We start from the raw sequence: 56,004 nt of genomic DNA, 5'->3' as shown, positions 1-56,004 counted from the left end.
CCGGCTTGCCGGGCACGTCGCGGTGGCCGATCACGCGGATCCATTCACGCTCTTCCAGGGCCTGGATGATGTTGCTGCTGACCGCCACGCCGCGGACCTGTTCGATCTCGCCGCGGGTGATCGGCTGGCGGTAGGCGATCAGGGCCAGCGTTTCCAGGGTCGCGCGGGTGTAGCGGGTCTTGCGTTCGGTCCACAGCCGGGTGATGTAACCGTGCACCTCGCTGGTGACCTGGAAGCGGAAGCCGGAGGCCACCTCGACCAGTTCCACGCCGCGGTCCTGGCAGCCTTCGCGCAGCAGTTCCAGCGCGCGTTCGATGCTGCCCGGCGGTGCCGGTTCCTCTTCCGGGAACAGACCCTGCAGCTGCGCCAGCGTCAACGGCTCGCTGGCGGCCAGCAGGGCGCCTTCGACAATACGGTTGATCAGCGGTTGATCCATACGTGGGTCGGGTGCTCAGTCGGATGCGTTGGCGGCGTCGTTGTCGTCGAACTCACTGTTGAACTGCAGCGGTTCGTTGGTGTTGCCGGCGGCCAGGGACTTCACGTAGATCGGCGCCAGCGGAGCTTCCTGGACGATGTCCAGCAGCTGTTCCTTGGCCAGTTCGAGCAGGGCCAGGAAGGTGACCAGCACCCCCAGCTTGCCTTCTTCGGCGGTGAACAGCGTTTCAAACCGGTAGAACCTGCCGTCTTCCAGACGACCCAGCACGTCGCCCATCCGCTGGCGCACGCTCAGTGCCTCGCGTTTGATCGCGTGGCCGGTGAACAGCTCGGCGCGCTTGAGCACGTCGTGCAGCGCCATCAGCATTTCCTTCAGATCCACCGGCGGCGGCAGCTTGACGGCCGCGCGGTCGGGGACGAAGGCGTGGGCCACGGTGGTATCGCGGTCCTGGCGGGGCAGGCTGTCGATGTCTTCGGCAGCCTGCTTGAAACGTTCGTACTCCTGCAGCCGGCGCACCAGCTCGGCGCGTGGATCGGCTTCCTCGCCCTCGATGCTGGGCGGCCGCGGCAGCAGCATCCGCGACTTCACTTCGGCCAGGATCGCCGCCATCACCAGGTATTCGGCCGCCAGTTCGAAGCGCAGCTCCTGCATGACGTTGATGTACTCGACGTACTGGCGGGTGATCTCGGCCACCGGGATGTCCAGGATGTCCAGGTTCTGCCGGCGGATCAGGTACAGCAGCAGGTCCAGTGGACCTTCGAAGGCATCCAGGATGACTTCCAGCGCGTCCGGTGGGATGTACAGGTCCTGCGGGATCTGCAGGACCGGCTGTCCATGCACCACGGCCAGCGGCATTTCCTGCTGCTGTGGGGCGGGCACTCGGGTTGGCGGGTTCGCGTCGGGCGCGAGTTCGGCAGTCATCAAATAGACGTCAGTATTGCAACGGACCGGTCGCCGCACCATGCCAGCGTCCGGAACGGTCCCGGGCGGCAGGATGGCAAGCCATGACACGCCTGGGTCGGCGCGGTTCCACACTTCAAACAGCAAGGCGCGCCGCGATGGGCAGCGACAGAACTACGGGGAGGTCGTCTACGTGTGCTGGTGTGGGGCAGTGGATCGGTCGTCGGCTGGCGGTGGAGCCGAGGGCCGACGGGGCGCTGCGTCCAGCCACGTGCAATGGAGCTAAGACTACGGGGTTGGGGCGCCAGTGTCCAGCCAGCCCCGCTAGAATGCGCGGGATCGATTCAACAAGACCTCGGAGTTGCCCGTGTGGTATGTGATTGAAGGCTATGACGGCACCGATGTGCTGGCCGCCCGTCTGGCGTCGCGCCCGGCCCATCTGGCCCGGCTGCAGGCCCTGCAGGATGAAGGCCGGCTGCTGCTGGCCGGCCCGTGCCCGGCCATCGACAGCGAAGATCCCGGCCCGGCCGGCTTCAGCGGCAGCGTGGTGATCGCCGCGTTCGATTCGCTGACCCACGCCCAGGACTGGGCCGCCGCCGATCCCTATGTGGAGTCGGGCGTCTACGTGCGCGTCCAAGTGCGTCCGTTCCGCAAGGTCCTGCCATGAACCGGGTCGAACGCATCCGCGAGGCGCTGCAGCAGGCGCTGGATCCGGAGCTGCTGGAGGTCAAGGACGACAGTCATCGCCATGCCGGCCACGAGGGCGCGCGTGATGGTCGGGGGCACTTCAAGGTGCACGTGGTCAGCGCAGCCTTCGAAGGAAAGCTCCCGCTGGCGCGCCATCGGGCCGTCTATGCGGCCCTGGGGACGATGATGGAGACCGATATCCACGCGTTGTCCATTCGCGCCGAGACACCGGTCAAAAACCGCTGAAACCCTTGTCCCGCCTTGTCCTGGTCGGTCCCGGACAGGGCCGCCATGGACAGCTTTTGGTTACCGCCGTACGACATGAGGCTAACGTAGTGTTTACATCCGGGTTTGAAAACGCTTACATTCCGCGCCAAGCCCAGATCTCTAAGCCGTGGAGGGCGGCGAAGTGAACAAGGCAGCGATCACTATCAAAGATGTCGCCCGTGAAGCCCGTGTCTCTGTTGCCACGGTCTCGCGCGCACTCAATGGCCATGAAAATGTTGCCGAGCCCGTGCGCAAGCTGGTGCTGGAGGTGGCGGCGCGACTGCGCTATACCCCGCATGCAGCGGCCCGGAGCCTGAGCAGCCGACGGACCAATACCATTGGCGTGGTGTTGCCCGATCTCTATGGCGAATTCTTCTCCGAACTGATGCGCGGCATCGATGGGGTGGCCCGCGAGCGTCGCCAGCATCTGCTCGTGTCCAGTTACCACGGTGACCAGGAGCAGCAGGGCGCGGCCCTGCGGGCCATGCGCGGCCGTGTCGATGGGTTGCTGGTGCTCTCGCCGTATGCCGAGAGCCCGGGCTTCCTGACCGACAACCTGCCGCAGTCGTTGCCCACGGTGCTGATCAACACGTATCTGCCCGAGCAGGATCATCCGGTGCTGAGCATCGATGACCATGCCGGCGCGATGGCCATGACCCGCCACCTGCTGGACGTCGGGCATCGGCGCATCGCCTTCATTTCCGGTCCGGACCTCAACTACGACGCCCGTGAGCGCCTGCGCGGTTTCCGCGATGCGCTGGCGGCCTTCGGCGATGCTGCCGAAGGGATCGAGTTGCCCGGTGACTTTGACGAAGCTTCCGGCCATCGCGCCGGACAGGAGTTGCTGGCAGCCGGCACGCTGCCCGACGCGGTGTTCGCCGCCAACGACATGATGGCGCTGGGGTGTCTGTATGCGTTCGCGCAGGCAGGCGTCCGTGTCCCGTTCGATGTCGCATTGGCGGGGTTCGATGACATTCCGCTGGCACGTTTCGTTCACCCATCGTTGACAACGATGCAGGTGAGTATCGCCGACCTCGGCGATAAGGCCGCGACGCGCCTGCTGCAGTTGATGGATGGCAACAACACAGAAGGGGCCGGCGACAAGCAGACGCTTGTACCGACCCTGATCGTGCGTGATTCGAGCAGAGCCAGAACCGAGCAGTAGGTCACGACCGTTGGTCGTGACGCCCTAAAAAAACGCACCACATAAAACGACAGGGGCCGCAAAGACGGCCACCACCACCCGGAGAGTTACATGACGTATTCCAATCACCGCAACCGCGCGCCCGCACGCAGTCTGTTGTCCAGCGCGCTGGTCACCTGCCTGATGCTGGGCGCCGCCCCGAGCGTGATGGCGCAGTCGGCCACCTCGTCGCTGCGCGGCCAGGTCGCCGAGGCTGCCGCCGGCACCGAAGTCACCGCCACCAACGTGGCCAGCGGCACCGTGCGCCGCGCCACCACCCGTGCCGATGGCAGCTACTCGCTGATGGGCCTGGACCCGGGCACCTACAACGTCGTGGCCAATGGCCAGACGCAGAAGGTGACGGTCACCGTGGCCTCCACCGCGACCCTGAACTTCAGCGGCGCGCCGGCCAACGGCGGCACCGCCAACGCCACCAACCTGGACACGGTCAACGTCATTGCACCGACCCTGCTGCAGGAAGTGCGTACCTCCGAAGTGGGCAAGACCGTCAGCCTGCAGCAGATCCAGACCACCCCGCAGGTGTCGCGCAACTTCCTGGAATTCGCCGACGCGGTGCCGGGCCTGATCTTCACCCGTGATGCCAAGGGCAACACCTCGCTGCGCGGCGGTGCCACCAACTCCGACGGCACCAACGTCTACATCGACGGCGTGGGCCAGAAGAGCTACGTCAAGGGCGGCGGCGTGGCCGGCCAGTCCGGCAGCGCCGGCAACCCGTTCCCGCAGCTGGCGATCGGTGAATACAAGGTCATCAGCGGCAACTACAAGGCCGAATACGGCCAGGTGTCGAGCGCGGCCGTGACCGCGGCCACCAAGTCCGGTACCAACGAGTTCAAGGGTGAAACCTTCTACCGTTACACCAACGAAGACATGCGCGCCAAGACCCCGGCCGAGCGCCAGGCTGGCCAGAGCAAAGAGGCATCGGCCGAGAAGGAATACGGGTTTGCATTGGGTGGCCCGATCATCCAGGACAAGGCGCACTTCTTCGTGACCTACGAAGCCAAGCGCTTCGACCTGCCGGTCACCATCGCGCCGGACGGCGCGGTCGGCCGCGCTGCCGCCCTGCTGCCGCCGGAAGGCGCCGCCGGCCTCGGCCCGGCCAGCCAGCCGTTCCAGCAGGATCTGATCTTCGGCAAGATCGACTTCGAGCCGACCGACAACGATCGCATCGAGCTGACCTTCCAGGACCGCGATGAAACCCAGTCGCAGTTCAGCGGCCAGACCTCGCCGGAAGCCGGCCGCGAAGTGGTCAACACCGACCGTCGTTACGCCCTGCGCTGGAACCACAGCGGCGAGCGTTACTACAACGAACTGATGGTCACCCACGAAGATTCGTTCAACAACCCGACCCCGCTGACCCTGGCCAACGGCATCACCTACACCGCACCGGACGGCACCGAAGACCGCACCGTGGTCAAGATCGGTGGCGCATCGGCGCTGGATTCGCAGGTGAAGGGCCAGAAGGGCTGGTCGATCGAAGACAACCTGACCCTGGACGGCATCGAGTGGCAGGGTGACCACACCATCAAGATGGGCGCCAAGTACAAGCAGATCGATCTGTACGCATCCGATGCCGCGCAGATCAATCCGACCTTCACCTACAGCCTGGGTGATCCGGACTTCCCGTCTTCCATTCCGTACAAGGCGCAGTTCGTCAAGCCGGTGACCGGCGTGTCGGGCGTGTCGGGCGAAGTGCGCTCGAAGTCCAAGCAGATCGGCCTGTTCATCCAGGACGACTGGCAGGTCAACGACCATCTGCAGCTGAACCTCGGCCTGCGTTGGGACTACGAGAAGACCCCGTCCTACCTGGACTTCGTGACTCCGCAGCAGGTGGTCGACGCGATCTACTCGCAGGATCCGCGCGCGGCCGCCGGCCAGACCTACGCCGATTCGCTGGCGCTGGGCGGCCTGAACATCGGCGACTACATCAGCAACGGCCACAACCGCAAGGCGTTCAAGGATGCCTGGCAGCCGCGCCTGGGCTTCTCGTATGACGTCAACGCCGACGAGCAGCACGTGTTCCACGGTGGTGCCGGTCGTTCGTATGACCGCGATCTGTTCGACAACCTGCAGCTGGAAACCACCAAGCTGGCCCTGCCGCAGCCGACCATCTACTTCCGCAACCCGCCCACCGGCACCTGCATCGACGGCCAGGCCGCCTGCTATGACTGGAACCCGAACCTGCTCAACGGCATCGGCAACCTGCAGGCCCTGGTCGGTTCGACCAGCAACGCCGGCCTGGAAGTCGATCTGCTGAACAACAACCTCAAGGTGCCGTACTCGGACCAGTTCAGCTTCGGCATGAGCAACCAGGTCGGTGAGTGGCTGACCGATGCCACCATTTCCCGCACCCTGAGCTACGACGGCTTCGCCTTCACCCTGGGCAACCGTTACCCGACCGGCCAGTTCTTCGATGACCCGCGCCTGTGCGGCGGCACCGACCCGGGCCTGAGCCAGGCCTGGAGCTGCAACGTGCCGGGCTTCGGCAGCCTGATCATCGGCCAGCAGGGCATCAAGACCCGTGCGACCCAGGTCCTGCTGTCGGCGCAGAAGCCGTTCACCCAGGAAAGCGGCTGGGGCACCTCGGTGGCCTACACCTGGACCACCGCGCGCCACAACCGTGACATCAACGAGAAGTACGCGTTCGACCGCGGCCTGATCGAAGATTATCCGACCATCCGTTCCAACGGCGCGCCGCGCCACCGCCTGGTGGTCACCGGTTCGTACGCGGGCTTCTGGGGCATCACCTTCGGTGGCAAGGTCACCCTGGCTACCCCGACCGCCGTCAACGACTGGTACCCGGTGCCGCAGGCCAGTGGCTACAACCTGCCGACCCCGCAGGCAGCCGTGCCCAATGCCAATGGCAAGTTCCTGCTGGGTGGCAAGATCTTCGGCTACCGTTCGGTCGATCTGCAGGCGACGAAGACGTTCAAGATGCCGGGCGAGACCGAGCTGTACGCTCGTATCGACATCATCAACGTGTTCAACTTCGACAACTTCTCGACCTACAACTACGTCAAGACCAACGGCAAGCTGCAGGCCAGCTACAACGAGACCGGCGACATCATCGGTACGCCGCGTCAGGTCAAGGCAGAAGTCGGCTTCCGCTTCTGATGCAACAACGGCCCCGTCTTTGGACGGGGCCGGTTTCATGGCAATGGCTGGCCTTCGGGCCAGTCCATTGTCCAGGCCGCTGCCACGGAGGGTGGCAGCGGCCTGGGCAATGACCCGCTTGTTCGGACCACGCACGCGTGGTTTTTTTAAGCGGCGTTCTGTAAACGATTTCAGGTCATTGGACGTTATGCTTCCCAGTCACGAACACCGTAGAAGGAGTTGGCCCATGCAGGCACGCCACCTGTTGACCGCTGCGGCGATCAGCGTCGCCGCCGTTGCCTGTCAGCCGCAGGCCCAGCAGGAGCCGGCCAAGCCCAAGCCGCCCGTGATCCTGGTCGAGGCGGATGTGCCGCCGCGGCCGATGAAGCCGGAACTGCCGCCGCTGTTCGACGATATCGAGCGCCGCACCTTCCAGTTCTTCTGGGATACCACCAACGAGGTCAACGGGCTCAGCCCGGACCGTTACCCGTCGCGCCCGTTCGCGAGCATCGCCTCGGTGGGCTATGCGCTGACCGCGTATCCGATCGGCATCGAGAACGGCTGGGTCAGCCGCACCCAGGCGATCGACCGCACCCTGCTGACGCTGAAGTATTTCCGCGACCTGCCGATGGGCCCACAGCGCACCGGCAAGGCCGGTTACAAGGGCTTCTACTACCACTTCCTGGACATGCAGGAAGGCCGCCGCTACGACAGCTGGGTGGAGCTCTCCAGCGTGGATACCGCGCTGCTGATGATGGGCGTGCTGTTCGCACAGTCCTATTACGACGGTGACGACGCGCGCGAGAAAGAGATCCGCGAGATCGCCGACACGCTCTACAAGCGCGTGGACTGGCCCTGGCTGCAGCAGCGCGCACCGCTGATCTCGATGGGCTGGTTCCCGGAGAGCGGCTTCATCGATCACGACTGGATGGGCTACAACGAGGCGATGATGGTCTACATCCTCGCGCTCGGCTCGCCGACCCACCCGGTCAGCCCGGACGCCTGGACGGTCTGGACGCGCACCTACGACAACGACTGGGGCGTCTACCAGGGCCAGGAATACCTGTCCTTCGGCCCGCTGTTCGGCCACCAGTACACGCACGTGTGGGTGGACTTCCGCGACATCCAGGATGCCTACATGCGCGAGCGGGGCAGCACCTACTTCCTCAACAGCCGCTCGGCCGCCCTGGCGCAGCGCGAATACGCGATCGCCAACCCGATGAACTGGAAGGATTACGGCCAGAACGTGTGGGGCCTGACCGCCAGCGACGGCCCGCAGAACACCACCCAGGAATACCGCGGCGAGCAGCGCCAGTTCCGCCATTACTCCTCGCGCGGCGCGGGCCTGCGCGAGAATTTCGATGACGGTACCATCGCACCGACCGCCGCGATCTCCTCGATCGTGTTCGCCCCGGAAGAGGTGATCCCGGCCGCGGTGGAGATGCACAAGCGCTATGGCGATTACATCTACTCCAGCTACGGGTTCCTGGATTCGTTCAACCCGAGCTTCAACTACGACATCCCGATCAAGACCGGTCGCCTGGTCCCGGATCGCGGCTGGGTGGCCAGCGATTACATCGGCATCGACCAGGGCCCGATCCTGACGATGATCGCCAACTACCGGAACGATTTCGTCTGGAACGTGATGAAGAAGAACGCGCATATCCGCAAGGGTCTGGAGCGCGCCGGCTTCAGCGGTGGCTGGCTGACGCCGGAAGGCGAGGACCAGCCGATGGAACTGCAGAAAGATGAAAAGGCGGCCTCGGCCCGCTCGGTCGGCATCGCCGAATCGCGTGCGGCAGCCGCCCAGGAACAGAAGAACAATTCCAATTCGAACCGCAACCAGCAGCAGGGGAAGTAAGCAGTGCCATCGTCGTCGCGCCCGAAGCTGGGGTTGAGTCTTTTGCTGCTGCTGGTCGGCAGCCTGTTGTTGAGTGCCTGCCGAAAAGAACCGGAAGGCGTGACCGTGCGTTTCTGGGCGATGGGCCGCGAGGCCGAAGTCGTCACCGGCCTGATCCGTGAGTTCGAGGCGGAAAACCCGGGTATCCATGTGGATGTGCAGAACATCCCGTGGACGGCCGCGCATGAAAAGCTGTTGACCGCGTTCGCGGCCGACGGCCTGCCGGATGTGTGCCAGCTGGGCAATACCTGGATTCCCGAATTCGCCGAGCTCAATACCCTGACCCCGCTGCAGCCCTACGTGGCGCAGTCCAAGGTCGTGGACCCGGCCGATTACTTCCAGGGCATCTGGGATACCAACGTCATCCATGACGAGCTGGTCGGCGTGCCGTGGTACGTCGATACCCGCCTGCTGTATTACCGCAAGGACATGCTCGCCAAGGCCGGTTATGACCATCCGCCGCGCACCTGGGACGAGTGGAACGCGATGATGGCGGCGATCAAGAAGATGCAGGGCGCGAACCGCTATGCCGTGTTGATGCCGATCAACGAGTTCGAGCAGCAGCTGTCCTTCGCCCTGCAGCAGTCGGACCCGCTGCTGCGCGATGATGATACCCGCGGCAACTTCAGCAGCCCCGGCTTCCGCAGGACGCTGGGCTTCTACGAGAACATGTTCGCGCAGGGCTGGGCCCCGCGCATGTCCGAGACGCAGATCTCCAACGTCTGGGATGAATTCTTCCGTGGCTTCAACGTGTTCTACGTGTCCGGCCCCTGGAACATCCGCGAGTTCAAGAAGCTGCAGCCCAAGGCGCTGGAAGGGCAGTGGGGCACCGCTGCGCTGCCGGGCCCGGACGGCCCCGGCGCCGGCATCGCCGGTGGAACCAGCCTGGTGATCTTCCGCTCCTCGCAGCAGAAGGAAGCGTCGTGGAAGCTGATCGAGTTCCTGTCGCGCCCGGCGATCCAGGAACGCTTCCATTCGATCATTGGTGACCTCCCGCCCCGGCGCAGCACCTGGGATTACCCCTCGCTGGCCAACGACCCGTTGGCGCAGCCCTTCCGCGACCAGCTCGAGCGGGTCAAGCCCACGCCGAAGGTGCTGGAGTGGGAGCGCATCGTGCAGGAAATGCGGATCATAACCGAACAGGTGGTGCGTGGTGGCATGGATCAGGACGTGGCAGTGAAAGAACTGGACAAACGCGTGGACAAGGTCCTCGCCAAACGCCGTTGGATGCATGAGCAGCACCGGCGCGACGCCTCCGGGGTGAGCGACAAGCAGCACTCCAGCGCGGTCGCCACGGAGGCGGCGCCATGAAGCAGCGTTCGCTTGCCGGCTGGATGTTCGCCGGCCCGGCCATCCTGGTCATCGCGGTGTTCTTCGGCCTGCCGGTGTTCTCGGCACTGGCCCTGAGCATCACCGATTTCGATCTGTACGCACTGGCCGACGGCGAGAACCTGCGCTTCGTCGGGCTGGGCAACTACATCGACCTGCTGCAGACCCCGATGTTCTGGAAGTCGCTGTGGAACACCACCTACTTCGTGATCGTCGGTGTGCCGATGTCGATCGCGGTGTCGCTGGGCGCGGCGATCCTGCTCAACGCCCCGGCTGCGCGCTTCAAGGCGCTGTTCCGCACCGCACTGTTCGCCCCGGTGGTGACCACCCTGGTGGCGGTGGCGGTGATCTGGCGTTACCTGTTCCACACCAGCTACGGCCTGGTGAACTACGGCCTGGGCCACCTGGGCATCAGCCCGATCGACTGGCTGGGCGACCCGAACTGGGCGATGCCGACCATCATGCTGTTCGCGGTGTGGAAGAACTTCGGCTACAACATGGTGATCTTCCTGGCCGGCCTGCAGGCGATCCCGCATGACCTGTACGAGGCGGCCCGGATCGACGGCGCCTCGCGCTGGAAGCAGTTCCTGCACATCACCCTGCCGATGCTCGGCCCGGTGCTGCTGGTGGTCGGCGTGATCACCGTGTCCGGCTATTTCCAGCTGTTCGCCGAGCCCTACGTGATGACCCGTGGCGACCCACTGCAGAGCACCGTCAGCGTGCTGTACTTCATGTTTGAAGAAGGCTTCAAGTGGTGGAACCTGGGCCGCGCCTCCGCGGTGGCGTTCCTGCTGTTCCTGATCATCCTGGGCGTGACCAGCATCATGCTGCGTTTCGGCCGCAAGAGGCAGTTGGTATGAGTCGTGAAATCGGTCAATCGCGCTGGCACGCCTGGTGGGTCAATGGTGGCCTGCTGGTGCTGGCCGCGCTGAGCCTGGCGCCGCTGTTGTGGATGCTGTCGGTGTCGTTCATGCCGACCGGCGAGGCGGCGCATTTCCCGCCGCCGCTGCTGCCCTCGTCGCTGACGACCGCGAACTACCATGAGTTGTTCGCGCGTACCGGCATGGCCAACAACTTCGTCAACAGCCTGATGGTGTCGCTGGCGATCACCTTCGGCTCGCTGCTGCTCAACACCATGGCCGGTTATGCCTTCGCCAAGCTGCGCTTCGCCGGCCGCGAGCGCATCTTCCAGCTGCTGCTGGCCGCGCTGGTGATCCCGGCGCAGGTGGCGATGCTGCCGCTGTTCCTGCTGATGAAGCAGCTGGGCCTGGTCAACAACTTCGGTGGCGTGATCGTGCCGGCGCTGGCGACCGTGTTCGGCATCTTCCTGGTCCGCCAGTACGCCCGTTCGATCCCGGACGAGCTGCTCGAAGCGGCCCGGATCGACGGGGCAGGGGAGCTGCGGATCTTCTTCCAGATCGTGCTGCCGATGCTCAAGCCGGTGCTGGTGACGCTGTCGATCTTCACCTTCATGGCCGCGTGGAACGATTTCATGTGGCCCTTGATCGTGTTGACCGACCAGGAGCACTACACTCTCCCGGTGGCCCTGGCCACGCTCTCGCGCGAGCACATCATGGACGTTGAGATGATGATGGCCGGCGCGGTGGTCACGGTGGTTCCGGTGCTGCTGCTGTTCCTGGCATTGCAGCGTTATTACATCCAAGGTCTGTTGCTGGGGAGTGTCAAAGGGTGAAGCATGCCGTCGTCGCGGTGGGTCTGGGTCTGGTCTGGTCACTGGCGGCCTCGGCCGCACCGTCGGCGACGCCGGTGCTGCCCGCACCCAAGGTGCTGGACAGCTTCGACGACATGACGCCCTGGAAGCTGGTCGTCTCCGACCAGGTCAGCGGCTCGCTGCGCAGCGTCGCCGGCACCGGCGGCGGGCGCGCGCTCTGCCTGGACTACGACTTCCACAACGTGTCCGGCTACGTCGGCATCCGCCGCGAGCTGGGCATCCAGTACCCGGAGAATTACCAGTTCGGCTTCCAGCTGCGCGGTGACTCCCCGGCCAACGACCTGCAGTTCAAGCTGATCGACGCCAGCGGCGACAACGTCTGGTGGGTCAACCGGCCCGGCTATGCCTTCCCCAAGGCCTGGGCACCGGTGCAGTACCGCAAGCGCCAGATCGACAAGGCCTGGGGGCCGGAAACGGACCCGACGCTCAAGCGCAGCGCCGCGATCGAGTTCACCATCTACAGCAAGGTCGGCGGCAAGGGCACGGTCTGTTTCGACCGGCTCACGCTGCAGGGACTGCCGGCGGCCGATACCTCTTCACTGAGCCCGTCGGTGATCGCCGATACCGCCACCGCGCTGCAGAACCGCATCGTCGATGGCAAGCCGGACACGGTCTGGATCAGCGGCGGCGTGGCCGAGCAGACCATCACCCTGGACCTGCACAAGGTGCGTGAGTTCGGCGGGGCGGTGATCGAGTGGCTGCCCGGGCTGGAGGCCACGCGGTATGAAGTGCGCTCCTCGGCCGACGGGCGCAGCTGGGACACGCGCCGCGAGGTGACCGCCGGCGGCGGTGGCCGCGACTGGCTGGCGCTGCCGGATACCGAGGCGCGCTATCTGCGCTTCGACCTCAAGGGCGGCCCGAGCTGGCGCTACGGCATCCGTGACATCACGCTCAAGCCGCTCGAGTTCGCCGATACCCCGAATGATTTCGTCCGCTCGGTGGGCGCCGACCTGCCGCGCGGTTCGGTGCCGCGTGGCTTCATCGGTGAACAGCCGTACTGGACGCTGCTGGGCCTGGATGGCGGTCGCGAACAGGCCCTGATCGGCGAAGACGGTGCGCTGGAAGTGGCCAAGTCCAGCTTCAGCGTGGAGCCGTTCGTGCTGGTGGACAACAAGCTGCTGAGCTGGGCCGACGTCAAGACGAGCCAGTCGCTGCAGGATGATTACCTGCCGATCGCCAATGTCGGCTGGACCCACGACAAGGCCGGCCTGCAGGTCACCGGCTTCGTGCAGGGCACGCCGGACAATGCGCAGCTGGTCGGGCGTTACACCCTGCGCAACCCGGACAAGGTCGCCCACGAGTACACCCTGGCCCTGGCGGTGCGCCCGTGGCAGGTCAATCCGCCGACCCAGTTCCTCAACACCGTTGGCGGTGTGAGCCGGATCGACAACCTGTCGGTCGACCCGACCCATGTGGACGTCAACGGCAAGCCGCGCCTGTATCCGGCGCAGGCGCCGGATGCGGCCTTCGCCACCGCCTTCGACAGCAAGCTGGACGTGGTCCACCTGGCCAGCGGCAAGCTGCCGGGCACCACCGAAGTGAAGGACGGCACCGGCCTGGCCTCCGGCGCGCTGCTGTACCGCTGGAAACTGGAGCCCGGCCAGAGCCGGGAGGTCGCCATCGTGCTGCCGCAGACCGGCAACTGGACGATGCCCAAGGCCTTTGATGCCGCCAAGGCGCAACAGCAGGTCGCCTCGATGTGGCGGACCAAGCTGGACCAGGTGACGCTGCAGGTACCGGCCGCCGGCAAGCCGCTGGCCGATACCCTGCGCACCGCGTTGGCGCACATGCTGATCTCGCGGATCGGGCCGAGCATCCAGCCGGGCACGCGCTCGTACTCGCGCAGCTGGATCCGCGACGGCGCGATGATTTCCGAGGGCCTGCTGCGCATGGGCCGTAGTGATGCGGTGCGCCAGTACGTGAACTGGTACGCGCCGTACCAGTTCGACAACGGCAAGGTGCCGTGCTGCGTGGACGCGCGCGGCAGCGATCCGGTGCCGGAGAACGACAGCCACGGCGAGTTGATCTTCAACATCGCCGAATACTGGCGCTACACCGGCGACACCACCTTCCTGGAAGTGATGTGGCCGCACGTGCAGGGCGCCTACCAGTACATGGAGCAGCTGCGCCTGAGCGAGCGCACCGAGGAAAACCGCGCCCGTAACCCGGCCTTCTACGGAATGATGCCGGTCTCGATCAGCCACGAGGGCTATTCGGCCAAGCCGATGCATTCCTACTGGGACAACTTCTGGGCGCTGCGTGGCTACAAGGATGCCGCGATCATCGCCAGCACCCTGGGCAAGGCCGAGGCAATGCAGATCAGCGAGTCGCGCGATCAGTTCCGTGACGACCTGCAGGCCTCGTTGCTGGCAGCGACCGCGCAGCACAGCATCGACTACCTGCCCGGTTCGGCCGAGCTGGGCGATTTCGACGCGACCTCGACCACCATCGCACTGGCCCCGGCCGGTGAGCAGGGGCGCCTGCCGCAGCCGTACTTGAACAACACCTTCGAGCGCTACTGGAGCGAGTTCGAAGCGCGTCGTGATGGCAAGCGCGAGTGGAAGGACTACACCCCGTACGAGTGGCGCAACGTGGCTGCGTTCGTGCGCCTGGGCTGGCGCGACCGCGCCTGGCAGGCGACCGAGTTCTTCTTCAAGGACCGCGCGCCGCAGCCCTGGAACCAGTGGGCCGAAGTGGTCTCGCGCACGCCGCGCAAGCCGTTCTTCCTGGGCGACCTGCCACACGCCTGGGTGGCCTCGGACTTCGTGCGCTCCGCGCTGGACATGTTCGCCTACAGCCGCGACATCGACGACAGCCTGGTGCTGGCCGCCGGGCTGCCGTCGCGTTGGCTGGAAGGCAAGGGCGTCGGCGTGCAGGGCCTGCGCACGCCGAACGGTCAGCTCAACTACGCACTGGTCCGCAATGACAAGCAGCTCACCCTGACCGTGTCGGCCGGCCTGATTCCGCCCGCCGGTGGGGTGGTGTTGCCATGGCCGTACAGCGGCGAGCCGGGCGCCACCACCATCAACGGTGAGCCAGCGCAATGGGTGGGCGGCGAGCTGCGGGTGATGCAGGTGCCGGCCAAAGTCGAGATCGAAATTCCGGCATCGGTACGCCGGGCGGAACGCAAGGCACCGTAATGCGGCAGATGACGAAGTTGAGGCGCGGCCTGCTGGCCGCCGTGCTGGCGTTCGCGCCGGTGGTCGCGATGGCGCAGGCCAACGGGGCAGGGGCCACGCAGGAGATGACCATGGTCACCTTCAACCTGCACCACGACCGCGAAAACTGGCCGGCCCGCCGCCAGGTGATCCTGCGTGAGCTGCAGACCCTGCAGCCCGATGCGATCGCGTTGCAGGAGGTGATCCAGAAGCCCCATGTGCGCAACCAGGCCGCGTGGCTGGCGCGCAAGCTGGGCTATGAGTACCAGTTCGTTTCCACCGATCCGCCGGGGCGTTTCAAGCGCTATGGCAATGCACTGCTGACCCGGCGCCCGGTGCTGACGCGCAACGACCATCTCTTGGCACCGATCAACGACTACCGCACCGTGGCGCATCTGCGCATCGATGTGGACGGTCGGCCGGTCAATGTCTATGCCACGCACTTGAACGAGCGCTCGGACGAGGTGGGCAGCCGCATCCGCGGCGAGCAGGTGGCCGATCTGCTGACGTTCATCGCGCAGACCGCAGGTGATGCGCCGGTGGTCGTGGCCGGGGACTTCAACGCGCTGGTGGATGCAGGTGACCTGAGCGAGCTGCGCAATCACTACGGCGACAGCTACGGCAGCGTGCACGTCAACAACGAGCTGGCCCAGGTCAGCACGCTCAACCGCCATTACTACGATGCGCCATCGCGCATCGACCATATCTTCTTCCAGCAGGATCGCCTGCTTGCCCGCGAAGCGAAGCTCCTGTTCGATCAGCCGTACGCCGATGGCCGCTGGGCCTCGGATCACTACGGCGTGTGGACCCGGCTGCAGTTCGCGCCGGGTACCGGCAACGCCGGCGCGACGACGCCCTGAGGCGCGCGCCGCGTCGTCGGTGATGGTGTAGCGCGCTACCGGCTGCCTCCACGGATGACGTGGATCTGCCCTTGATGCGACCGATCCGGGATCCACGCATGGCGTGGATCTACCCTTGCTGCATCCCATGGCCTGTGTAGATCCACGCCATGCGTGGGTACGCTCAACGCCGCCATCATGATTGCCTGACCCGCGCCGCTGGCTCCGCCATCCAACCGCCCAAACGCAGACAGCGGCCCGAAGGCCGCTGTCTGCTTGTTGCGTCACTCACCCAGGATCAGAGCGTGTCTTTCTTTTCCTGGTCAGCCTTGTCGCCTTCGTCGGCCTGCGGGGCATCGGTGGGGATGTCCTCGCGGGCCTCGGCCTGGGCGGCCTGTTCGGCGGCATTGGTGGTGGCCGGGGCTTCGCTGGCGGTCGCACCGAACAGCTGGCCGTTATGCACGACCGGGCCGGCCGGGGCCGATTCGGTGCGGGCCTGCGGCGCTGCCGGCTGTGCCGGGGCCTGGGTCGCATCGACGGCATCCAGCATGCTGGTCTGCACCGGCGCGGCGGTCGGCTCCTTCACTTCTTCCGGGGCGGTCTCGACGACCGGGGCCGACGGAGCAGCGACCGGAGCCGGAGCTGCCGGAGCAGCCACCGGAGCCGGAGCCGCCGGAGCCGGAGCCGCCGGAGCAACCACCGGGGCCGGAGCCACCGGAGCAGCGACCGGGGCCGGAGCTGCCGGAGCAGCCACCGGAGCCGGAGCCGCCGGAGCAGCCACCGGTTCAACCACACGCGGTGCTTCCACCGGTGCAGCCGGCTGCGCAGCGGCCGGGGTCGGCTTCGGGCTTTCCACGAACGGCACCGGGTCGTTGTAGGAGGCCGGGGCCTTCTCGGCGACCGGTTCGGCTGCCGGGGCAGCGGCCTTTTCAACGACCGGGGTCGGTGCCTTCTCGGCGACCGGTGCTGCCACCGGCGCCGGAGTCGGCTCGGTGTGGCCCGCCGTCACGACCGGGCTGCTGACCACCGCCACCGGAGCGGCAGCAGCGACAGCGGCAGCCGGCGCCGGGCGCGGGGCCTGGACCGGGGCAGGGGCGGCGGCCGGCGCGTTGCCGGATTCGTCGTCGAACTCGAACTCCGGCTGCGGCTGACCATGGTTGGCGACCTGGCGCTCGGCCGGGGCGGCGGTGTCGCCGTCCTGATCGCCATCCTGATCGTCGCCCTCGTCATCCAGACCGTTCTCGTCACCATTGAGGCCATCGCTGCCGGCAGCCTGCTCACCGTTGCCACGACGACGACGACGGCCACCGCGACGACCACGACGACGACGCGAAGCGCCTTCGCCGGTACCGTCTTCGGCGTTGGCCGGGACGTCACCCTGTTCGGTGGCCTCGCTCACTGCAGCCTGCGCGTCCTCGGCCACAACGGCCTTGGTCGCGTCCTGCGCGTGGGCAGCCGATGCAGCAGCATCGGTGGCGACCACGGCAGCGGCGGCGATCACCGCGGCATCGGCGGCGACCGGGGCAGCGGTGGTCGGCTTGGGTGCATCGGCCTGCGGCTGGCGCGCGGGCTTTTCGCTCACGGCCGGCTTGTCGCCGTCATTCTGCTGGGGCTTGGCCTGGCCGTTCTGGCCCTGCTTCTGCTTCAGCTTCGGCTGCTGCTGGTCATTGCGCGCTTCATTGCGCGGCTTGGCCGGCTGCTGCTCGTTGCGCGGCTTGCCCTGGCTGGGCGCCTGCACCTGTGCTGCGTTGCCATTGGCCGGTGCGGCGGTGTCCTGGCGGCGCTCGTCACGACGCTCGCCCTTCGGGCCGCGCTCGCCACGCTCACCACGGTCCTTGCCACGGCCCTGCGCCTGCGCATTGCCGTTACCGCCACGTTCGCCACGCTCATCGCGGCGGCCGTTGCGGTCCTTGCCGTTGCGGTCCTTGTTGCGACCGTTGCGGCTGCCGTCCTGGCCCGGGCGGCTGCTCGGCTGCGGTGCGGCGGCCGGGGCCGGTTCGCCACCGAAGATGCGCTTGAGCCAACCCACCACACCGGTGGCGGCCGGGGCGGCCACGGGGGCGGCGACCGGGGCCGGTGCGGCCACCGGTTCCGGGGCTTCACGCACCGGGGCCGGCTGGCTGTGCTTGACCTGGGTCACCACCGGGGCGACCGGGATGTTCAGCTGGGCCTTGGTCAGGGCATGCACCGGCAGCTTGCGCGGGGTGCCGCGCTGGTAGCTCGGCTTGCCGCTCTCTTCGCCCAGCTCGTTCTCGCGCAGGCGGGTCACTTCGTAATGCGGGGTATGCAGCTGCTCATCGGCCACGATCACGATCGGCGCGTCATGGCGCTGTTCGATCTCACGCAGCGCGCTGCGCTTTTCGTTGAGCAGGTAGTTGGCGATCTCGACCGGGGCCTGGACCAGCACCTGCCCGGTGTTCTCCTTCATCGCATGCTCTTCAGCCACGCGGATGATGGACAGCGACAGCGACTCGACGCTGCGCATGCGGCCATGGCCATCGCAACGCGGGCAGACGATCTGGCTGGATTCGCCCAGGCTCGGGCGCAGGCGCTGGCGGCTCATTTCCATCAGGCCGAAGCGCGAAATGCGGCCCAGCTGCACGCGCGCACGGTCGTACTTGAGCGCGTTCTGCAGGCGGTTCTCGACTTCGCGCTGGTGCTTGTTGGAGGCCATGTCGATGAAATCGATGACCACCAGGCCGCCGAGGTCGCGCAGGCGCAGCTGGCGGGCCACTTCTTCAGCCGCTTCCAGGTTGGTCTGGAAGGCGGTGTCCTCGATGTCGCTGCCCTTGGTGGCGCGCGAGGAGTTCACGTCGATGGCGGTCAGCGCTTCGGTCTGGTCGACCACGATCGAGCCGCCGGACGGCAGGCGGACGTTGCGTTCATACGCGCCTTCGATCTGCGATTCGATCTGGAAGCGGTTGAACAGCGGGATGTCGTCCTTGTAATGCTTGAGCTTGCGCAGGGTCTGCGGCATCACCTGCTGCATGAACTCCTGGGCGGTCTCGTACAGCTCCTCGGTGTCCACCAGGATCTCGCCGACATCGGCGCGCAGGTAGTCACGCAGGGCGCGCACGATCAGGCGCGATTCCTGGTAGATCAGGAACGAGGCCGGCTTGGTCAGCGCCGCTTCGGCGATCGACTTCCAGACCTGCAGCAGGTAATCCAGATCCCACTGCAGCTCTTCGGCATCGCGGCCGACGCCGGCGGTGCGGATGATCACGCCCATGTCGTCGGGGATGTTCAGCTTGTCCAGCGCGTCTTTCAGCGCGGCACGGTCTTCGCCCTCGATGCGACGCGAGACGCCACCGGCGCTCGGCGAGTTCGGCATCAGGACCATGTAGCGGCCAGCCAGCGAGATGAACGTGGTCAGGGCAGCGCCCTTGTTGCCGCGCTCTTCCTTGTCCACCTGGACCACGACTTCCTGGCCTTCACGCAGCAGCTCGCGGATGCCGGCCTTGTTGTGGTCGACGCCAGCCTGGAAGTAATCGCGGGAGATTTCCTTCAGCGGCAGGAAGCCATGGCGCTCACCGCCGTACTCGACGAAGGCCGCTTCCAGTGAAGGCTCAAGGCGCGTGATGCGGCCTTTGTAGATGTTCGACTTCTTCTGTTCCTTGGACGGCTGTTCGATGTCGATGTCGTACAGCGTCTGGCCATCCACGATGGCTACCCGCAGCTCTTCAGCCTGCGTGGCATTGATCAGCATTCGCTTCATTCTTGCGTTCCTCGCGCGCTGCTACCGCGCGGAACGCCATGGGGTTTCGCTTCTGGTCACGCTTCACCGCCCATCGCGCATGCGCGGGGAGGGCGGTTTGGGTTTCCAGCGCTACGACACCACGGCAGGCCGCGGGAGCGCTTCATTTGTTTTGGTTTGGGTGTAACTGGGCCGGAGGCAGCTTTCAGCCAGGCTGGAGCGCCACAGGGACATGTTCAGCGCGAATGTGTGTCAGACATCCGGCGATGGCCGGGACCGCCGGTGAGCCGCTAACATGGCCGCCCCGGGGGCGGTGGCTGCGCACTGTGCCGGAATCGCGGGAAGTCGGGCTTCTGGCCCAGAGCAACTTCCAACGAAATCAATCCCTTATCTCGCCCGCCGAGTGTAACAGAATAAAAGGCCAATGACCGTTACCGAGCCCACCCCCAAAGCCGCTGAAGCCATGACCAGCGTACGTATCATCACTGTTCCGGCCGACCGTGCCGGGCAACGCCTGGACAACTTCCTGCTCGGCCAGCTCAAGGGTGCACCGCGCAGCCTGATCTACAAGCTCGTGCGAAGTGGCCAGGTCCGCGTCAATGGCGGCCGCGCCAAGGCCGAGCGCAAGCTGGAGGGCGGTGACGAAGTCCGGGTGCCGCCCGTCCGTCTCAACGAAGAGGGCGACAAGGCGGGGCCGCCGGCCGCGTTCATGAAGCGGCTGGAAGATGCCATCGTGTTCGAAGACGATCGGCTGCTGGCGCTGAACAAGCCGTCGGGCGTGGCCAGTCACGGCGGCAGCGGCATCAGTTTCGGCGCCATCGAAACCCTGCGCGCACTGCGGCCGGGCAAGACCCTGGAGCTGGTCCATCGCCTGGACCGGGATACCTCCGGCCTGCTGATCGTGGCCAAGAAGCGCTCGGCCCTGAGCGAGCTGCAGGCGCTGCTGCGTGAAGACCACGGCGCCGGCATCCGCAAGCGCTACCTGACGCTGCTGGCCGGCCGCATGCCTGATGGCACCATGACCGTGGACGCCCCGCTGCACGTGGGCCTGCGCCAGGGTGGCGAGCGCCACGTGCAGGTCAATCCGATCGGCAAGGAGTCGATCAGCCACTTCAAGGTGCTGGAGCGCAAGGGCGGCCATTCGTACTGCGAAGTGCGGATCGAAACCGGCCGGACCCACCAGATCCGCGTGCATGCCCAGCATCTGGGTCATCCGGTGGCCGGTGACGACAAATACGGCGATCCGGACGTCAACAAGCGGCTTCGTGAGCAGATCGGTCTGAAACGCCTGTTCCTGCACGCGGCCTCGCTGGAGTTCGCGCTGGATGCGGGCAAGACCCCTTATCTGATCAATGCGCCGCTGGCCGAGGAGCTGGTCGAGGTGTTGAACCGGCTCAAATAAGGCCGACCGACAAGGGTAGTGCCGGCCGCTACGGTGTCGATCGACATCCGACGTCGGGAAACGCCGGCCAGCGGCCGGCACTACCGGGCGGCGGGACCCTGCGCCGACGTTACCCGGTTGAAAGGGCCCGGAGTTGCCGGGATAGAGCCCCCGGCATCACCACTTGAACAGCACCAGGCTGATCGCCAGGCTGCCCATGCCGGCCACCAGGCCGTACACGGTCTCGTGGCCCTTGGCGTAGCGCTTGGCCGCCGGCAGCAGTTCGTCCAGGGCCAGGAACACCATCACGCCCGAGATGATCCCGAACACCCAGCCGAAGGTGGCATGGTTGAGCACCCCGGACAGGGCGACATAGCCGATCGCCGCACCGATCGGCTCGGCGAGCCCGGAGAGCAGGCTGGCGCCGAACGCATAGAACTTGTTCTGGGTGGCGAAATACACCGGCACCGCGATCGCGATGCCCTCGGGGATGTTGTGGATGGCGATGGCGAAGGCCAGCGGCATGCCGACCGAGGGGCTCTCCAGGGTGGCGAAGAACGTCGCCAGCCCCTCGGGGAAGTTGTGCGCGGTGATCGCCACGGCGGTCAACAGGCCGACCCGCTTGATGTAGGCCTTGTTGTTGTCGCGGAACAGCGGGTCCTGCTTGTCCAGGCTCTCGTGCGGGTTCGGGATCAGGTGGTCGATCACCACGATCAGCAGCACGCCGACCAGGAAGGCCGCAGTACCGTAGGCGAAGCCCAGTCGGGCGTCATAGGCCTGGGTGAACGAATCGATGGCCTTGTTGAGGATCTCCGTCAGCGAGACGAAGACCATCGCGCCACCGGCAAACGCCAGCCCGAACGCCAGCAGGCGCGGGTTGGGGCGGCGCGAGAACAGCACCATCAGGCTGCCCAGCGCGGTGGCCAGGCCGGCGGCCAGGGTGACCGCCAGGGCGATCCATACGTTTTCAGTGGAAATATCAGGCATCCGCCAACGCGTCCTTGTACGAGAAAAGGGCGCCGTGCGGTCCCCGCCTCCCCACCGAGCCGCTGAAATGCGGGGCTCCGTGGGGGCAGTGTTCACCGGGCGCGTGGCGACGCGTCGATCCGACGGGCGCCTTGACGATCCATGATGCGCGGCTTGCGGCGGCTGACCTCAACACCCTGCGGCGATCAGCCGCCGCGACGCAGCCGTTCTTCGATCGCGAAGCACTCGTCCGGCTTGGGCTGCGGCGGATTGAAGCTGACCGGTACCTGGATCGTGGTCGAGACCGTCTGCCCGGCACGGGTGCCGGCCTTGAACTGCCAGGCCTGGACCGCCTTCTGCGCCTGCTCGTCGAGCTGGGCGTTGCCGCTGCCACTGGCGAGCTGGACCTGGCTGGGCTGGCCGTCGGCGGCGATGGTGACCTTGAACGTACTGGTGCCGCCGATCCCCTGGCAGGCCAGTTCGATGGGGTACTCCGGCGGTGGCGTCTTGACCGCGGCGACCTCGGTGGGCGCAGCGACCGGGGCGGCCGGTTGTTCGGGCGTCTTGTTGCAGCCGGCCAGGGCCGCCACGGCAAGGCTGGACAGCACGATGTACTGCAGTTTCATGGGCTCACTCCGTCAGGGCCGAGGCTTTCGCCGCGCAGATGAAGTCGTTTTCGCTCAGGCCACCCACATCATGGGTGGAGAATCGCACCACGGCGCGGTCGTAATGCACGCCCAGGTCCGGGTGGTGGTCTTCGCGATGGGCAACCCAGGCCAGGGCGTTCACGAAGGCCATGGTGCCGTGGTAGTTGTCGAAGCGGAAGGTGCGGGTCAGCGCCTGGCCGGCCTCGGCCAGCTCCCATCCGGGAATCTGTGCCAGCAGCTCGGTGACCCGGGCGGTGCCGAGCTTGTGGTCGCTGCCTTTGCGCGGCACGCAATGGGCCTGCGCCAGCGGAATCAGGTCGGCCATGGGTTCCTCCACATCTGGATGACTGAACAATGCGCGGTCGGGTGTATAAACCGAATGAGCGCATAACAAGGGATTGGCTAGAATAGCCCGATGATCCAGATATCCGACACTGCCCAATCCTATTTCCGCAAGCTGATCGAGCGTGAGGCCGTGCCCGGCATGGGTGTGCGCCTTACCGCCGTCGATGCGGGTACCCCGCGCGCCGATGCCCGCCTGGAGTTCGCCGATCCCGGCGAGCTGCTCGGTGATGAGTGGGCGGTGGACTGCGATGGCTTCACCCTCTACGTGGCCGCTACCAGCGTGGCCTGGCTTGATGGCGCCGAGATCGATTTCGTCACCAACGCCACCGGCAGCCAGCAGCTGACCATCAAGGCGCCGAAGATCAAGGGCGAGGCGCCGACGGAAGGTTCTTCCCTGGTCGAGCGGGTGCGCTGGGTGGTGGAGAACGAAGTCAATCCGCAGCTGGCCTCGCATGGCGGCAAGGTCGCAGTGCAGGAAGTCTCGGCCGAGGGCGTGGTGCTGCTGCGCTTCGGCGGCGGCTGCCAGGGCTGCGGCATGGCCGACGTCACGCTCAAGCAGGGCATCGAAAAGACCTTGATGGGACGTGTGCCCGGCATCACCGCGGTGCGCGACGCGACCGACCACGAGAGTGGCGACGCGCCGTACATTCCCCGCGGCACGGCTGCCTGATCGCGCTGCGTGCCACTGCGCCGGGCTGACGACATCCTCGATTGGCTGCTGGCTCGCCAGCCGGACAAGCGCATTCTCGAAAAAACCACGGGCCTCCCCTATGGGTGGGGCCTGTGGCTGCGCGCGTTGTCGCCATTGCCGCGGCCGTTCCGGGCCAGCGAAGTACTTGCCGAACTGGCCCAGCGTGAGCCGATGCCCACTGGTGGGCGCCTGCCCGAACTGAGTTTCGTCCAGGCGATGCGCCGGCTGCTCTGGCAGGGCTGGGACCCGGCCCCGCGCGATCAGCGCTGGATGCGCTGGACCTCGGCGCTGATCAGCGCGCTGCTGCATCTGATGTTCGCGCTGTTGTTGCTGTGGGTGGCCTTGATCCGCCCGCCAAGCGAGCCCGAACAGGGCGGCGAGAGCGGGCGCGTGCAGGTGGAGTTCGTCGGCCGCGGCACCCCGCAGCAGGAGCAAGGGGCGTCACCGGCCGCTGCCGAGCCGGCCACGGCGGACGCGGCGATCGCTGCGGCAATGGCCAATGCGCAGGCGATGGCGCAGGCCGAGGCGGATGCGCGCACAGCATCGGCCCCGCAGCCGACCGCGGCGCCGGCGCCGCCAAGCGAGCCACAACCGGCGCCACCGGCGCCCGCGACGCCGGCGGTGGAGCAGCCCGTCCAGGCGACCGAGGTGGCCCAGGCCACGACCGATTTCGTGGTGCCGCCGACCAGCGTGCCGCGCACCGAAGTGCGGGTGATGACGCGCGAGCCGCAGGACATCGCGGTGCGTGAGCGCACCGTGGTCACGGTGGAAGCGCCGACGCCGCGTACCACCGTGCCGGCCCCGCGCACGGCCGAACCGCAATTGCGCACGCCCGAGCTGACCGTGCAGGAGCGGCAGGTCACGGTGGTCGAAGCCCCGACTCCCACCGTGGCCATTGCCGGGCCCCGGGTGGAGGCCACCGTGCCGCAACGTGAGGTGCAGGTGCGCGAACGCGAGATCCGGCCGGTGACCGCGCCGTCGGTCAACGTGGCCACGCTGCCCACGCGCGAGGTGGCCGTACCGGGCCGATCGCCTGAGGTCGCCGTGCGCGAACGCGCGGTGCCCAACGCCGCACCGCGTCCGGCACCGCCATCACCGGCCGCGGCGAGCAGTACGGCGACGGCGCCGGCGGCCGCCAATGCCAGCACGGCGGCCAGCACGTCCACGGCGCCGGCCGCGACCCGCGCCCCGGCGAGCCCATCCAAGGCACCGCCCGGCAGCTGGACCACGCCCAACCGGTCCGATGACTGGGGCGCGGCCAATCATCCGCAGGACGCCGATCTCAACGGCCGTGCCGTCAGTGCGACCCAGGGCAATGGCAGCAGTCTGTTCAAGGCCGATGGCAGTGTGCGCGTGCCCGGCCAGGAGGGTCACGGCAACAGCGAGCGGGGCGCACCGGGCGGCGAGAAAGATGGCTGGAGCAAAGAGCGCATCGCGCAGTCCGGCACCTGGCTCAAGCGCCCGCCGTACGACTACACCCCGACCTCGTTCGACAAATACTGGGCGCCCAACGAATCGTTGCTGGCCGAATGGGTCCGCAAGGGCATCAAGGCGGTGGAGATTCCGATCCCTGGCACGAGCTCGTCGATTTCCTGCGTGATCTCCGTGCTGCAGTTCGGCGGCGGCTGTGGCTTGAGCGATCCGAACATGCAGGACCAGCCAGCCATCGCGCGTCCGCCGCCGGACATCCCGTTCAAGAAGGAACTGCAGGAAGACAACGGCAGCCGATGAGGCGCGGCCTCGGCGGCGGGTAGAGTCACGCCATGCGTGGCTGGGTTTCGGCCGGGTGTCACGGCGCCTCGCAGCCACGCATGGCGTGGCTCTAGCGGATGCTGGGCGTTACGGTGCGGGGTCCGCGTCCGGTTCCACGTCCGCGTCCTGCAGCGCGACGAACGCCCAGAACGGCACGTTGCTCTCGCCCCAGTAGCGGCTGGCTTCGTCCAGCACATCCAGCAGCGTGTCGAACTCCGCGCCCGCCTCGCTGCGCAGCGCATCGGCGTCGTTGAAGAACAGCGCATAGCCGTTGGCCGGCAGCCACGCCAGGTCACGCAGGTTGTCGGTCAGTGCATCCCAGTTGCCGCCGAAGCCGGTCGGGAAGTCCAGGCGGGCGGCCAGCCGCATCAGCAAGGTGCGCTTGTCCTGGCAGCCGGCCAGGTCGATCTGGATCACACGCAGGCCGGCATCGCGCATCGCCGCCGACAACGGGGCGACATCATCGTTGCCGATCGCATAGATACCGGCGTTGTTGATGTCGTGCAGGCCCAACTCGAATCCGTCATGCGTCATTGCCAGCTCCCGGCAGGTGGAACGTCGAAACTGCGGAACGTTTCATAGTGATCATCGGTATAGAACCAGCCAGTAGGGGGGGTGCCGCCGGTGACAATGCGCCGTGCGCCGCGATTGCCTGCGCCGGGCGTGTCTACCGTGTATTCGTGGTAATAGCCGCGCGGCCGCTGCGGCAGCCGCTGTTCGCGGTTGCTGAAGATGCTGCCGTCCTGGCGGTGCGGGAACGGGCCGCCACGCTGGATCAGCGCGATGGTGTCGCGCGCTTCGGCCGGCAGGAACGGGGGCAGGGGATCGCGCGTCGTCCGGCTCGATGCCGTCGGTGCAGGGGCGGCCGGCGCGCTGTCGGGCTGGGTCAGCGATGGCGCAAACTGCGGCGCGGGCGGGCGCTGGGCCAGCTTGATGGCGGCCAGGCCTCCCACCAGTAGCACGATGGCGATCAACAACAACAGCGGCTTGCGCATGAGGGGCCAGCGAAAAGGGGCGAGGCCACTACTCTACTGCGATCACCGCCCGGCACGGTGAGGCCCAGCCGAACAGGCATGCTGCACCGCGGGGCCTGCGCCACTGCGGTGTACACCGTCACTGTCGCGTAACGCGCCCGACACGCCATCGACCACGCAGGACGAAGTTTCCTTTACATCGCCCTTGGTAAGCTTGTCGGCCATCCCCATCATCGACTCCGCAACGCCCGGTCTTTGCCGGGTGAGTGAGCTACCAGGAGAACCACATGGCCTATACCCTCCCCAAGCTGTCCTACGCCTACGACGCGCTCGAGCCGCATATCGACGCAGCGACGATGGAAATCCACCACACCAAGCATCACCAGACGTACATCAACAACGTCAACGCTGCGTTGGAAGGCACCGAATACGCCGACCTGCCGGTGGAAGAGCTGGTCAAGAAGACCAAGTCGCTGCCGGAAAACCTGCAGGGCGTCGTGCGCAACAACGGCGGCGGCCATGCCAACCACACCCTGTTCTGGACCGTGATGTCGCCCAACGGCGGCGGCGCTCCGGTCGGTGACGTCGCCAAGGCGATCGATTCGCAGCTGGGCGGTGTCGAGAAGTTCAAAGAGGCCTTCACCAAGGCCGCGCTGACCCGCTTCGGCAGCGGCTGGGCCTGGCTGAGCGTCACCCCGGACAAGAAGGTCGTGGTGGAAAGCAGCGCCAACCAGGACAGCCCGCTGATGGACGGCAACACGCCGATCCTGGCGCTGGACGTGTGGGAACACGCGTACTACCTGAAGTACCAGAACCGTCGCCCGGAATACATCGGCGCGTTCTTCAACGTCGTCGACTGGAACGAAGTCGAGCGTCGTTACCAGGAAGCCATCGCCTGATCGGCACGGTTGCCTGAAACACCAACGGCCAGGCAGTAATGCCTGGCCGTTTTTCGTTGGGCCTCCGCAAACGGTGCCGGTCAGGGCGCGCTGGTGCTTTCCGGCGTCTGCAGGCGCAGGGTGGCCATGGTGCCCAGCCGCATCGCCGCAGCGTCGCCCTCGCTGGCCGGCAGCTTGATGCTGTCTTGGCGGATGCCGCCGAAGTGCTTCACCTGGAACAGCACGTCCAGGCCGTGCCCCCGTGCCGCGCCGGCCAGCGACGGCGGATCCACGCGTTCGCCGGGGTTCTTGCGGGCCGGCTGGAAGCCCGGGGTACTTCCCACCAGCTCGGTGATCTCGGCCGAGAAGTCGCCGGCGATCAGCGAAGGCAGGCCGTCGGCGGTCGCGCCGATCCAGGTCATCAGATCGGTGGTCTGGTGCCGGCGGATCTGCGCGTCGTCCGGTTCCGGGCGCAGCCGGGCCACGTAGATGTTGATCAGTTCCTCGCGCAGCTTGACCCGCAGCATCCCGGCCGCGCTGAACTGCCCCGGCGGGTGCAGCAGGGTGACGGCGTCATCCGTCACCGGCAGCCGGGTCAGCATGGCGCTGCCGTGGCGCAGCGGCTGGCTGGGCGGATCGGCAGTGACGAAATCGCAGCTGTAGCGCAGCCGGCTGGCCAGCCAGCAGGCGGGGTTGCGGCCCTGGGTCTGCAGCACCCGCTGCACCGCGATCACGTCCGGCTGCATCGACTCCAGCAGCTGCAGCACCTGGTCACGCCGCTGTTGCCATTGGGCATCGTCCTGGGTCGGCAGTTCCAGCGTGGCGATCTTCAGCGAGGGCAGGGCGTCCTCGGCCTGGCGCGCGTGCGCGCCGGCGGCGGGCGCGGCCAGCAACAGCAGCAGGATCCAGCCTGTCCAACCTCGGGTCCCGCCGGTGATGTGCGTGCGCATAACGATAAGTTTACGCTTTCGCCGTCGACGATCCGTGACACGGGTGCCATCGCGCAGATGGGATTCCGGCCCGCCTGCCATGTCCGGTGGCCCCTGTCATGCAGCTGTGCAGCGTGCGCTGGGGTAGGGGCTTCCGGTAATCTTGGTCCTTTCGTGTTCGCAGGACAGCCCCACAGGATGAGCAATATCGCAGCCGCCAGCGCCGGCAAAGGAAAGATGCCGCGCCAGATTCCCTACATCATCGGCAATGAGGCCTGCGAACGCTTCAGCTTCTATGGGATGCGCAACATCCTGGTGCAGTTCCTGATCACCTCGCTGCTGTTGCAGGAGATCACCGCCGATGGCCGGGCCGGCGAGGCCAAGGACATCATGCACAGCTTCATGATCGGCGTGTATTTCTTCCCGCTGCTCGGTGGCTGGCTGGCCGACAAATTCTTCGGCAAGTACCACACCATCCTGTGGTTCAGCCTGATCTACTGCGCCGGCCACGCCTGCCTGGCCATCTTCGAGGACAGCCGCCAGGGCTTCTTCGTCGGCCTGGGCCTGATCGCGCTGGGTGCCGGCGGCATCAAGCCGCTGGTGGCCTCGTTCATGGGCGACCAGTTCGACCAGAGCAACAAACATCTGGCCAAGGTCGTGTTCGACGCCTTCTACTGGATCATCAACTTCGGCTCGCTGTTCGCCTCGCTGCTGATTCCGCTGGCGCTGAAGAACCTGGGTCCGTCGTGGGCCTTCGGCATCCCGGGCATCCTGATGTTCGTGGCCACCTTCGTGTTCTGGATGGGCCGCAAGCGCTACGTGCTGGTCCCGCTGCCGCCCAAGGACCCGCATTCGTTCGGCAACGTGGTGCGTACCGCGCTGTCGGCGCAGGTGCCGGGCAAGGGCCGTCCGGGTCGTACCCTGGCCATCCTCGGTGCGGTGCTGGCGGTGGCCTCGATGGGGCTGGTCGGCAGCCTGGGCATCGTGATCTGCCTGTGCATCGCGCTGGTCCTGCTGTTGGCCGGCATCGGTGGCGGCACCTGGATCCAGCTGGACCGCGCCCGCGCCGTGCACCCGGCCGAGGCGGTGGAGGGCGTGCGCTCGGTGCTGCGCGTGCTGGTGATCTTCGCCCTGACCACGCCGTTCTTCTCGCTGTTCGACCAGAAGGCCTCGACCTGGGTCCTGCAGGGCCAGCAGATGGCAATGCCAAGCTGGTTCACCGCCTCGCAGATGCAGGCGCTGAACCCGCTGCTGGTGATGATCCTGATCCCGTTCAACAACCTGGTGCTGTACCCGATGCTGCGCCGCTTCGGCTTCGAGCCGACCGCGCTGCGCCGGATGACCGCCGGCATCGCCTTCAGCGGCCTGGCTTGGATCGTGGTCGGCGGTATCCAGGTGATGATGGACGGCGGCAACGTCATGTCCATCTTCTGGCAGATGCTGCCCTACGCGCTGCTGACCTTCGGTGAAGTGCTGGTCTCGGCCACCGGCCTGGAGTTCGCCTACAGCCAGGCGCCGCAGGCCATGAAGGGCGTGGTGATGAGCTTCTGGAACCTGACCACCACCATCGGCAACCTGTGGGTGCTGCTGTCCAACGCGGCGGTGCGCAACGACACGGTGACCCACCAGATCGCCAGTACCGGCTTGAGCGAGGCGGCGTTCCTGATGTTCTTCTTCGCCGGCTTTGCGTTCCTGGCGGCGTTGGCCTTCGGTTGGTATGCCAAGCGCTATCGTATGGTCGACAACTACCGCACCGCCTGAGCCTGACATGACCCCAGTCAACCTGCTGCTGATCGCCATCACCGTTATCGTGTCGTGGATGGCGTTCAAGAACCGTGCGCTCGCCGACCGCCTGATCCTGTGGCCGCCGGCAGTGGACCGCAACCGTCAGTACGATCGCCTGATCACCTACGGGTTCATCCACGCCGATCTGTCGCACCTGGCGTTCAACATGATCACGCTGTTCTTCTTCGGCGGCTTCATCGAACAGGTGATGCTGCAGTTGAGCGGCAGCTACCTGACCTATCCGGCGTTCTACCTGGGTGCGTTGCTGGTCTCGATCCTGCCCAGCTACCTGAAGAACCAGAAGAATCCGAACTACCTCAGCCTGGGGGCATCGGGCGCGGTCTCGGCAGTGCTGTTCGCCTTCATCCTGATCAAGCCGTGGTCGATCATCCTGGTGCTGTTCATTCCGGCCCCGGCGATCATCTATGCGGTGTTCTACGTGGGCTACAGCATCTGGATGGACCGCCGTGGCGGCGACCGGATCAACCACAGCGCGCACCTGGCCGGTGCGGCCTTCGGCGTGCTGTTCATGCTGGCCATGCAGCCGAGCATCTTCAGCCACTTCCTGCGTGAGCTGAGCAACCCGACCTTCCGCCTCGGCGGTTGATTCGGCGCGTACCGACCAACGGTCTCGGTACCTGGCGACGGTGGGTCGATGCATCGTCGCGCCGGGGGGGCTCACGACCGTTGGTCGTGAGCCCGGCACCCGTCAGGCGGCCTTCTTGCCGTCCACGCCATAGGTGCTGAGCAGCCGGGCGTAGACCTCATGGTTGATCTGGTCGAATTCCCAGCCCTGGGTCTGGCCGTTCACGGCCAGCTGGAACAGGCCCTCGAGCAGGGAGCTGTCGGCATCGCCGTGGGCGGCGGGGGCAGGTGCGGTGTTGTCCATGCGGACCTCCGGAAGAGCGGGTGCGTGCAGGCAGGTCTTCGCAAAAGCCATGCCAGCTCTTACGCCCTGTCCGGATCCGATATCGGCGTGGCGGCTCCAGCCTTTAGGGCCGGATGTGACGCGCCACGTCGCTGCTTGCCCCTGTTCAGGCTTCACGCGATCATGGCGGCCGGCTGCGCACTATCGCTGCAGTCGCCGCAGGAGACACCGCTCATGGCTTCGGTCACGCCGCCCGGACTGGCTTACGAGGTGGAGCACGATCTGGCCCATCACCGGTTCCAGGCCCGGGTCAAAGGGCATCTGGCGCTGCTGGATTACCAGATCAAGCGCAAGCGGATGATCATCACCCACACCGAGGTGCCCGAGCCGATCGCCGGACGCGGCGTGGCCGGTGAGTTGACCAAGGTGGCGCTGCGCTACGCGCGCGAACACAGATTCAAGGTAGTGCCTGCCTGCGCGTACGCCGAAGCGTTCCTGCAGCGGCACGAGGAGTACGACGACCTGCTGGTCCGATGAGGGCAGCGGGTCATGCTTCAGGGATGGCCGATCATGATGGTAGGTTACAACAAGGGGATTTCAGGATGAACATCGCAGGAAACCGTTGCGCGCTGCGCACCAGCGCGTTGGCCTTGGCTATGGGCTTGGTGGTGGTGGCAGGCTGCAAGCGCGACGGTGACGCACAGGCGCCGGTGGCAGCGGCCGATACCGCCGTCGAACCGGCTGCACCGGCGGCGACGCCGGATGCGCCGGTCGAGCTGCGCGACGTGATCGAGACCTCGCCGCAGGCGGTGGTCGGGATTACCTATCCGCCGGACATCGCGCGGTATCCGGGCCTGGCCAAGACGCTGGGCAGCTATGCCGACAGCGCCCGGGCCGAGCTGCAGCAGGCGCTGGACGGGCTGGGCAACGACAAGCCGACCATGCCCTACGAGCTCTCGCTGACCTTCGAGAAGGTGCTGGAGACGCCGCAGCTGGTGGTGGTGACCGCCGATGGCAGCCGTTACACCGGTGGCGCCCACGGTGAGCCGCTGGTGGCGCGCTTCGTATGGCTGCCGGAGCAGCAGCAGATGCTGACCGCCGACAAGCTGGTGGCCGATGCCAAGGGCTGGAAGGCGATCAGCGACTACGTGGCCGACCAGCTGCGCGAACGCGTGGCCACGCGCCTGAGCGGCGATGAGATGGAGCCGGCGCAGATGCAGGAGTCCCTGCGCAACGCCAGCCGGATGATCGCCGATGGCACCGGGCCCAGCGCGGACAACTTCAGCCAGTTCCAGCCGCTGACCGGTTCCGACGGACGCATCTCTGCGATACGCTTCGTGTTCCCGCCCTACCAGGTAGGGCCGTACTCGGACGGCACGCAGACCGTGGACGTCCCGGCCGCCGTGCTGGTGCCGCACGTGGGTCAGGATGTCGCGGGGTTGTTCGCCCGGGGCTGATCGACGGAGGCGATGTGGACGCTGGGCTGCAACGACGGGTCACGGGGTTGCTGCACGAAGCGGGGGTCACCGTTGACGGTGACCAGCCGCAGGACATCACGGTGCACGACCCGCGCTTCTATGCACGGGTCATGGCCCAGGGCTCGCTGGGCCTGGGCGAGAGTTACATGGACGGGCAGTGGGATGCCCGCGCGCTGGACGACTTCCTCTTTCATCTGATGCAGGCGCATCTGGACGAACGCGTGCACGGCTGGCGCGATCTGGCCGATGCGATCAAGGCGCGGGTGTTCAATCTGCAGGCCGGCGCCGGCAGTTTCGAGGTCGGCCGTCGCCATTACGACCTGGGCAATGATCTGTACGAGGCGATGCTCGGCCAGCGGCTGGTCTACAGCTGCGGTTACTGGCGCGAAGCTGCGGACCTGGACACGGCGCAGGAGGCCAAGCTCGATCTGATCTGCCGCAAGCTGGGCCTGCGCCCCGGCCAGCGCATTCTGGATATCGGCTGCGGGTGGGGCGAGGCGCTGAAGTTCGCGGCCGAGCGCTATGGCGTGTCCGGCGTCGGCGTGACGATCTCGCAGGAGCAGGCGGACTATGCGCGGCAGTTGTGCGCGGGGTTGCCGGTCGAGATACGGTTGCAGGACTACCACGACGTGGAGGAGTCCTTCGACGCGATCCTGTCGGTGGGGATGTTCGAGCACGTGGGCGACAAGAACTATCGCGGGTACTTCGAGATGGCGCGGCGCTGCCTGCGGCCGGAAGGATTGTTCCTGCTGCATTCGATCGGCAGCAATCTGTCGCGGCATCGCACCGATCCGTGGATCGCAAAGTACATCTTCCCGAACTCGATGCTGCCCTCGGCGGCGCAGGTGACCGACGCGTTCGAAGGGGTGTTCGTGCTGGAGGACTGGCACAACTTCGGCACCGATTACGACCGGACCCTGCAGGCGTGGCGGGCCAACATCGAGGCGGCGTGGCCGCGCCTGGATGCGCAGCGGTATGACGAACGGTTCCGCCGGATGTGGCGGTTCTATCTGGCCGGTTCGATGGCGAGTTTCCGCTGCCGGCATGCACAGTTGTGGCAGCTGGTGTTGTCGCCCAATGGCGTGCCTGGAGGCTACGTAGCGCCACGGTGAGATGAGCTGGCGGCACGAAAAAAACGCCCGGCGGTGCCGGGCGTTTTTCGTTGCGCACGTCGTTGAGGCGGACGCTTACTTCTTGCCGTCACCCGAGGTCAGGCCGCGCTTTTCGAGCAGCGGCTCGATCTGCGGGGCATGGCCGGCGAAGTTCTGGAACAGTTCCATTGCATCCACGCTGCCGCCCTTGGAAAGCAGGGTCTGGCGGAAGTGATCGCCGTTCTTGCGGCTCAGGCCGCCGTTTTCGCGGAACCACTTCTGGGTGTTGGCGTCGAGCACTTCAGACCAGATGTAGGCGTAGTAGCCGGCCGAATAGCCGCCCATGATGTGGCTGAAGTACGGGGTCTTGTAGCGCGGCGGGACCGGCGCGTAGAAGATGCCGTCCTTGGCCAAGGCCTCGGCTTCGAACTTCATCACGTCCTTGGCGGCCGGGACCTGGTCCGGACCGATCTGGTGCCAGCGCTGGTCGAGCATGGCCGCACCGAGGTATTCGGTGGTGGCAAAGCCCTGGTTGAACTTGGCGGCGGCGACGACCTTGTCGAGCAGGGCCTGCGGCATGGCCGTACCGTTCTGGTAGTGCTTGGCGTAGTTCTTCAGGATGACCGGGTCATCGGCCCACATCTCGTTGACCTGCGAGGGGAACTCGACGAAGTCGCGCGGCACCGAGGTGCCCGAGAAGTAGGGGTACTTCACGTTCGAGAACATGCCGTGCAGGGCGTGGCCGAATTCGTGGAAGGTGGTGGTCACTTCATCCCAGGTCAGCAGGGTCGGCTTGCCGGCCGGCGGCTTGGGGATGTTGAGGTGGTTGGCGACCACCGGCTTGAAGCCGGTCAGCTCGGACTGCGAGACGTACGAGTTCATCCACGCACCGCCGCGCTTGGAGGCGCGTGCGTACGGGTCGAAGATGAAGATCGCCAGCTGGCTGCCGTCGGCATCGAACACGTCATAGACGGTGACGTCGTCGTGGTAGACCGGCAGGTCGGTACGCTGCTTGAAGGTCAGGCCGAACTCCAGCTGGGCGGCGTGGAAGACGCCGTTTTCGAGCACGTTCTTCATTTCGAAGTACGGCTTGAGCTGGGATTCGTCGAAGTTGTACTTGGCCTGGCGGACCTTCTCGCTGTAGAACGCCCAGTCCCATGCTTCCAGCTTGAAGGTGGGCTTGCCGGCGGCCTTCTGTTCCTTGTCGATCATCGCCTGCAGGTCGGCGGCTTCACGCTTGGCGTTGGCGACGGCGGCCGGGGCGAGCTGGCCGAGCATGGCGTTGACCGCTTCGGGGGTCTTGGCGGTCTGGTTGGTCAGGTTGTAGGCGGCGAAGTTCGCAAAGCCCATCAGCTTGGCCTTGTCGGCACGCAGCTGCATGATGCGCGAGACCAGGGCGGTGTTGTCGTACTCACCGCCGCGGCTGCCGCGGGTGATGGAGGCTTCGTAGATCTTCTGGCGCAGGGCGCGGTTGGCCAGGTTGGTCAGCGGCGGCTGGCCGGTGGTGTTGAGCAGGGTGATGACGTACTTGCCGTCCTGGCCACGGGCCTTGGCGGCTTCGGCAGCGGCGGAGATCTGCTCCTGCGAGAGCCCGTCCAGGTCCTTGGCGTCATCGACGGTGATCGCCGAGGCATTCACTTCGGCCAGCACGTTCTGGCTGAACTTGGTGCCCAGGTTGGCCAGCTCGGCGTTCATCTCCTTGAGCTTGGTCTTGTCCGCTTCGGACAGCTTGGCGCCGGCGCGGACGTAGCTCTCGTAGTACTTCTCGACCAGGCGCACGCCCTCGGCGTCGAGGCCGAGCTGGGCGCGGGTGTCGTACAGGGTCTGGATGCGGGCGAACAGCTTGCCGTTCAGCGCGATCGCGTCGCTGTGCGCGGCGAAGCGGGCGGAGTAATCGGCCTGCAGCTTCTTGCGTGCGTCGTTGGTGTCGGCACCGACCAGGCTGAAGAAGACGGTGGTGGCGCGGTCCAGGGTCTCACCGCTCTTCTCCAGGGCGATGAGGGTGTTGTCGAAGGTCGGCTTGGCCTTGTTGTTGGCGATCGCCTCGACTTCCTTCAGCTGCTGGGCCATGCCGGCGTCGAAGGCGGGCGCGAAGTCGCTGTCCTTGATCTTGTCGAACTGCGGGAAGTGCAGCGGCAGCGGGCTGTCGGCGAAGAACGGGTTGGCCTGCTGGGCGGTGGTCGCGGCCGGGGTGGCGGCGGTGGCGGAATAGGCGGGCAGGGCCAGGCCGAGGGTCACGGCGACGGCGAGGGCAAGACGGGTGGTCAAGGGGAATTCTCCGGTCAGACAAGTCTTTGAGGGTAACCCGGGCCGTTGGGGAGCGGCTTGTGTCGAAAGGCATGTTTTGGCCAGGCCAGGGCATTGCGAAGGGTGCGGCCACTGCAAGAGCCAGCCCGGTCGTTGCCGTCCCGAGGCGTAGTGCCGGCCGCTGGCCGGCTCCTCGGGCCACCGGCCGGCTCCTCAGCCCACCAGGCCGAATACGCTGGGCGAGCTAAGATGAGAGGCCTTTCCACCGGAGCCTCTGCCATGACCACTGCCTTCGATTTCCCGTTCGTGGATCTGTCGGGCCAGCCACAGGCGTTGGCGCAGTATCGGGGCAAGGTGTTGCTGCTGGTCAATGTGGCCAGCAAGTGTGGCTTCACGCCGCAGTACGAGGGGCTGGAGGCGTTGTGGCGGGAATTCGGGCCGCGCGGGCTGGTGGTGATCGGGTTTCCCTGCGATCAGTTCGGGCACCAGGAGCCGGGCGATGCGGCGCAGATCGGGGAGTTCTGTTCGCTGACCTATGGGGTCAGTTTCCCGATGTCGGACAAGGTGGAGGTCAACGGCGACGGCGCTGATCCGCTGTGGCAGTGGCTCAAGGCCGAGAAGGCCGGGGTGCTGGGCACGCGGGGGATCAAGTGGAACTTCAGCAAGTTCCTCGTCGGTCGCGACGGGCGGGTGTTGCAGCGCTATGCACCGACCGACAAGCCCGAGTCGCTGCGCGGCGACATTGAGGCGGCGCTGGCGTAGCGCCGGGCTCTGCCCGGCTCCGTGATCCCGGTAGTGCCGGCTGCTGGCCGGCTCCTCGCATCACCGGTTCGCCCAACGTTCCAGCCACGCATGGCGTGGCTCTACACCGCAGCGGTGGAATCAGCCGCCTGCTTTCCGGTTGCGCACGTCTTCGGGCAGGAGGGCGAGAATGTCGTCGACGATGTTCGGCAGACTCTGCTCGGAGTAGCCGCGATGCACGCCGGCGATGCTGCCGTCGTGGCCGATGATGAACATGTGCGGGATGGTCTGGATGCCGTACTGGTCGCTGACCTCGCCCTTGGCGTCGTGGATGTAGTCCAGTGGCGGGGCTTTGCGGCTGCGGGCGATGGCGGCGAAATCGGCGCGCGGTTCCTTCAGGTTCACCGCGTAGACCTGCAGCGCGTCATGCCCGATGACCTTCTGCAGCTGGCCCAGGATCGGCAGTTCCTTGCGGCACGGGCCGCACCACGAGGCCCAGAACGTGACGATGACGACCTTGCCGCGCTGGCTGGCCAGGTCCACCACATTGCCCTGGCGGTCCTTGCCCAGGATCTGCGGCGGGATATCGCCGGCTTTCGGTGAGGGCGTTGCGGGCGCGGCGGCGCTGGCAGCCAGGCTCATGGCGAGCAGCAGGCAGGCGAGGGCGGGGCGGATCTTCCTGATCATCGGTACAGCTCCAGGTCAGGCCCGGCCGTTGCCGGGCTGACGCGGAATATAGCCCAACGTGAATGCGATCGTTGCCGCGTAGAGCCGACCAAGGGTCGGCTCTACGCGGCAGGGCCGCGGTCGGCGAATCAGCCCCGTAGAGCCGGGCTCTGTCCGGCTGGCGCGCAGGTTGGTCGATCAGCCGGGCGGAGCCGAGCGCCGCGATTACTTTTCGACGAAGGCGCGTTCGAAGACGTAGTGGCCCGGGGTGCCGATGCGCGGCGAGGTCTGGAAGCCGCGGCTGTCCAGCACGGTGCGCAGGTCGGCCAGCATCTGCGGGCTGCCGCAGATCATGGCGCGGTCGTTTTCCGGATCCAGCGGCGGCAGGCCGAGGGTCTTCTGCATCTCGCCGCTTTCCATCAGCGAGGTCAGGCGGCCCTGGTTGGGGAAGGCTTCGCGCGTGACGGCCGGATAGTAGAGCAGCTTGTCGCCGATCATCTCGCCGAGGAATTCGTGCTCGCGCAGTTCCTTCTCGAACAGCTCGCGGTAGGCCAGGTCCTTTTCGTAACGCACGCCGTGGGTGAGGATCACCTTGTCGAAGCGCTCGTAGGTTTCCGGGTCCTTGATCACCGACAGCCACGGCGCCAGGCCGGTGCCGGTGCCGAGCAGGTACAGGTGCTTGCCCGGGTGCAGGTCGCTGATCAGCAGGGTGCCGGTAGGCTTCTTGCCGACCAGCACCTTGTCGCCCGGCTTGATGTGCTGCAGGCGCGAGGTCAGCGGGCCGTCCTGCACCTTGATGCTGAAGAACTCCAGGTTTTCTTCCCAGTTGGCACTGGCGATGGAGTACGCGCGCAGCAATGGGCGCGCTTCGGTTTCCAGGCCGATCATCACGAACTGGCCGTTCTCGAAGCGGAAGCCGCTGTCGCGGGTCGTGGTGAAGCTGAAGTAGGCGTCGGTCCAGTGACGGACCTCAAGCACCGTTTCGGCGCCAAAAGCGGAAGACATGGGGGTGGGGTTCTGGTCGGTTTCGTCGGGTCTAGTTTATCTCAAATGAGATAAATTCTCATTGACTGGCCGGACAGGCCTGTCGTGCCTGGGTTTCAGCGGTAACCGGCCGCCTGCAGTTCGAACAGTTCGGCATACCGGCCGCCCTGGGTCATCAGCTCGGCATGGGTGCCGCTGGCCTCGATCCGGCCGCCGGCCAGCACCAGGATACGGTCGGCCATGCGCACCGAGGAAAAGCGGTGCGAGATCAGCACCGCAGTGCGGTTGTCGGACAGTTCCTTGAAGCGCTGGAACACCTCGAACTCGCTGCGCGCATCCAGCGCCGCGGTCGGTTCATCCAGGATCATGACCTGCGCATCGCGCATGTAGGCCCGCGCGATCGCAATCTTCTGCCACTGGCCACCGGACAGGTCCACGCCCATCTTGAAACGGCGGCCGATCAGCTGGTCGTAGCCACCGGGGAGGCCGGCGATCACCTCATCGGCCATGCCGCGCCGGGCGGCATCGCGGATGCGGGCGTCGTCGCCCATCGCCTCGACCAGGCCGACGCCGATGTTCTCGCCGGCGCTGAGGTTGTAGCGCACGAAGTCCTGGAAGATCACGCCCATGTTGGCGCGCAGGTCATCCAGGTCGTAATCGCGCAGGTCGCGGCCATCGAGCAGGATGCGGCCTTCGTCGGGGTCGTACAGGCGGGCCAGCAGCTTGACCAGGGTGGTTTTGCCGGCACCGTTCTCACCCACCAGCGCCAGTACTTCACCGGCACGCAGGTCGAAATCCAGATGCCGCACCGCCCAGCTTTCGGCGTCGGGATAGCGGAAACCGACGTTCTCGAACACGAAGCCCTGGGTGATCGGCTGCGGGATGGCGATGGCATCCGGGCGCGAGTGGATTTCCGGTTCGATCTGGAAGAACGAGAACAGATCGTCCAGGTACAGCGCCTGGCCGGCAACCTGTGAAAAGCCGATCAGCAGGCCTTCCAGCAGCTGGCGCAGGCGCAGGAAGCTGCCGGCCAGGAAGGTGAGGTCGCCGATCGAGAAATCGCCGCGCACGGTGCGCCAGGCGATGTAGGCGTAGGCGGCGTAATAGCCCAGCGTACCGAGTGCTGCCAGCAGCGTGCCCCAGATCGCACGCTTGCGGGCCAGCGCACGGTTGGCCAGATAGAACTTCTCGGCGAGTAGTTTGTAGCGATCGATCAGGAAGCGATGGAGGTTGAAGATCTTCACCTCCTTGGCGGTCTCCACGCTGGCCCCGATCTGGCGCAGGTACTCCAGCTGGCGGCGCTCGGGCGTCCACTGGAAGTTGAGGCTGTAGCCGGCTGCGTTGAAGTGCGATTCGCCGATGAAGGCCGGGATCAGTGCTACCGCCAGCAGCAGGATCAACCACGGCGCGTACACGATCAGGCCGACCGCGAGGCTGGCCACCGTGATGCTGTCCTGCACCTGGCCGAACAGCTGGCTCATCAGGTTCATCCGGCCCATGGTCTGGCGCCGTGCCCGGTCCAGTTTGTCCTGCAGGTCGGGGTCTTCGAAATCCTCCAGGTCCAGCTCGGCGGCGTGTTCCATCAAGCGCACGCTGGTGACGTTGGTGAACAGCTCCGACAGTAGAGTATCGGCGTAGCTGACCATGCGGCCGAGCAGGTCCGAGGCCATCGCCAGGCCGAACTCGAGCGCGAGCAGGCCCAGCAGGGGATTGAGCAGGCCACTGGACAGCGCCTCGCCGAACGGCGGGAAGCCGGCATCATGCTGGCTGAGCTGCACGGCGGCATCGATGATCAACTTGCCGACATAGAGCATCGCCACCGGCAGCAAGGCACGGATCACACGCAGGCCGAGACTGGCCAGGGTCAGCCCGGGGCTGGTCTGCCAGACCTGGCGCAGGAACGGGGGCAGGTTGCGCATCGCATTGACGCGCTCACGCAGGCTGGGATTCTTCTGGCCGGGTGCACCGGCAGCGGGGGAGGCGGGCATGGGCGGTATTGTGCGCGCCGTGACCGTGGTTGATGCATGAAGTCAGTGCCTGCGCAGATTGCCGACGCGTACGCCCCGCAGAACGGTGCAGCTGGTACACCGCTACCCGGTAGTGCCGGCCGCTGGCCGGCTCCAGGTGGCATCCAGCATCGTGCGGAGCCGGCCAGCGGCCGGCACTACCCGTGCAGCACGACGATCGTGCGGAGCCAGCCAGCGGCCGGCACTACCCGTGCCTTATGGCAGCGGCGGCAGCAGGCCGGCGCCGAGGCGGTTCCAGGCGTTGATCACCGCGATGCCCATGCTCAGGTCGCTGATGCCCTTCTCATCGAAATGCGGTGCCAGGGCGTCGTACGCGGCATCGGACGGCGCCGCGCTGCTCAGCCGGGTCAGTGCTTCAGCCCAGCCCAGTGCGGCGCGCTCGCGTGCATCGAAGAAGCGGCTCTCGTGCCAGGCTGGCAGCGTATCGAGCTTGCGCGGTTCGATGCCGCCCTTGCGCAGGGTGGTGGCATGCATGTCCATGCAGTAACCGCAGCCATTGATCTGCGAGACACGCAGGAACACCAGCTCCATCAGTACCGGATCGATCGAGCTGTCGTGCACGGCCTTGCTGGTGGCCAGCAGGCCCTTGAAGGCCTCGGCGGCGAGGCGGGTGTATGGAACGCGCGGTGAGGTGGACATCGGGGACTCCATGACGGCCGCAATGGCCGTCTTCATCTGGAGGACGCGCCAGCATCGCGCGCTGTGACAAGGGCGGTGAGTTTTTCCGGATTGAGCACGCTGAGCACGCGCACGATCCGTCCGGCATCGACCGTGATCATCGTCACCGAGTGCAGCTGGTCGCCCGCGAAACGCAGGATCGCCGGCTCGCCATTGACCTGGCCGAGCTGCGCCGGATGCTGGCCGTTGCGGCGCGCGATCGCCCAGTACAGCTGCGCGATGCGCTCGGCGCCGAGCAGGGGGCGGATCGCTGCGGTCACGCGGCCACCGCCGTCGGAGATCATCTCGGCATTGGCATCGAGCAGGGCGCGGATCGCTTCCAGATCACCCTGCTGCGAGGCGGCCATGAAGCGCGCCAGCAGGTCGCGGTGCTGGGCGGGCGAGACCGTGAAGCGTGGGGCGCCGGTCTGCAGTCGCTGCCGCGCCCGGTGCACCAGTTGCCGGCAGTTGGCGGGGGAGTGCTCCAGCAGGGGCGCGATGTCCGGGTAGTCGTAGTCGAACACATCCTTGAGCAGGAAGGCGGCGCGCTCATCCGGCTTGAGCTGCTCCAGCAGTGCCAGGAAAGCCACCGAGACCTCATCGGCGAGGGCATGGCGCTGGGCCGGGTCCTGCAGCGGGTCCGGGTCCAGGGCGATCTCCAGCGGCTCGGGCAGCCACGGCCCGACGTACTCCACGCGCGCGCTGCGCAGGGCGCGCAGCCGGTCCAGGCCGAGCCGGGTGGTGGCCGTCACCAGCCAGCCCTCCGGGTCTCGGATCCCGCCGGTGTCGGCGCCCTGCCAGCGCAGCCAGGCGTCCTGGACGATGTCCTCGGCGTCGCTGCGGCTGCCCAGCAGGCGGTAGGCCAAGGCGAACAGGCGGGGGCGGTGGGTCTGGAAGGTATCGGTCGGGGTCATGCCAGGAGGACGCGGCCGGGCAGGCCGCTGTGACAAGGCGGGGCGCCCACTTTGCACCAAACCCCGCCACCGCGAGCGATTCTCAACGCCGCCGGGCGGTAGTTGTTAAAATCGGCGGTTAAACCCCCGCCAGCCTCCAGCAAGCGAGCAAGTCGTGACATCGATCAAGCAGGAAGACCTCATCCAGTCCATCGCCGACGCGCTGCAGTACATCTCGTACTACCACCCGGTCGATTACATCAAGAGCCTCAACGCTGCCTATGAGCGCGAAGAGTCGCCGGCCGCGAAGGAGGCGATGGCCCAGATCCTGATCAATTCGCGCATGTGCGCCGAAGGCCACCGGCCGATCTGCCAGGACACCGGCATCGTCACCGTGTTCCTGGAAATCGGCATGAACGTGCGCTGGGACGACGCCACGATGGGCGTGGAGGACATGGCCAACGAAGGCGTGCGCCGCGCCTACAACTATCCGGACAACAAGCTGCGCGCCTCGGTGCTGGCCGATCCAGCCGGCAAGCGCATCAACACCAAGGACAACACCCCGGGCGTGGTCAACGTCAAGGTGGTGCCGGGTGACACCGTCGAGGTGATCGTCGCGGCAAAGGGCGGCGGTTCGGAAGCCAAGTCCAAGTTCGCCATGCTCAACCCGTCCGACTCGATCGTGGACTGGGTGCTCAAGACCGTGCCGACCATGGGCGCCGGCTGGTGTCCGCCGGGCATGCTCGGCATCGGCATCGGCGGCACCGCCGAGAAGGCGATGCTGCTGGCCAAGGAGTCGCTGATGGAGCCGATCGACATCAACGAGCTCAAGGCCCGTGGCGCCTCCAACCGTGCCGAAGAACTGCGCCTGGAACTGTTCGACAAGGTCAACGCGCTGGGCATCGGCGCGCAGGGCCTGGGCGGCCTGACCACCGTGCTGGACATCAAGGTCAAGGACTTCCCGACCCACGCGGCCAACCTGCCGGTGGCGATGATCCCGAACTGCGCGGCCACCCGCCATGCGCATTTCACGCTGGATGGCAGCGGCCCGGTGATGCTCGATCCGCCGTCATTGGAAGACTGGCCGCAGATCACCTATGACGCCTCCAAGGGCACCCGGGTCGATCTGGACACGATCACTCCGGAAGACGTCGCCAGCTGGAAGCCCGGCCAGACCCTGCTGCTCAACGGCAAGCTGCTGACCGGCCGCGACGCCGCGCACAAGCGCATGGTGGAGATGCTGGACAAGGGCGAGCCGCTGCCGGTCGACCTCAAGGGCCGCTTCATCTACTACGTCGGCCCGGTCGATCCGGTGCGCGACGAAGTGGTGGGCCCGGCTGGCCCGACCACCGCGACCCGCATGGACAAGTTCACCCGCCAGGTGCTGGAACAGACCGGCCTGCTGGGCATGGTCGGCAAGGCCGAGCGCGGCCCGGCGGCGATCGAGGCGATCCGTGACAACAAGTCGGCCTACCTGATGGCGGTCGGCGGCTCGGCCTACCTGGTCTCCAAGGCGATCAAGGCGGCCAAGGTGGTCGGCTTCGCGGATCTGGGCATGGAAGCGATCTACGAGTTCACCGTGCAGGACATGCCGGTGACCGTGGCGGTGGATTCCACCGGCGAGTCCGTGCACCAGACCGGCCCGCGCGAGTGGCAGGCCCGCATCGGCAAGATTCCGGTCGTCGTCGCCTGAGGCTTCCGGTCGCGGCAATACGGCAGGTATCGGTCACGGGTTGATACGCTGCTGAAACGAAAACGGCGCCCGAGGGCGCCGTTTTTCGTTGTCCACCCCTGCGCGTGGCGCGCGCATAATGCGGGCCTTCCCCTGAGAGGCACCCACGCATGCGCACCACGTTGTATGGATCGCCGAGTACCGCCGCCCTGGTCGTCCATTGGCTGTTGCTGGAACTGCAGATCGAGCACGATCTGGTGCTGTTGGATTTCGACAAGCGCGAGCACAAGGATGCCGCGTATCTCGCGTTGAATCCCGCAGGCCTGGTGCCGACGCTGGTGCTGGACGGGCAGGTATTGACCGAAGCGGCAGCGATCGCGCTGCACCTGGCCGACCGCCACCCGGACGCGGCTCTGCTGCCGGCCCCGGGGACTGCCGATCGCGCCGAGGCCTACCGCTGGATGTTCTGGTGTGCCAACACCGTGCAGCCGGCGTACCGGGCGTGGTTCTACCCGCAGGAAATGGCCGGCCCCGAGCATGTGGAGGCGACCCGCCAGCGGGCGCGCGAGCGGCTGGAAGGCGCGTGGCAGCACCTGGCCGAGCATCTGTCCACGCGCGGGCCGTATGTGCTGGGCGACGCGTTGAGCGTCGTCGATTTCATGCTGGTGATGCTGATGCGCTGGTCGCGCAACATGCCCACGCCGAGTGACACCTGGCCGGCGTTGAAGGCCTACGCCGATCGTCTGAAAGCCCGGCCGGCGTTCGCCGAGGTCTACCGGCGCGAGGGCATCACCGACTGGCGCTGAGGTCGATGGCAGGTCGGAAAGAAGTGCTGCTAAAGTCGGGCGTGTGCCGTTCAAGGATGATCGCGATGGGCGTAAAAGGGAGCGTGCTGTTGCTGTTGCTGTTGCTGTTGCCGTTACTGGTGATGGCGGGGCTGGCCGGGTGCGCGGGCTACGAGATCCAGCCCCCGATCAGCGCTACGGGACAGCAGTGCATGCAGACCTGCGATGCGCGGCGGGATCAGTGCACCTGGCAGGCAGAGGCGGTGGCGCGTTCGGAGGGCGATTCGTGTGCCTTCAGCCAGCAGCGGCTGGCGAGCCGCTGTTCGGCGTATACCAGCGAGAGCGACCGGCACCGCTGCGAAACCGCCAATGGCGGCACGAGCTGCATCACTCCCACGGCCAACACCTCGCCATGCAGGGAGCGCTGGGAGCTCTGTGCACTTGACTGTGGCGGGACGATGGTGGAGCGCTGACCGCCTGTCTGCAAAGCTGGCCGGCAGTGCTGTTACCGCAACCGGCTGCCCGCACTGACCTGCGGCGAGGATAACAACCGCTGTACCAGCCGCTGTGGAGGCAGCTGAGGCGCAGTTTTACGCCGGCAGGATCTCCAGCACCGTCTCCGGTGGCCGGCACAGACGTGCCCCGCGCGGAGTCTCCACGATCGGGCGGTTGATCAGCTCCGGGTGGGCGACCATCGCGTCGATCAGCGCGGCATCGGAAAACGCGGCGTCGTCCAGCCCGAGCGAACCATAGGCCGGCTCCTTGCTGCGCAGCAACGCCCGTGGGGCGATGCCCATGCGCGTGATCAGGGCGGTCAACGTAGTACGGTCCGGCGGTGTCTTCAGGTATTCGATCACCACCGGCTCGATGCCGTGCTCACGCAGCAGTTCCAGCGCCCCGCGTGAATTGCTGCAGCGCGGGTTGTGCCAGATCGTCACCGCCATCAATACCACTCCAGCAGCGACACACCCAGGCCCACATACGTGGCCTTGTGGTTGTAGTCGATCATGCTCTCGCCGTAGCCATCGAAGATCTGCACGTGACCGCGCAGCAGGTTGCTGATCGGGAAGCCGTAATCAAGCTGCAGCGCACCGTGCGAGCGATCACCGCCACGCAGCGAGTGCCGCGCCATCAGCGAGACCTCGTGACCGTTCTTGTTCCAGGTCAGGGTGGCGTCGCCGCGGCCCATGTAATCGGAGATGTCCGGGTTGTTGTCGTCCTTGCGGTCTTCCGGGATGCGATACCACGGGCGCAGGACCAGCGCCCAGTTCTCGCGGTCCAGGCCGACGGTGGCGATCACCCGGTTCCAGCTGCGCGACAGGGGATCGGCGCGGCCGTTGGACATGTGGTTGACACTGATCCCGCTCATGCGCCCGCGCCAGCCGCCGATCGAGTAGCCGTTGCGGAACATCAGCATCACTTCCGGCTCGTAATTGGTCTCACGGAACGGACGCGAGTTGTCGGCGTTGTAGGCCTGCCAGCGCGAGCTCTGCGTGTAGCCGGCCCAGATGTCGCCGTTGTCGCCGAACAGGTTTTCCACGACCTTGGTCTTGAAGCTGAGCTGGAACTTCAGTTCCGCGCTGTCCAGCTGCTGCGAGGTGGTGACCGTATTGACCGGATTGGGCGACTGCGGCATCTGGTTCTTGTCGCTGGTCCAGAAGGCGGGCAGCAGGTAGACCGGCTTGTAGGCGCGCAGCTGGAAGGCGCCCAGCTTGGAGTCCTGGGCCAGTTCCCAGCGGCTGTCCAGCAGCGAGCCCTTGCCAGCGTTGGCCAAGGCGTCCTGATGGCCGTCGTTCTTGAACACCTCGCCAAGACGCTGCTTCACCCGCTGTGCCGCAGGCGCATCGGCATCGGCCCCGCGTGCGGCCTGGCGCTCTTCGCGGCGTTCCTGCTTTGCGGCGGTGGCCGCCGCATCGGCGGCCAGGGTCACGTCCGGCGTACGACCAAACAGCGTGTCGTAGCACGCCAGACGCGCCGCGTCGGTGTCCACCAGTGCGCAGGCCTCCGGTGACGCCGGCTTCGGTGCCGCCTCCTGTGCTGCAGCGGGCAGGGCGGTGCCGGCCAGGGCCAGGGCAGTGAACAGGGCGGAGCGGGAATAGGGCAGGGTCATGGGAGCAGGGCCGCGTGACAAAAATGAATGGGTCAACCGGCACAGTGTGGCCGCTGAGGAATAATCCCGCCAGCGCACGACACGGTCGATCTGATCCGGTTTATGCCGGTCAATGGTGTGGTCAGGGCGTGAAGCCCCGGTCTGGCGGTGACCTCAGAAGAACCAGGCGAACGCGAACAGGCCCAGCATCGCGATCACCAGCGCCAGCTTGAGCGCGAACCCCAGCAGGATGCCAAGCCAGGTCGCCAGGCCCACCTTGGTGGAGCGGCCCAGCTCGCGGGTGTGCCAGTACTCGCCCAGCAGTGCGCCGGCGAGCGGGCCCACGAACAGGCCGATCGGCATGAAGAACACCCCGACGATGCTGCCCAGGAAGGTTCCCCACAGGGCCTTGCGGCTCGCGCCTACCCGCTGTGCGCCGACCACCGTGGCCAGGATGTCCACGGCGAAAGACAGCAGGGTCAGCAGGCCCAGGACCGTCAGCGGCAGCCAGCCCACATGGACGAAATCGTCGGCCCATGCCGCCAGCACCAGCCCGGCGAACACCAGCGGGATGCCGGGCAGGGCGGGAAGAATCACGCCGGCGATGCCGACCAGCACCAGCAGGACGGCTAGCAGATACAAGATGAATGAAGGGTCCATGCTGTCCAGTATGGTTCCTGAAATGGGGTTGACATCGCAAGCTTTTGGCTAGTTGCTTTTTCGTTTTGCTCGGGTTAAGTTGCAGGCGCTGAGCTTGGCAAGGTCACCGTGGATCGTGGCCTGATGATGGTAGATCTTCCGGATCCGCTGCATCGTTGCACCTCGCTTCCCCCTTGCTGTCAGCCGCCTGTACGGGTGTATCCAACAACAAGACAGTTAGGGAGTAGCTGAGATGGCTGAGAAGGGCACCGTCAAGTGGTTCAACGACGCGAAGGGTTTCGGGTTCATCAGCCGTGAGAGCGGCGAAGATGTATTCGTGCACTTCCGCGCGATCGAATCCCAGGGCTTCAAGAGCCTGAAGGAAGGTCAAGCGGTCGAGTTCGAAGTGGTGACTGGCCAGAAGGGCCTGCAGGCCGACAAGGTCAAGCCGCTCTGAGCGCACGCCGGGTCCTGCCTGGTTGAGACATGAAAAGGGCCCGCGCAAGCGGGCCCTTTTCATTGCACGCCGTGTGCGGGGCAGATCAGCGCAGGATCACCTTGCCGTTGACCACGCGGACATAGGTGTTCTCGCGGATCCCGCCCAGATCGCGCTGGTTGACCACGACCGTGCGACCGTCATCCATGCGTACCGTGATGTCGAAGGTATCGCTGGTCACGTTCTTCTGGATCTGGTTGCCGGCCAGTGCACCACCCACCGCGCCTGCGGCGGCGGCGATGTTCTTGTTGCCTCGGCTGCCGCCGGTGTGGTCGGAGATTTCATGGCCGGCGACCGCGCCGACGATGCCACCCAGGACCGCGCCGGTCGCGCTCGGCGCGCTGCGGCCCGAAGCGACCTGGTTGATGCGGGTCACGATGCCGCAGTCAGCGCAGCGATTGGTGTTGTAGTTGCCGCCGGAATTGCCGTAACCGTTGTTGTAGCCACTGCTGCCGTAGCCCGGCGAGGTGGTGGCACAGCCAGCCAGGGCGACGGTGACAACAGCAGCGGCGGCGATCAGTTGAATCTTCATGGTGTATCTCCTGGCCAGAGGGGTGGTCGAATGCGTCTGGTGCGCATGGGGCAGATCGTGTCCTGTGCTGCGTGAACAGCGTGCCAATCCCGGGCTGCCAGCGTGGCTGGAAGATGAATCAGCGGAAATCCTGGTGGCAGGCCTTGCAGTCGGTCTGGATCTTTTCCACCAGCGTGGCCATGCCCGGGCAGTCGGTCGGCGGCGCGGCCAATGCCTCGTTGAGCGTGGCGCGCAGGGCGCTGGCGTGCTGCTGGAAGCCCTGGCTGTCCTTCAGGCCGGGAAAGGCCAGGTCCAGATCATTGGACAGCGAGCGCAGGGTCTGCAGCCGCGGCACGGTATCGGCCAGGCTGCAGCGGTTCTGCGCCTGCGCCGCCTGCAGCAGCTCCACCTGGCGGTTCATCACGTGCATCAGCGCATCCGGGAAGGGATCCTGGCGGGCCTGGATGGCGCGCGAGATCATCACCGTGGCGATCAGGCCGATCACCAGCCCGAGCAGGCCGACGAACAGGTAGCGATAGGCGGCGGAGGGGCGGCGGGACGGCGTCACGGGGTCGTTCATGGTGAAGGCTTCCTTGAGAGGTGGCTGCGGCGATGGTACGACGCGTCCTGTCCACGGCGCGTACCGGCGCTGGCCTGCGCGCATTAAAATGTCCGCATGAACGACGTACTGCGCGAACGATTTGCCGGCATCGACCGGTTGTATGGGGTAGGCACCGTGGATCTGCTCGCCACCCGCCGGGTGGCGGTGGTGGGCATGGGCGGGGTTGGCTCGTGGGTGGTGGAAGCGCTGGCGCGCACGGCGGTCGGGCATCTGACCCTGATCGATGCCGACGACATCTGTGTCTCCAACACCAACCGCCAGCTGCCCGCGCTGGCCGGCCAGTACGGCCGCAACAAGGCCGAGGCGATGGCCGAGCGCTGTCGCGCGATCAACCCGGACATCAGCGTCGATGCGATCGCCTCGTTCCTGACCGTGTCCAACATGGTTGAGCTGCTGGACCGCGATTTCGATCTGGTGATCGATGCGTGCGACAGCTTCCGGGTCAAGGTCGAGACCATTGCCTGGTGCCGCCGCCGCAAGCTGCCGATCCTGACCGTGGGCGCTGCCGGCGGCCGTACCGATCCCACCCTGGTGCGGATCCGGGACGTGTCGCGCACCGAGCACGACGCGATGATGGCGCTGATCCGCAAGAAACTGCGCAGCGACTTCAACTTCCCCAAGAACGCCTCGCGCTACTTCGGCGTGCCGGCGGTGTACTCGCTGGAGAACGTGAAGTACCCGCAGGCCGACGGCAGCGTGTGCGGCATCCGCCCGAACCTTGGCGCCGACGCGGCGCTGAAGCTGGACTGCGGCGCGGGCCTGGGCGCGGCCACCCACATCACCGGTGCGTTCGCGTTTGCGGCGGTGGGCAAGGCGCTGGAGATGTTGATGAAGCCGAAGAAGGGTGCAGCGGCCGCCGAGGCTTGATCCGGGCGGACCGGTCCACTCACAGGCCGAACAATGCCTCGGCATTGGCCGTGGTCTGCGAGGCAATCACCGCGGCCGGCTCCCCGCGCAGCCGCGCCACCGCCTCCAGGATCACCGGCAACCGCGCCGGCTCATTGCGCTCGCCGCGGATGCCTGCATCCGGCTGGTCCGGTGCGTCGGTCTCCAACAGCAGCTGCTCCAGGGGCATGTTGGCCACCAGGCGGTGCAGGCGCTGGGCGCGGTCATAGGTCAGCGGGCCGCCCAGCCCGATCAGGAAGCCGAGCTGGTGCAGTTGCCGCGCCTGCTCGGGGCTGCCGGAGAAACTGTGGACCACGCCGCGCAGCCCGCCGATCTGCTTGATCGCCGCGATCACCGCATCCACCGCGCGGCGCGCATGCACGATCACCGGCAGGTCGAATTCGCGCGCCAGCCTCAATTGGCCGAGGAAGTAATGCTGCTGGGTGTCCGGGTCCAGCCCTTCGACGAAGAAATCCAGCCCGCACTCGCCAACCGCGCAGGGGCGCTCGCGCTCGAGCCACGCGCGTAGTTCGTCCAGGTGCTCGGGGCGGTGCTGATCCAGGAACATCGGGTGCAGTCCGTATGCCGAGTGCAATCCGTCGGCCAGCCTGCAGGCCTCCCGCAGCCCGGGCCAGCTGGCGGCGGTGACGGCCGGCACCACTTGCGCGAAAACACCCGCCGTGCGGGCGCGTGCGATCACCTCGGCGCGATCGGCATCGAACTCCCCCGCATCCAGGTGGCAATGACTGTCGATCAACCTCACGCGCGGCGCTTGCTCGGCAATGGCGGTGGCGTCGGGTCGCCGCGTCGTTTCCAGTTGGCCAGCAGCAGCGTGCCCAGGCCGAACAGGATTTCATCCACGAACGGCAGCGGGTCGGGGATCACCAGGGTCACCGCGAACAGCGCGGCCGTGATCTTGAACAGGGTGGGGTAGCGCAGCCGACGCGCCCATTCCAGCACCGGCAACAGTATGGGATTGGACATGGGGCACTCCTGGGCAGATGCTGTAAACGCTATCACGAGCCTGGGGCCCACCGAACCTGAATGGGCGGGAGGATGTTCACGATCCGTCGAGATTCCGTTCAGGCTGGCCGTGCTGGAATTCACTCAAGAACGTTGCGGATCGTCCGCAAGGAGCCGGTTATGAAAAGTACAACTACTACTGCTTTGGTCGCTGCAGGTGCGCTGCTGGTCGGCGGGATCGCCACTGCTGCCTTCATGAAGGGCGGCAGTGCCTCGCCCGACGCGGTGACCGCTGCTCAGACCCGGCCCACCCTGGACACCACGCCGCTGGCCGATGACGGCGCGCGCACCGACCAACTGGCCATCGAAGACAAGGCCGGCAAGCTCGAGTACGCCGACATCGTCAAGGTCGATCCGCTGACCAGGAAGGAAAAGGCCTACGCCACCGTGATCGGCACCGAGCCGGTGCGCGAGACGTCCAGCACGCAGACGCCGCATGAAGTCTGCCAGGACGTGGTGGTCCAGGAACGCCTGCCCGAACGCGACGGCAATGTTGGCGGTACCGTCGCCGGTGCCGTGATCGGCGGCCTGCTGGGCAACCAGGTCGGCGGTGGCAATGGCCGCAAGGCCGCCACGGCCGCTGGTGCTGTCGCTGGCGGCATGATCGGCAACCAGGTGGACAAGCGCCATGTGGGTGGCCGCGTGGTCAACCGCACCGAGCGCCAGTGCCACACCGAGACCGCGACCTCCGAGTCGACCCGGGTGACCGGCTACAACGTCACCTACCGCAATGAAGACGGCACCACCGGCACCATGCGCATGGCCAGCAAGCCGGGCAACCGCATCCCGATGGGCACCACCAATGCGGTCACCGGCTACAACGTGACCTACCGTTACGACGGCGCCGAAAAGACCGTGAAGATGGACAACAAGCCGAGCAGCGATCGCCTGCCGGTGATCGACGGTCAGCTGGTCACCCAGACCGCCGCGCTGGGCGCGAACAACCAGTAAAGCGCAGCCGTTCGAACGCACCACCAACACGCCGGCAACTGCCGGCGTGTTGCGTTGTGGGGAACGGTGCACGGCATGCCGGTGGCTGCGTCTGCGATCATGGCGGTACACACGCAACAGACGAGGACGCCATGAGCATTTTCGACCTCCAGCTGGAGACCGAGCGCCTGATCCTGCGCCCGCCACGCGCCGAGGATTTCGATGATTTCCTGCGCTTCTGCTCGGACCCGGAGGTGATGCAGCACCTGGGTGGCGTGCAGGCCCCCTCCCAGGCATGGCGCAGTTTCAGCTGCCTGGTGGGCAGCTGGCACCTGTATGGGTTTTCGATGTTCTCGGTGATCGAAAAAAGCAGCGGTGAGTGGGTCGGGCGCATGGGCCCGTGGCAACCGCTGGACTGGCCGGGCACCGAGGTCGGCTGGAGCATCCGCCGCGAGAGCTGGGGCAAGGGCTATGCGCCCGAAGCGGCGGTGGCCAGCATGGACTGGGCGTTCGACACGCTCGGCTGGGAAGAGATCATCCACACCATCGATGCGGCCAACGAAAACTCCAAGGTGGTCGCGCGCAAGCTCGGCAGCTCGCTGCTGCGCATGGGCGAGCTGCCGCCGCCGCACGCCGGCAAGCCGATCGAGATCTGGGGCCAGTCACGGCAGCAGTGGCAGCAGCGTCGGGCCACGCAGCGGTGATGCTGCACCCGCGCTTGGCAAATGCGATGGGGTGAGGCCAGACTCGGCATCGTGGGCAGGCCGCCCCATCCGGTTGTCCGCCTACGCAACACGTCACGGAGGCTGATGCATGTTTGCCGTGGTTCCCGATCCGATTCCCGCGCGCATGAAGGGCCTCAACCGGGCCGAAATCTGCGACGCCAACTTCATCGATTTCGTGCAGCAGTGGCGCGGCGATCCCGCGCCGACGCCGGCACCCGACGCGCCGATCCTGCCCGGCAGCACCCTGGATGCGCAGGGCTTTGCCGAACTGTTCGAATCACAGCTGATCAGCCGCCACCTGGACCTCATGGCGCGTGTACTGCGCGTGCAGAACAAGGTCTTCTATACGATCGGTTCGTCCGGCCATGAGGGCAATGCGCTGGTGGCACGGTTGGCGCGGCATACCGATCCGGCGTTCCTGCATTACCGCTCCGGCGGTTTCATGGCCGAGCGCTTCCGCAAGCTGCCGGGCATGGACCCGGTGATGGACGCGGCGCTCTCGTTCGCGGCCAGCCGGGACGATCCGGCCAGCGGTGGGCGCCACAAGGTGTGGGGCAGCAGACCACTGTGGGTGCTGCCGCAGACCTCCACCATCGCCTCGCACCTGCCCAAGGCCCTGGGCACGGCGCTGGCCATCGAAAGCGGGCGACGCATCGGCCACACGCTGCCGATTCCCGGCGACAGCGTGGTGATCTGCTCCTTCGGCGATGCCTCGGCCAACCACGCCACCGCGCAGACTGCGTTCAACACCGCCGCGTGGGCGGCGTACCAGCGGCTGCCGGCACCGATCCTGTTCGTCTGCGAGGACAACGGCATCGGCATTTCGGTCAAGACACCGGATGGCTGGATCGCGCAGAGCTTCGCGCACCGCCCGGGCCTGGATTACTTCTTCGCTGACGGTCTGGATCTGGTCGAGGGGCATGCACAGGTGGAGCGCGCGCTGGCCCATTGCCGGCAGACCCGGCGGCCGACCTTCCTGCACCTGCGCACCACGCGTTTGATGGGCCACGCCGGTACGGATTTCGAAATCGAATGGCGGCCGTTGCCGGAGCTGTGCGCGGCAGAAGCGAGCGATCCCCTGCTGCGCTCGGCGGCGATCGCGATGCAGTCCGGCTGGATGACCGCCGCGCAGGTGCTCGATCTCTACGAACGCGTGCGCGCGCGCTGTTTCGCCGCGGCCGCCGAAGCGGATCGACGGCCGAAGCTGACCGATCTGGCCGAGGTCGTGGCGCCGCTGGCGCCGTACTCGCCGGCGGCCGTCCAGGCAGAAGCCACGCGCACGGCCGCTGATGAGGCGCGCGTCGCTGCGTTTGGCGGTGCGGCGCAGCTGCCCGAAACACAACCGCCGCGCCACCTGGCGATCCAGATCAACCAGGCCCTGCACGATCTGATGGCCAAGTACCCGGCCACGCTGCTGTTCGGTGAGGACGTCGCGCAGAAGGGCGGGGTGTATACGGTCAGCAAGGGCCTGCTCAAGGCGTTCGGCCCGCGCCGGGTGTTCAACACCCTGCTGGACGAAACCATGATCCTGGGCATGGCGCAGGGCCTGGCCAACCTGGGCATGCTGCCGATTCCCGAGATCCAGTACCTGGCCTATCTCCACAACGCGGCCGACCAACTGCGGGGCGAGGCGTGCTCGCTGCAGTTCTTCTCCAATGACCAGTACCGCAACCCGATGCTGGTGCGGATCGCGGGGCTGGGCTACCAGAAGGGCTTCGGCGGGCATTTCCACAACGACAACTCGATCGCCGCGCTGCGCGACATCCCCGGCCTGGTGGTCGGCTGTCCCTCGCGCGGCGACGATGCGGCGATGATGCTGCGCACCTTGGCCGCGCTGGCGACGGTCGATGGCCGGGTCGCGGTGTTCCTCGAGCCGATCGCGCTGTACATGAGCAAGGACCTGCACGCGCCGGGCGATGGCCAATGGCTGTTCCCGTATCCGGCACCGGACCAGGCACTGGTGCTCGGCGAGGGCCGGGTCTACGCGCCGGAGGCCAGTGACCTGGTCATCTTCACCTATGGCAACGGCGTGCCGATGAGCCTGCGTGCGGCGCGGGCGATCGAGCAGCAGCTGGGCTGGCAGGTGCGGGTGGTCGACCTGCGCTGGCTGGTGCCGCTCAACGCCGGGGTCATCAGCGGCCAGGCCGCCGATGCCCAGCGCGTGCTGGTGGTCGATGAGGGCCGGCACAGCGCCGGGATGGGGGAGGGCGTGATCACCGCCCTGGTCGAGGCCGGGCTGGGGCACCTGCCGATCCAGCGGGTGTGCGGGGCCGATACCTACACGCCACTGGCGGGGGCAGCATTGTGCGTGCTTCCAAGCGACAATGCGGTATTGAACGCCGCCCTCGCGCTGGCGCAGGACCATTGATACATGTGTGGATTGGCAGGCATGCTGCTGCCCGCTCCGGCAAGGGAGCAGGCAGCACTGGAAGAACAGGCGCGGCGCATGGGCGACGCATTGGTGCACCGTGGCCCGGATGACAGCGGGGTATGGGCCGATGCCTCGGCCGGCATCGCGCTGGCGCACCGCCGGCTGAGCATCCTGGACCTGTCGCCGCTGGGCCATCAGCCGATGACCTCGGTCGATGGCCGCTACGTGCTGGCCTACAACGGCGAGGTCTACAACTTCGCCGAGCTGCGCGCCGAGCTGGAAGCGCTGGGGCATGCCTTCCGCGGCCATTCGGATACCGAAGTGCTGCTCGCCGCGATCACCCAGTGGGGCTTCGAGGAAACCCTGCAGCGCAGCAACGGCATGTTCGCCATCGCGCTGTGGGACCGCGCCGAGCGCTGTCTGTGGCTGGCCCGCGACCGGGTCGGCAAGAAGCCGCTGTACTACGGCTGGGCCGGTGAGACGCTGGTGTTCGGCTCCGAGCTCAAGGCCCTGTGGCAGCACCCGGCCTTCGACAACGAGGTCGACCGCGATGCGCTGACGCTGCTGCTGCGGCTGGATTACATTCCCGCGCCGCACTGCATCCACGAGCGCTGCTTCAAGCTGATGCCCGGCCGCGTGCTGCGGCTGGATGCCGAGGCGGTCGCCGCCGGCGCTGCCGCGCACCGTCCGGATCAGCTGCAGCAGCCGTTCTGGAATGCGCGCGAGCGCATGCAGCAGGCGCTGGCCGCCCCGTTCACGGGCAACGATGCCGAGGCCGAAGAACGCCTGGATGCGGTGCTGCGCGACGCGGTGGCGCTGCGCATGGTGGCCGATGTGCCGGTCGGCGTGTTCCTCTCCGGCGGTACCGATTCGTCGGTGGTGGCGGCGTTGATGCAGGCGCAATCGAGCCAGCCGGTGCACAGTTTCAGCATCGGCTTTACCGGTTCGGACCATGACGAGGCGCCGCTGGCCAAATCGCTGGCCCAGCACCTGGGCTGCGATCACACCGAGCTGTATGTCAGCGGCGCCGATGCGTTGGCCGTGGTGCCCAGCCTGCCGGCGATGTTCGATGAACCCTTCGCCGATGCCTCGCAGGTGCCCACGGCGCTGGTCGCCAGGCTGGCGCGGCAGGGCGTGACGGTGGCGCTGTCCGGTGACGGCGGCGATGAACTGTTCTTCGGTTACACCCGCTACCAGCGGGCGATGCGCAACTGGCGGCTGCTGGGCAAGGTGCCGGCGCCGCTGCGGCGCTGGATGGCCAGCCATTCACACACGCAGGGCGAGGCCTCGCGCACCGGTGGGCTGGCCGCGCTGCTGGCCGAGTCGGGCGCGCGCGGCATCGGCGATGTCTACCGCAACCGGATTTCCCGCTGGCGCGACCCGGTCGCTGCGGTACGTGGCGCGCAGGCGGCCGGCAGCTTCTACGACCTGGCCGATCCGCTGCACGGTGCTGGCTCGCCGGCCGACGCGATGATGCTGGCTGATTTCAGCACCTACCTGCCCGATGACCTGCTGTGCAAAGTGGACCGCACCAGCATGGCGGTCAGCCTGGAAGCCCGTGCACCGCTGCTGGACTGGCGCGTGGCCGAGTTTGCCTGGTCGCTGCCGATGGCGATGAAGCAGCGCGATGGCGTGAGCAAGTACCTGCTCAAGCGCGTGCTGGGCCGCTACGTGCCGCAGGACATGGTGCACCGCCCCAAACGTGGCTTTGGTGCCCCGGTCAGCGCGTGGCTCAAGGGCGACCTGCGCGGCTGGGCCGATGAACTGCTGGATCCGGCGCGGCTGGCCGAGGAGGGCGTGTTCAATGTCGAGGCGGTCGCCCCGCTGTGGCAGCAGTTCAAGCAGGGCGAGCGCAAATGGCACACGCACCTGTGGAACGTGCTGATGTTCCAGGCCTGGCAGGCGCATTGGCGCAACGCACGCGCGGACGTGACGCGCGCATAGCGCTACGCGTGCGGGTCCGGACACGGAAGGCAGCCACCCATGGGGTGGCTCTTATCTCTTGCCGATCTGGCACTTT

At 66.6% G+C, this 56,004-nt stretch carries 52 protein-coding genes (1 of these 52 only partly in view); 29 read left to right on the top strand and 23 right to left on the bottom strand.

The genetic code is table 11. The features are described 5' to 3' along the window. Positions 1–436, bottom strand: the 5' end (the start) of a protein-coding gene (gene scpB / locus HMPREF3113_RS01435) for an SMC-Scp complex subunit ScpB (protein WP_070470366.1). The gene continues 602 nt to the left of window position 1, outside the view; 436 of the gene's 1,038 nt are visible here — the first part of the coding sequence; the start codon lies at positions 434–436; its stop codon lies beyond the left edge, outside the window. Positions 437–451: 15 nt separating this feature from the next. After that, positions 452–1,483, bottom strand: coding sequence for a segregation and condensation protein A (locus HMPREF3113_RS01430; protein ID WP_174704336.1), 1,032 nt, complete (start codon positions 1,481–1,483; stop codon positions 452–454). Positions 1,484–1,703: 220 nt separating this feature from the next. Here HMPREF3113_RS01430 and HMPREF3113_RS01425 point away from each other — a divergent pair, with 220 nt between their 5' ends. The 10 genes from HMPREF3113_RS01425 (at position 1,704) to HMPREF3113_RS01380 (ending at position 15,563) form a co-directional block, all read left to right on the top strand. Beyond that, the gene (locus tag HMPREF3113_RS01425; RefSeq protein ID WP_070425514.1) at positions 1,704–2,003 is read left to right on the top strand and encodes a YciI family protein; all 300 of its coding nucleotides are present in this window, start codon (positions 1,704–1,706) and stop codon (positions 2,001–2,003) included. Further along, the gene (locus tag HMPREF3113_RS01420) at positions 2,000–2,269 is read left to right on the top strand and encodes a BolA family protein (RefSeq protein WP_070470362.1); all 270 of its coding nucleotides are present in this window, start codon (positions 2,000–2,002) and stop codon (positions 2,267–2,269) included. Before HMPREF3113_RS01425 ends, HMPREF3113_RS01420 begins: the two co-directional genes overlap by 4 nt. Before the next feature lie 148 nt (positions 2,270–2,417). Continuing rightward, positions 2,418–3,455: a LacI family DNA-binding transcriptional regulator gene (locus HMPREF3113_RS01415; RefSeq protein ID WP_019182877.1), complete on the top strand. Its 1,038-nt coding sequence runs from the start codon at positions 2,418–2,420 to the stop codon at positions 3,453–3,455. A gap of 90 nt (positions 3,456–3,545) precedes the next feature. Continuing rightward, entirely contained in the window at positions 3,546–6,605 is a 3,060-nt protein-coding gene (locus HMPREF3113_RS01410; protein ID WP_070470361.1) for a TonB-dependent receptor, read from the top strand. Positions 6,606–6,831: 226 nt separating this feature from the next. Further along, positions 6,832–8,445: a glucoamylase family protein gene (locus tag HMPREF3113_RS01405; RefSeq protein ID WP_019182879.1), complete on the top strand. Its 1,614-nt coding sequence runs from the start codon at positions 6,832–6,834 to the stop codon at positions 8,443–8,445. Between the two features lie 33 nt (positions 8,446–8,478). Then, positions 8,479–9,795 carry a sugar ABC transporter substrate-binding protein gene (locus tag HMPREF3113_RS01400; RefSeq protein WP_070470359.1) on the top strand — a complete coding sequence of 439 codons (1,317 nt, stop codon included), beginning with the start codon at positions 8,479–8,481 and terminating at the stop codon, positions 9,793–9,795. Next, positions 9,792–10,673 carry a carbohydrate ABC transporter permease gene (locus tag HMPREF3113_RS01395; protein WP_019182881.1) on the top strand — a complete coding sequence of 294 codons (882 nt, stop codon included), beginning with the start codon at positions 9,792–9,794 and terminating at the stop codon, positions 10,671–10,673. The genes HMPREF3113_RS01400 and HMPREF3113_RS01395 overlap by 4 nt, the downstream gene beginning before the upstream one ends. Beyond that, on the top strand, positions 10,670–11,506 hold the full coding sequence (locus HMPREF3113_RS01390) for a carbohydrate ABC transporter permease (RefSeq protein WP_019182882.1): 837 nt from the start codon (positions 10,670–10,672) through the stop codon (positions 11,504–11,506). Before HMPREF3113_RS01395 ends, HMPREF3113_RS01390 begins: the two co-directional genes overlap by 4 nt. Beyond that, positions 11,503–14,685 (top strand): discoidin domain-containing protein, encoded by a 3,183-nt coding sequence (locus HMPREF3113_RS01385; RefSeq protein ID WP_070470357.1) that lies wholly within the window; start codon positions 11,503–11,505, stop codon positions 14,683–14,685. The genes HMPREF3113_RS01390 and HMPREF3113_RS01385 overlap by 4 nt, the downstream gene beginning before the upstream one ends. A gap of 68 nt (positions 14,686–14,753) precedes the next feature. After that, positions 14,754–15,563: an endonuclease/exonuclease/phosphatase family protein gene (locus HMPREF3113_RS01380; protein WP_254427773.1), complete on the top strand. Its 810-nt coding sequence runs from the start codon at positions 14,754–14,756 to the stop codon at positions 15,561–15,563. A gap of 277 nt (positions 15,564–15,840) precedes the next feature. On the opposite strand, the gene HMPREF3113_RS01375 is transcribed toward HMPREF3113_RS01380, so the two are convergent. Further along, positions 15,841–19,257, bottom strand: coding sequence for an Rne/Rng family ribonuclease (locus tag HMPREF3113_RS01375; protein WP_070470354.1), 3,417 nt, complete (start codon positions 19,255–19,257; stop codon positions 15,841–15,843). Between the two features lie 442 nt (positions 19,258–19,699). Here HMPREF3113_RS01375 and HMPREF3113_RS01370 point away from each other — a divergent pair, with 442 nt between their 5' ends. Further along, positions 19,700–20,638, top strand: a complete 939-nt coding sequence (locus HMPREF3113_RS01370; protein ID WP_019182886.1) for an RluA family pseudouridine synthase — start codon at positions 19,700–19,702, stop codon at positions 20,636–20,638. Between the two features lie 156 nt (positions 20,639–20,794). Here HMPREF3113_RS01370 and zupT read toward each other — a convergent pair whose 3' ends face one another. From zupT to HMPREF3113_RS01355, 3 genes are all read right to left on the bottom strand, one after another. Further along, positions 20,795–21,604 (bottom strand): zinc transporter ZupT, encoded by an 810-nt coding sequence (zupT, locus tag HMPREF3113_RS01365; RefSeq protein WP_070425510.1) that lies wholly within the window; start codon positions 21,602–21,604, stop codon positions 20,795–20,797. A 185-nt stretch (positions 21,605–21,789) separates the two neighbouring features. Next, entirely contained in the window at positions 21,790–22,209 is a 420-nt protein-coding gene (locus tag HMPREF3113_RS01360) for an energy transducer TonB (protein ID WP_019182888.1), read from the bottom strand. Positions 22,210–22,213: 4 nt separating this feature from the next. Next, on the bottom strand, positions 22,214–22,555 hold the full coding sequence (locus HMPREF3113_RS01355) for a 4a-hydroxytetrahydrobiopterin dehydratase (protein ID WP_019182889.1): 342 nt from the start codon (positions 22,553–22,555) through the stop codon (positions 22,214–22,216). Between the two features lie 90 nt (positions 22,556–22,645). On the opposite strand from HMPREF3113_RS01355, the gene HMPREF3113_RS01350 reads away from it, so the two are divergent. Together HMPREF3113_RS01350 and HMPREF3113_RS01345 are read left to right on the top strand one after the other, a co-directional pair. Further along, a complete protein-coding gene (locus HMPREF3113_RS01350) occupies positions 22,646–23,245 on the top strand; it encodes an NfuA family Fe-S biogenesis protein (RefSeq protein ID WP_019182890.1) in 600 nt (199 codons plus the stop codon). 9 nt (positions 23,246–23,254) lie between these two features. Next, positions 23,255–24,997 (top strand): hypothetical protein, encoded by a 1,743-nt coding sequence (locus HMPREF3113_RS01345; protein ID WP_070470352.1) that lies wholly within the window; start codon positions 23,255–23,257, stop codon positions 24,995–24,997. A 108-nt stretch (positions 24,998–25,105) separates the two neighbouring features. Here HMPREF3113_RS01345 and HMPREF3113_RS01340 read toward each other — a convergent pair whose 3' ends face one another. Both HMPREF3113_RS01340 and HMPREF3113_RS01335 read right to left on the bottom strand, forming a co-directional pair. Continuing rightward, positions 25,106–25,552, bottom strand: coding sequence for a barstar family protein (locus HMPREF3113_RS01340; RefSeq protein WP_019182893.1), 447 nt, complete (start codon positions 25,550–25,552; stop codon positions 25,106–25,108). After that, positions 25,549–26,013 carry a guanyl-specific ribonuclease gene (locus tag HMPREF3113_RS01335; protein WP_070470349.1) on the bottom strand — a complete coding sequence of 155 codons (465 nt, stop codon included), beginning with the start codon at positions 26,011–26,013 and terminating at the stop codon, positions 25,549–25,551. Before HMPREF3113_RS01335 ends, HMPREF3113_RS01340 begins: the two co-directional genes overlap by 4 nt. Before the next feature lie 266 nt (positions 26,014–26,279). Between HMPREF3113_RS01335 and HMPREF3113_RS01330 the strand changes: the two genes are divergently transcribed. Beyond that, entirely contained in the window at positions 26,280–26,891 is a 612-nt protein-coding gene (locus HMPREF3113_RS01330; RefSeq protein ID WP_019182895.1) for a superoxide dismutase, read from the top strand. A gap of 80 nt (positions 26,892–26,971) precedes the next feature. Here HMPREF3113_RS01330 and HMPREF3113_RS01325 read toward each other — a convergent pair whose 3' ends face one another. Then, the gene (locus tag HMPREF3113_RS01325) at positions 26,972–27,820 is read right to left on the bottom strand and encodes an endonuclease/exonuclease/phosphatase family protein (protein ID WP_019182896.1); all 849 of its coding nucleotides are present in this window, start codon (positions 27,818–27,820) and stop codon (positions 26,972–26,974) included. Between the two features lie 177 nt (positions 27,821–27,997). On the opposite strand from HMPREF3113_RS01325, the gene HMPREF3113_RS01320 reads away from it, so the two are divergent. Continuing rightward, the gene (locus HMPREF3113_RS01320) at positions 27,998–29,560 is read left to right on the top strand and encodes a POT-type proton-dependent oligopeptide transporter (RefSeq protein WP_070470348.1); all 1,563 of its coding nucleotides are present in this window, start codon (positions 27,998–28,000) and stop codon (positions 29,558–29,560) included. Between the two features lie 7 nt (positions 29,561–29,567). Continuing rightward, on the top strand, positions 29,568–30,191 hold the full coding sequence (locus HMPREF3113_RS01315; RefSeq protein ID WP_019182898.1) for a rhomboid family intramembrane serine protease: 624 nt from the start codon (positions 29,568–29,570) through the stop codon (positions 30,189–30,191). A gap of 102 nt (positions 30,192–30,293) precedes the next feature. Here the strand turns inward: HMPREF3113_RS01315 and HMPREF3113_RS01310 are convergent, their stop codons facing one another. Then, positions 30,294–30,473 (bottom strand): hypothetical protein, encoded by a 180-nt coding sequence (locus tag HMPREF3113_RS01310; RefSeq protein WP_019182899.1) that lies wholly within the window; start codon positions 30,471–30,473, stop codon positions 30,294–30,296. A 213-nt stretch (positions 30,474–30,686) separates the two neighbouring features. Between HMPREF3113_RS01310 and HMPREF3113_RS01305 the strand changes: the two genes are divergently transcribed. From HMPREF3113_RS01305 to cfa, 3 genes are all read left to right on the top strand, one after another. Beyond that, positions 30,687–30,989: a GNAT family N-acetyltransferase gene (locus HMPREF3113_RS01305; RefSeq protein ID WP_019182900.1), complete on the top strand. Its 303-nt coding sequence runs from the start codon at positions 30,687–30,689 to the stop codon at positions 30,987–30,989. Between the two features lie 65 nt (positions 30,990–31,054). Beyond that, on the top strand, positions 31,055–31,909 hold the full coding sequence (locus HMPREF3113_RS01300) for a DUF3298 and DUF4163 domain-containing protein (RefSeq protein ID WP_070470346.1): 855 nt from the start codon (positions 31,055–31,057) through the stop codon (positions 31,907–31,909). A 14-nt stretch (positions 31,910–31,923) separates the two neighbouring features. Further along, positions 31,924–33,042, top strand: a complete 1,119-nt coding sequence (gene cfa / locus HMPREF3113_RS01295; RefSeq protein ID WP_070470344.1) for a cyclopropane fatty acyl phospholipid synthase — start codon at positions 31,924–31,926, stop codon at positions 33,040–33,042. A gap of 75 nt (positions 33,043–33,117) precedes the next feature. Here the strand turns inward: cfa and HMPREF3113_RS01290 are convergent, their stop codons facing one another. Beyond that, positions 33,118–35,289, bottom strand: coding sequence for a M3 family metallopeptidase (locus HMPREF3113_RS01290; protein ID WP_070470342.1), 2,172 nt, complete (start codon positions 35,287–35,289; stop codon positions 33,118–33,120). Positions 35,290–35,547: 258 nt separating this feature from the next. Between HMPREF3113_RS01290 and HMPREF3113_RS01285 the strand changes: the two genes are divergently transcribed. Continuing rightward, the gene (locus HMPREF3113_RS01285) at positions 35,548–36,030 is read left to right on the top strand and encodes a glutathione peroxidase (RefSeq protein ID WP_070470340.1); all 483 of its coding nucleotides are present in this window, start codon (positions 35,548–35,550) and stop codon (positions 36,028–36,030) included. 120 nt (positions 36,031–36,150) lie between these two features. Here HMPREF3113_RS01285 and HMPREF3113_RS01280 read toward each other — a convergent pair whose 3' ends face one another. The 5 genes from HMPREF3113_RS01280 to HMPREF3113_RS01260 form a co-directional block, all read right to left on the bottom strand. Further along, complete coding sequence (locus HMPREF3113_RS01280) at positions 36,151–36,696, bottom strand: TlpA disulfide reductase family protein (protein WP_070470338.1); 546 nt, start codon at positions 36,694–36,696, stop codon at positions 36,151–36,153. 204 nt (positions 36,697–36,900) lie between these two features. After that, complete coding sequence (locus HMPREF3113_RS01275) at positions 36,901–37,680, bottom strand: ferredoxin--NADP reductase (protein ID WP_046274192.1); 780 nt, start codon at positions 37,678–37,680, stop codon at positions 36,901–36,903. A 95-nt stretch (positions 37,681–37,775) separates the two neighbouring features. Further along, on the bottom strand, positions 37,776–39,647 hold the full coding sequence (locus HMPREF3113_RS01270) for an ABC transporter ATP-binding protein (RefSeq protein WP_070470337.1): 1,872 nt from the start codon (positions 39,645–39,647) through the stop codon (positions 37,776–37,778). Positions 39,648–39,881: 234 nt separating this feature from the next. Further along, entirely contained in the window at positions 39,882–40,325 is a 444-nt protein-coding gene (locus tag HMPREF3113_RS01265) for a carboxymuconolactone decarboxylase family protein (protein ID WP_026070203.1), read from the bottom strand. A gap of 32 nt (positions 40,326–40,357) precedes the next feature. Next, positions 40,358–41,257: an RNA polymerase sigma-70 factor gene (locus HMPREF3113_RS01260; RefSeq protein WP_070470335.1), complete on the bottom strand. Its 900-nt coding sequence runs from the start codon at positions 41,255–41,257 to the stop codon at positions 40,358–40,360. Between the two features lie 154 nt (positions 41,258–41,411). Here HMPREF3113_RS01260 and HMPREF3113_RS01255 point away from each other — a divergent pair, with 154 nt between their 5' ends. The 3 genes from HMPREF3113_RS01255 (at position 41,412) to HMPREF3113_RS01245 (ending at position 44,166) form a co-directional block, all read left to right on the top strand. Continuing rightward, positions 41,412–42,929 carry a fumarate hydratase gene (locus HMPREF3113_RS01255; protein WP_019185911.1) on the top strand — a complete coding sequence of 506 codons (1,518 nt, stop codon included), beginning with the start codon at positions 41,412–41,414 and terminating at the stop codon, positions 42,927–42,929. A 149-nt stretch (positions 42,930–43,078) separates the two neighbouring features. Continuing rightward, complete coding sequence (locus tag HMPREF3113_RS01250; protein WP_070470331.1) at positions 43,079–43,714, top strand: glutathione S-transferase family protein; 636 nt, start codon at positions 43,079–43,081, stop codon at positions 43,712–43,714. 56 nt (positions 43,715–43,770) lie between these two features. Further along, complete coding sequence (locus HMPREF3113_RS01245; protein WP_070470328.1) at positions 43,771–44,166, top strand: hypothetical protein; 396 nt, start codon at positions 43,771–43,773, stop codon at positions 44,164–44,166. A 117-nt stretch (positions 44,167–44,283) separates the two neighbouring features. On the opposite strand, the gene arsC is transcribed toward HMPREF3113_RS01245, so the two are convergent. The 3 genes from arsC to HMPREF3113_RS01230 all read right to left on the bottom strand — a co-directional run bounded on the left by arsC (position 44,284) and on the right by HMPREF3113_RS01230 (position 46,442). Further along, positions 44,284–44,637, bottom strand: a complete 354-nt coding sequence (gene arsC, locus HMPREF3113_RS01240) for an arsenate reductase (glutaredoxin) (RefSeq protein ID WP_070470325.1) — start codon at positions 44,635–44,637, stop codon at positions 44,284–44,286. Continuing rightward, on the bottom strand, positions 44,637–45,803 hold the full coding sequence (locus HMPREF3113_RS01235; protein ID WP_070470322.1) for a phospholipase A: 1,167 nt from the start codon (positions 45,801–45,803) through the stop codon (positions 44,637–44,639). The genes arsC and HMPREF3113_RS01235 overlap by 1 nt, the downstream gene beginning before the upstream one ends. Positions 45,804–45,956: 153 nt before the next feature. Further along, entirely contained in the window at positions 45,957–46,442 is a 486-nt protein-coding gene (locus tag HMPREF3113_RS01230; RefSeq protein ID WP_070470320.1) for a DUF456 domain-containing protein, read from the bottom strand. Positions 46,443–46,674: 232 nt separating this feature from the next. On the opposite strand from HMPREF3113_RS01230, the gene HMPREF3113_RS01225 reads away from it, so the two are divergent. Next, complete coding sequence (locus tag HMPREF3113_RS01225) at positions 46,675–46,878, top strand: cold-shock protein (RefSeq protein ID WP_019185917.1); 204 nt, start codon at positions 46,675–46,677, stop codon at positions 46,876–46,878. Positions 46,879–46,963: 85 nt separating this feature from the next. Here HMPREF3113_RS01225 and HMPREF3113_RS01220 read toward each other — a convergent pair whose 3' ends face one another. Beyond that, positions 46,964–47,449: a glycine zipper 2TM domain-containing protein gene (locus HMPREF3113_RS01220; RefSeq protein WP_070470317.1), complete on the bottom strand. Its 486-nt coding sequence runs from the start codon at positions 47,447–47,449 to the stop codon at positions 46,964–46,966. 118 nt (positions 47,450–47,567) lie between these two features. Then, positions 47,568–48,008, bottom strand: coding sequence for a cytochrome c (locus HMPREF3113_RS01215; protein ID WP_070470315.1), 441 nt, complete (start codon positions 48,006–48,008; stop codon positions 47,568–47,570). A 96-nt stretch (positions 48,009–48,104) separates the two neighbouring features. Between HMPREF3113_RS01215 and HMPREF3113_RS01210 the strand changes: the two genes are divergently transcribed. Next, on the top strand, positions 48,105–48,917 hold the full coding sequence (locus tag HMPREF3113_RS01210; protein ID WP_070425492.1) for a tRNA threonylcarbamoyladenosine dehydratase: 813 nt from the start codon (positions 48,105–48,107) through the stop codon (positions 48,915–48,917). A gap of 19 nt (positions 48,918–48,936) precedes the next feature. Here the strand turns inward: HMPREF3113_RS01210 and HMPREF3113_RS01205 are convergent, their stop codons facing one another. Both HMPREF3113_RS01205 and HMPREF3113_RS01200 read right to left on the bottom strand, forming a co-directional pair. Beyond that, entirely contained in the window at positions 48,937–49,698 is a 762-nt protein-coding gene (locus HMPREF3113_RS01205) for a TatD family hydrolase (RefSeq protein ID WP_070470312.1), read from the bottom strand. Continuing rightward, positions 49,695–49,919, bottom strand: a complete 225-nt coding sequence (locus HMPREF3113_RS01200) for a DUF6116 family protein (protein ID WP_070470309.1) — start codon at positions 49,917–49,919, stop codon at positions 49,695–49,697. Before HMPREF3113_RS01200 ends, HMPREF3113_RS01205 begins: the two co-directional genes overlap by 4 nt. Positions 49,920–50,078: 159 nt before the next feature. Between HMPREF3113_RS01200 and HMPREF3113_RS01195 the strand changes: the two genes are divergently transcribed. From HMPREF3113_RS01195 to asnB, 4 genes are all read left to right on the top strand, one after another. Beyond that, complete coding sequence (locus tag HMPREF3113_RS01195) at positions 50,079–50,909, top strand: glycine zipper 2TM domain-containing protein (RefSeq protein ID WP_019185923.1); 831 nt, start codon at positions 50,079–50,081, stop codon at positions 50,907–50,909. A 131-nt stretch (positions 50,910–51,040) separates the two neighbouring features. After that, a complete protein-coding gene (locus HMPREF3113_RS01190) occupies positions 51,041–51,592 on the top strand; it encodes a GNAT family N-acetyltransferase (protein WP_046274182.1) in 552 nt (183 codons plus the stop codon). Positions 51,593–51,701: 109 nt separating this feature from the next. Beyond that, positions 51,702–53,981 carry a thiamine pyrophosphate-dependent enzyme gene (locus HMPREF3113_RS01185; RefSeq protein ID WP_070470306.1) on the top strand — a complete coding sequence of 760 codons (2,280 nt, stop codon included), beginning with the start codon at positions 51,702–51,704 and terminating at the stop codon, positions 53,979–53,981. 3 nt (positions 53,982–53,984) lie between these two features. Continuing rightward, a complete protein-coding gene (gene asnB / locus HMPREF3113_RS01180) occupies positions 53,985–55,928 on the top strand; it encodes an asparagine synthase (glutamine-hydrolyzing) (protein ID WP_070470303.1) in 1,944 nt (647 codons plus the stop codon). Positions 55,929–56,004 lie beyond the last annotated feature (76 nt).

It is taken from the genome of Stenotrophomonas sp. HMSC10F06, assembly GCF_001807865.1.
GTDB lineage: Bacteria > Pseudomonadota > Gammaproteobacteria > Xanthomonadales > Xanthomonadaceae > Stenotrophomonas > Stenotrophomonas bentonitica_A.
This window is presented reverse-complemented; position numbering and strand designations above follow the sequence as displayed.

Coding starts and splice junctions, on each gene's coding strand:
- HMPREF3113_RS01190 (WP_046274182.1), top strand. CDS start 51,041: ATGAGCATTTTCGACCTCCAGCTGGAGACCGAGCGCCTGATCCTGCGC.
- HMPREF3113_RS01310 (WP_019182899.1), bottom strand. CDS start 30,473: ATGGACAACACCGCACCTGCCCCCGCCGCCCACGGCGATGCCGACAGC.
- HMPREF3113_RS01375 (WP_070470354.1), bottom strand. CDS start 19,257: ATGAAGCGAATGCTGATCAATGCCACGCAGGCTGAAGAGCTGCGGGTA.
- HMPREF3113_RS01210 (WP_070425492.1), top strand. CDS start 48,105: ATGAACGACGTACTGCGCGAACGATTTGCCGGCATCGACCGGTTGTAT.
- HMPREF3113_RS01330 (WP_019182895.1), top strand. CDS start 26,280: ATGGCCTATACCCTCCCCAAGCTGTCCTACGCCTACGACGCGCTCGAG.
- HMPREF3113_RS01395 (WP_019182881.1), top strand. CDS start 9,792: ATGAAGCAGCGTTCGCTTGCCGGCTGGATGTTCGCCGGCCCGGCCATC.
- HMPREF3113_RS01305 (WP_019182900.1), top strand. CDS start 30,687: ATGGCTTCGGTCACGCCGCCCGGACTGGCTTACGAGGTGGAGCACGAT.
- HMPREF3113_RS01215 (WP_070470315.1), bottom strand. CDS start 48,008: ATGAACGACCCCGTGACGCCGTCCCGCCGCCCCTCCGCCGCCTATCGC.
- arsC (WP_070470325.1), bottom strand. CDS start 44,637: ATGGCGGTGACGATCTGGCACAACCCGCGCTGCAGCAATTCACGCGGG.
- HMPREF3113_RS01320 (WP_070470348.1), top strand. CDS start 27,998: ATGAGCAATATCGCAGCCGCCAGCGCCGGCAAAGGAAAGATGCCGCGC.
- HMPREF3113_RS01285 (WP_070470340.1), top strand. CDS start 35,548: ATGACCACTGCCTTCGATTTCCCGTTCGTGGATCTGTCGGGCCAGCCA.
- HMPREF3113_RS01390 (WP_019182882.1), top strand. CDS start 10,670: ATGAGTCGTGAAATCGGTCAATCGCGCTGGCACGCCTGGTGGGTCAAT.
- HMPREF3113_RS01250 (WP_070470331.1), top strand. CDS start 43,079: ATGCGCACCACGTTGTATGGATCGCCGAGTACCGCCGCCCTGGTCGTC.
- HMPREF3113_RS01265 (WP_026070203.1), bottom strand. CDS start 40,325: ATGTCCACCTCACCGCGCGTTCCATACACCCGCCTCGCCGCCGAGGCC.
- HMPREF3113_RS01340 (WP_019182893.1), bottom strand. CDS start 25,552: ATGACGCATGACGGATTCGAGTTGGGCCTGCACGACATCAACAACGCC.
- HMPREF3113_RS01350 (WP_019182890.1), top strand. CDS start 22,646: ATGATCCAGATATCCGACACTGCCCAATCCTATTTCCGCAAGCTGATC.
- HMPREF3113_RS01325 (WP_019182896.1), bottom strand. CDS start 27,820: ATGCGCACGCACATCACCGGCGGGACCCGAGGTTGGACAGGCTGGATC.
- HMPREF3113_RS01235 (WP_070470322.1), bottom strand. CDS start 45,803: ATGACCCTGCCCTATTCCCGCTCCGCCCTGTTCACTGCCCTGGCCCTG.
- HMPREF3113_RS01370 (WP_019182886.1), top strand. CDS start 19,700: ATGACCAGCGTACGTATCATCACTGTTCCGGCCGACCGTGCCGGGCAA.
- HMPREF3113_RS01280 (WP_070470338.1), bottom strand. CDS start 36,696: ATGATCAGGAAGATCCGCCCCGCCCTCGCCTGCCTGCTGCTCGCCATG.
- HMPREF3113_RS01200 (WP_070470309.1), bottom strand. CDS start 49,919: ATGTCCAATCCCATACTGTTGCCGGTGCTGGAATGGGCGCGTCGGCTG.
- HMPREF3113_RS01420 (WP_070470362.1), top strand. CDS start 2,000: ATGAACCGGGTCGAACGCATCCGCGAGGCGCTGCAGCAGGCGCTGGAT.
- HMPREF3113_RS01220 (WP_070470317.1), bottom strand. CDS start 47,449: ATGAAGATTCAACTGATCGCCGCCGCTGCTGTTGTCACCGTCGCCCTG.
- HMPREF3113_RS01275 (WP_046274192.1), bottom strand. CDS start 37,680: ATGTCTTCCGCTTTTGGCGCCGAAACGGTGCTTGAGGTCCGTCACTGG.
- HMPREF3113_RS01380 (WP_254427773.1), top strand. CDS start 14,754: ATGGCGCAGGCCAACGGGGCAGGGGCCACGCAGGAGATGACCATGGTC.
- HMPREF3113_RS01405 (WP_019182879.1), top strand. CDS start 6,832: ATGCAGGCACGCCACCTGTTGACCGCTGCGGCGATCAGCGTCGCCGCC.
- HMPREF3113_RS01185 (WP_070470306.1), top strand. CDS start 51,702: ATGTTTGCCGTGGTTCCCGATCCGATTCCCGCGCGCATGAAGGGCCTC.
- HMPREF3113_RS01230 (WP_070470320.1), bottom strand. CDS start 46,442: ATGGACCCTTCATTCATCTTGTATCTGCTAGCCGTCCTGCTGGTGCTG.
- zupT (WP_070425510.1), bottom strand. CDS start 21,604: ATGCCTGATATTTCCACTGAAAACGTATGGATCGCCCTGGCGGTCACC.
- HMPREF3113_RS01410 (WP_070470361.1), top strand. CDS start 3,546: ATGACGTATTCCAATCACCGCAACCGCGCGCCCGCACGCAGTCTGTTG.
- HMPREF3113_RS01260 (WP_070470335.1), bottom strand. CDS start 41,257: ATGACCCCGACCGATACCTTCCAGACCCACCGCCCCCGCCTGTTCGCC.
- HMPREF3113_RS01195 (WP_019185923.1), top strand. CDS start 50,079: ATGAAAAGTACAACTACTACTGCTTTGGTCGCTGCAGGTGCGCTGCTG.
- asnB (WP_070470303.1), top strand. CDS start 53,985: ATGTGTGGATTGGCAGGCATGCTGCTGCCCGCTCCGGCAAGGGAGCAG.
- HMPREF3113_RS01300 (WP_070470346.1), top strand. CDS start 31,055: ATGAACATCGCAGGAAACCGTTGCGCGCTGCGCACCAGCGCGTTGGCC.
- HMPREF3113_RS01335 (WP_070470349.1), bottom strand. CDS start 26,013: ATGCGCAAGCCGCTGTTGTTGTTGATCGCCATCGTGCTACTGGTGGGA.
- HMPREF3113_RS01270 (WP_070470337.1), bottom strand. CDS start 39,647: ATGCCCGCCTCCCCCGCTGCCGGTGCACCCGGCCAGAAGAATCCCAGC.
- HMPREF3113_RS01360 (WP_019182888.1), bottom strand. CDS start 22,209: ATGAAACTGCAGTACATCGTGCTGTCCAGCCTTGCCGTGGCGGCCCTG.
- HMPREF3113_RS01355 (WP_019182889.1), bottom strand. CDS start 22,555: ATGGCCGACCTGATTCCGCTGGCGCAGGCCCATTGCGTGCCGCGCAAA.
- HMPREF3113_RS01225 (WP_019185917.1), top strand. CDS start 46,675: ATGGCTGAGAAGGGCACCGTCAAGTGGTTCAACGACGCGAAGGGTTTC.
- HMPREF3113_RS01315 (WP_019182898.1), top strand. CDS start 29,568: ATGACCCCAGTCAACCTGCTGCTGATCGCCATCACCGTTATCGTGTCG.
- HMPREF3113_RS01245 (WP_070470328.1), top strand. CDS start 43,771: ATGATCGCGATGGGCGTAAAAGGGAGCGTGCTGTTGCTGTTGCTGTTG.